At 67.9% G+C, this 55571-nt stretch carries 52 protein-coding genes, 1 tRNA gene and 2 riboswitches (2 of these 55 running past the window's edge); of the genes, 27 read left to right on the top strand and 26 right to left on the bottom strand.

The features are described 5' to 3' along the window. Nucleotides 1–585 carry the 5' portion of a DNA-3-methyladenine glycosylase gene (locus KUG38_RS08630; RefSeq protein WP_216920668.1) on the bottom strand. 108 nt of this gene lie to the left of the window's left edge, so only the first 585 of its 693 coding nucleotides appear in the window; the start codon lies at nt 583–585; the stop codon falls past the left edge of the window. 90 nt (nt 586–675) lie between these two features. Between KUG38_RS08630 and KUG38_RS08625 the strand changes: the two genes are divergently transcribed. Both KUG38_RS08625 and KUG38_RS08620 read left to right on the top strand, forming a co-directional pair. Then, nucleotides 676–1395 (top strand): hypothetical protein, encoded by a 720-nt coding sequence (locus tag KUG38_RS08625; protein WP_216920666.1) that lies wholly within the window; start codon nt 676–678, stop codon nt 1393–1395. Nucleotides 1396–1460: 65 nt separating this feature from the next. Next, the gene (locus KUG38_RS08620; RefSeq protein WP_015109478.1) at nt 1461–1598 is read left to right on the top strand and encodes a DUF8629 family protein; all 138 of its coding nucleotides are present in this window, start codon (nt 1461–1463) and stop codon (nt 1596–1598) included. A 36-nt stretch (nt 1599–1634) separates the two neighbouring features. On the opposite strand, the gene KUG38_RS08615 is transcribed toward KUG38_RS08620, so the two are convergent. Then, entirely contained in the window at nt 1635–1931 is a 297-nt protein-coding gene (locus tag KUG38_RS08615) for a DUF6679 family protein (protein WP_190611435.1), read from the bottom strand. 70 nt (nt 1932–2001) lie between these two features. Between KUG38_RS08615 and KUG38_RS08610 the strand changes: the two genes are divergently transcribed. Together KUG38_RS08610 and gatC are read left to right on the top strand one after the other, a co-directional pair. Further along, nucleotides 2002–2820, top strand: a complete 819-nt coding sequence (locus KUG38_RS08610) for a creatininase family protein (RefSeq protein WP_216920664.1) — start codon at nt 2002–2004, stop codon at nt 2818–2820. A gap of 48 nt (nt 2821–2868) precedes the next feature. Then, a complete protein-coding gene (gatC, locus tag KUG38_RS08605; RefSeq protein WP_094585826.1) occupies nt 2869–3162 on the top strand; it encodes an Asp-tRNA(Asn)/Glu-tRNA(Gln) amidotransferase subunit GatC in 294 nt (97 codons plus the stop codon). On the opposite strand, the gene crtR is transcribed toward gatC, so the two are convergent. The 3 genes from crtR to KUG38_RS08590 all read right to left on the bottom strand — a co-directional run bounded on the left by crtR (nt 3159) and on the right by KUG38_RS08590 (nt 6073). After that, a complete protein-coding gene (crtR, locus tag KUG38_RS08600; RefSeq protein ID WP_216920662.1) occupies nt 3159–4178 on the bottom strand; it encodes a beta-carotene hydroxylase in 1020 nt (339 codons plus the stop codon). The two genes, gatC and crtR, sit on opposite strands and share 4 nt — an antisense overlap. An 85-nt stretch (nt 4179–4263) precedes the next feature. Continuing rightward, nucleotides 4264–5832: an alpha/beta hydrolase family protein gene (locus KUG38_RS08595; RefSeq protein WP_216920659.1), complete on the bottom strand. Its 1569-nt coding sequence runs from the start codon at nt 5830–5832 to the stop codon at nt 4264–4266. A gap of 159 nt (nt 5833–5991) precedes the next feature. Beyond that, nucleotides 5992–6073 (bottom strand) — tRNA-Leu (locus KUG38_RS08590). Nucleotides 6074–6168: 95 nt separating this feature from the next. On the opposite strand from KUG38_RS08590, the gene KUG38_RS08585 reads away from it, so the two are divergent. Together KUG38_RS08585 and ileS are read left to right on the top strand one after the other, a co-directional pair. Next, a complete protein-coding gene (locus KUG38_RS08585) occupies nt 6169–6846 on the top strand; it encodes a Ycf66 family protein (RefSeq protein WP_216920657.1) in 678 nt (225 codons plus the stop codon). A gap of 25 nt (nt 6847–6871) precedes the next feature. Then, nucleotides 6872–9799 carry an isoleucine--tRNA ligase gene (gene ileS / locus KUG38_RS08580; protein WP_216920655.1) on the top strand — a complete coding sequence of 976 codons (2928 nt, stop codon included), beginning with the start codon at nt 6872–6874 and terminating at the stop codon, nt 9797–9799. Between the two features lie 45 nt (nt 9800–9844). Here ileS and KUG38_RS08575 read toward each other — a convergent pair whose 3' ends face one another. Further along, nucleotides 9845–11641 carry a glycosyltransferase family 2 protein gene (locus tag KUG38_RS08575; RefSeq protein WP_216920652.1) on the bottom strand — a complete coding sequence of 599 codons (1797 nt, stop codon included), beginning with the start codon at nt 11639–11641 and terminating at the stop codon, nt 9845–9847. Nucleotides 11642–11739: 98 nt separating this feature from the next. Here KUG38_RS08575 and KUG38_RS08570 point away from each other — a divergent pair, with 98 nt between their 5' ends. Continuing rightward, nucleotides 11740–12579 (top strand): glycosyltransferase family 25 protein, encoded by an 840-nt coding sequence (locus KUG38_RS08570; RefSeq protein ID WP_216920650.1) that lies wholly within the window; start codon nt 11740–11742, stop codon nt 12577–12579. On the opposite strand, the gene KUG38_RS08565 is transcribed toward KUG38_RS08570, so the two are convergent. Continuing rightward, nucleotides 12549–13271, bottom strand: coding sequence for a hypothetical protein (locus tag KUG38_RS08565; RefSeq protein WP_216920648.1), 723 nt, complete (start codon nt 13269–13271; stop codon nt 12549–12551). The two genes, KUG38_RS08570 and KUG38_RS08565, sit on opposite strands and share 31 nt — an antisense overlap. A 123-nt stretch (nt 13272–13394) precedes the next feature. Between KUG38_RS08565 and KUG38_RS08560 the strand changes: the two genes are divergently transcribed. Then, the gene (locus KUG38_RS08560; protein WP_216920646.1) at nt 13395–15362 is read left to right on the top strand and encodes an ABC transporter ATP-binding protein/permease; all 1968 of its coding nucleotides are present in this window, start codon (nt 13395–13397) and stop codon (nt 15360–15362) included. A gap of 20 nt (nt 15363–15382) precedes the next feature. Here the strand turns inward: KUG38_RS08560 and KUG38_RS08555 are convergent, their stop codons facing one another. Together KUG38_RS08555 and KUG38_RS08550 are read right to left on the bottom strand one after the other, a co-directional pair. Next, nucleotides 15383–15874 (bottom strand): nuclear transport factor 2 family protein, encoded by a 492-nt coding sequence (locus tag KUG38_RS08555; protein ID WP_216920644.1) that lies wholly within the window; start codon nt 15872–15874, stop codon nt 15383–15385. Nucleotides 15875–15896: 22 nt separating this feature from the next. Beyond that, complete coding sequence (locus KUG38_RS08550; RefSeq protein ID WP_216920642.1) at nt 15897–16265, bottom strand: hypothetical protein; 369 nt, start codon at nt 16263–16265, stop codon at nt 15897–15899. Nucleotides 16266–16612: 347 nt separating this feature from the next. Here KUG38_RS08550 and KUG38_RS08545 point away from each other — a divergent pair, with 347 nt between their 5' ends. The 4 genes from KUG38_RS08545 to KUG38_RS08530 all read left to right on the top strand — a co-directional run bounded on the left by KUG38_RS08545 (nt 16613) and on the right by KUG38_RS08530 (nt 20599). Beyond that, nucleotides 16613–17788, top strand: coding sequence for a glycosyltransferase family 4 protein (locus KUG38_RS08545; protein WP_216920640.1), 1176 nt, complete (start codon nt 16613–16615; stop codon nt 17786–17788). Nucleotides 17789–17792: 4 nt separating this feature from the next. Next, complete coding sequence (locus tag KUG38_RS08540; RefSeq protein ID WP_216920638.1) at nt 17793–18572, top strand: alpha/beta fold hydrolase; 780 nt, start codon at nt 17793–17795, stop codon at nt 18570–18572. Continuing rightward, nucleotides 18569–19747, top strand: coding sequence for an LLM class flavin-dependent oxidoreductase (locus KUG38_RS08535; RefSeq protein WP_216920636.1), 1179 nt, complete (start codon nt 18569–18571; stop codon nt 19745–19747). The genes KUG38_RS08540 and KUG38_RS08535 overlap by 4 nt, the downstream gene beginning before the upstream one ends. An 87-nt stretch (nt 19748–19834) precedes the next feature. Next, entirely contained in the window at nt 19835–20599 is a 765-nt protein-coding gene (locus KUG38_RS08530; protein ID WP_216920633.1) for a DUF3598 family protein, read from the top strand. Nucleotides 20600–20670: 71 nt separating this feature from the next. Here the strand turns inward: KUG38_RS08530 and KUG38_RS08525 are convergent, their stop codons facing one another. Both KUG38_RS08525 and KUG38_RS08520 read right to left on the bottom strand, forming a co-directional pair. Then, nucleotides 20671–21756, bottom strand: coding sequence for a M14 family metallopeptidase (locus KUG38_RS08525; RefSeq protein ID WP_216920631.1), 1086 nt, complete (start codon nt 21754–21756; stop codon nt 20671–20673). A 26-nt stretch (nt 21757–21782) separates the two neighbouring features. Beyond that, nucleotides 21783–22046 carry a hypothetical protein gene (locus tag KUG38_RS08520; protein ID WP_216920629.1) on the bottom strand — a complete coding sequence of 88 codons (264 nt, stop codon included), beginning with the start codon at nt 22044–22046 and terminating at the stop codon, nt 21783–21785. 1291 nt (nt 22047–23337) lie between these two features. Between KUG38_RS08520 and KUG38_RS08515 the strand changes: the two genes are divergently transcribed. Together KUG38_RS08515 and KUG38_RS08510 are read left to right on the top strand one after the other, a co-directional pair. Then, nucleotides 23338–24054, top strand: a complete 717-nt coding sequence (locus tag KUG38_RS08515; RefSeq protein ID WP_216920628.1) for a TIGR04255 family protein — start codon at nt 23338–23340, stop codon at nt 24052–24054. After that, nucleotides 24054–24692: a hypothetical protein gene (locus KUG38_RS08510; RefSeq protein WP_216920626.1), complete on the top strand. Its 639-nt coding sequence runs from the start codon at nt 24054–24056 to the stop codon at nt 24690–24692. The genes KUG38_RS08515 and KUG38_RS08510 overlap by 1 nt, the downstream gene beginning before the upstream one ends. 820 nt (nt 24693–25512) lie before the next feature. Here the strand turns inward: KUG38_RS08510 and KUG38_RS08505 are convergent. From KUG38_RS08505 to KUG38_RS08495, 3 genes are all read right to left on the bottom strand, one after another. Further along, a complete protein-coding gene (locus KUG38_RS08505; RefSeq protein ID WP_216920624.1) occupies nt 25513–26292 on the bottom strand; it encodes a pentapeptide repeat-containing protein in 780 nt (259 codons plus the stop codon). 324 nt (nt 26293–26616) lie between these two features. Continuing rightward, nucleotides 26617–27822 (bottom strand): MFS transporter, encoded by a 1206-nt coding sequence (locus KUG38_RS08500; protein WP_216920622.1) that lies wholly within the window; start codon nt 27820–27822, stop codon nt 26617–26619. Then, nucleotides 27819–28538 carry a Coq4 family protein gene (locus tag KUG38_RS08495; protein WP_216920620.1) on the bottom strand — a complete coding sequence of 240 codons (720 nt, stop codon included), beginning with the start codon at nt 28536–28538 and terminating at the stop codon, nt 27819–27821. Before KUG38_RS08495 ends, KUG38_RS08500 begins: the two co-directional genes overlap by 4 nt. Nucleotides 28539–28656: 118 nt before the next feature. Here KUG38_RS08495 and KUG38_RS08490 point away from each other — a divergent pair, with 118 nt between their 5' ends. Beyond that, a complete protein-coding gene (locus KUG38_RS08490) occupies nt 28657–29331 on the top strand; it encodes a TetR/AcrR family transcriptional regulator (protein WP_216920618.1) in 675 nt (224 codons plus the stop codon). On the opposite strand, the gene KUG38_RS08485 is transcribed toward KUG38_RS08490, so the two are convergent. Genes KUG38_RS08485 through KUG38_RS08475 form a run of 3 tightly spaced genes read right to left on the bottom strand, consistent with a single transcriptional unit; the run spans nt 29332 to nt 31352 of the window. Further along, complete coding sequence (locus tag KUG38_RS08485; RefSeq protein ID WP_286195792.1) at nt 29332–30282, bottom strand: aldo/keto reductase; 951 nt, start codon at nt 30280–30282, stop codon at nt 29332–29334. It lies immediately after the preceding gene. Between the two features lie 22 nt (nt 30283–30304). After that, nucleotides 30305–30892, bottom strand: coding sequence for a hypothetical protein (locus tag KUG38_RS08480; protein ID WP_216920616.1), 588 nt, complete (start codon nt 30890–30892; stop codon nt 30305–30307). Continuing rightward, nucleotides 30840–31352, bottom strand: a complete 513-nt coding sequence (locus tag KUG38_RS08475) for a hypothetical protein (protein ID WP_216920614.1) — start codon at nt 31350–31352, stop codon at nt 30840–30842. The genes KUG38_RS08480 and KUG38_RS08475 overlap by 53 nt, the downstream gene beginning before the upstream one ends. Before the next feature lie 126 nt (nt 31353–31478). On the opposite strand from KUG38_RS08475, the gene KUG38_RS08470 reads away from it, so the two are divergent. Genes KUG38_RS08470 through KUG38_RS08460 form a run of 3 tightly spaced genes read left to right on the top strand, consistent with a single transcriptional unit; the run spans nt 31479 to nt 36544 of the window. Next, nucleotides 31479–32603: a zinc-dependent alcohol dehydrogenase gene (locus tag KUG38_RS08470; RefSeq protein WP_216920612.1), complete on the top strand. Its 1125-nt coding sequence runs from the start codon at nt 31479–31481 to the stop codon at nt 32601–32603. 47 nt (nt 32604–32650) lie between these two features. Further along, nucleotides 32651–33844, top strand: coding sequence for a radical SAM protein (locus KUG38_RS08465; protein WP_216920611.1), 1194 nt, complete (start codon nt 32651–32653; stop codon nt 33842–33844). A gap of 3 nt (nt 33845–33847) precedes the next feature. Beyond that, entirely contained in the window at nt 33848–36544 is a 2697-nt protein-coding gene (locus KUG38_RS08460; protein WP_216920610.1) for a sugar porter family MFS transporter, read from the top strand. 24 nt (nt 36545–36568) lie between these two features. On the opposite strand, the gene KUG38_RS08455 is transcribed toward KUG38_RS08460, so the two are convergent. The 7 genes from KUG38_RS08455 to KUG38_RS08425 all read right to left on the bottom strand — a co-directional run bounded on the left by KUG38_RS08455 (nt 36569) and on the right by KUG38_RS08425 (nt 44825). Next, nucleotides 36569–39847, bottom strand: coding sequence for an SDR family oxidoreductase (locus KUG38_RS08455; protein ID WP_216920609.1), 3279 nt, complete (start codon nt 39845–39847; stop codon nt 36569–36571). 373 nt (nt 39848–40220) lie between these two features. After that, on the bottom strand, nt 40221–41546 hold the full coding sequence (locus KUG38_RS08450; RefSeq protein ID WP_216920608.1) for a glycosyltransferase: 1326 nt from the start codon (nt 41544–41546) through the stop codon (nt 40221–40223). A gap of 15 nt (nt 41547–41561) precedes the next feature. Beyond that, on the bottom strand, nt 41562–42413 hold the full coding sequence (locus tag KUG38_RS08445; protein ID WP_286195791.1) for a hypothetical protein: 852 nt from the start codon (nt 42411–42413) through the stop codon (nt 41562–41564). A gap of 50 nt (nt 42414–42463) precedes the next feature. Then, nucleotides 42464–42877, bottom strand: a complete 414-nt coding sequence (locus KUG38_RS08440) for a VOC family protein (protein ID WP_216920607.1) — start codon at nt 42875–42877, stop codon at nt 42464–42466. A 56-nt stretch (nt 42878–42933) separates the two neighbouring features. Further along, nucleotides 42934–43776 carry a hypothetical protein gene (locus KUG38_RS08435; protein WP_216920606.1) on the bottom strand — a complete coding sequence of 281 codons (843 nt, stop codon included), beginning with the start codon at nt 43774–43776 and terminating at the stop codon, nt 42934–42936. Between the two features lie 36 nt (nt 43777–43812). Then, a complete protein-coding gene (locus KUG38_RS08430; protein ID WP_094585854.1) occupies nt 43813–44184 on the bottom strand; it encodes a DUF7734 family protein in 372 nt (123 codons plus the stop codon). Between the two features lie 23 nt (nt 44185–44207). Beyond that, nucleotides 44208–44825, bottom strand: coding sequence for a DUF3177 family protein (locus tag KUG38_RS08425; RefSeq protein ID WP_216920604.1), 618 nt, complete (start codon nt 44823–44825; stop codon nt 44208–44210). Nucleotides 44826–44885: 60 nt separating this feature from the next. Here KUG38_RS08425 and KUG38_RS08420 point away from each other — a divergent pair, with 60 nt between their 5' ends. The 4 genes from KUG38_RS08420 to KUG38_RS08405 are packed head-to-tail and all read left to right on the top strand — an operon-like array spanning nt 44886 to nt 49223. Next, nucleotides 44886–46205, top strand: a complete 1320-nt coding sequence (locus KUG38_RS08420; protein WP_216920601.1) for an FIST signal transduction protein — start codon at nt 44886–44888, stop codon at nt 46203–46205. A 2-nt stretch (nt 46206–46207) separates the two neighbouring features. Then, entirely contained in the window at nt 46208–46921 is a 714-nt protein-coding gene (gene trmB, locus KUG38_RS08415) for a tRNA (guanosine(46)-N7)-methyltransferase TrmB (RefSeq protein WP_216920694.1), read from the top strand. Then, entirely contained in the window at nt 46921–48237 is a 1317-nt protein-coding gene (locus KUG38_RS08410) for an IctB family putative bicarbonate transporter (RefSeq protein ID WP_216920599.1), read from the top strand. Before trmB ends, KUG38_RS08410 begins: the two co-directional genes overlap by 1 nt. Beyond that, nucleotides 48228–49223 carry a BadF/BadG/BcrA/BcrD ATPase family protein gene (locus KUG38_RS08405; RefSeq protein WP_216920597.1) on the top strand — a complete coding sequence of 332 codons (996 nt, stop codon included), beginning with the start codon at nt 48228–48230 and terminating at the stop codon, nt 49221–49223. Before KUG38_RS08410 ends, KUG38_RS08405 begins: the two co-directional genes overlap by 10 nt. On the opposite strand, the gene KUG38_RS08400 is transcribed toward KUG38_RS08405, so the two are convergent. After that, entirely contained in the window at nt 49211–49819 is a 609-nt protein-coding gene (locus KUG38_RS08400) for a HupE/UreJ family protein (RefSeq protein WP_216920595.1), read from the bottom strand. The two genes, KUG38_RS08405 and KUG38_RS08400, sit on opposite strands and share 13 nt — an antisense overlap. A 24-nt stretch (nt 49820–49843) precedes the next feature. Beyond that, nucleotides 49844–50002: riboswitch (cobalamin riboswitch) on the bottom strand. Nucleotides 50003–50052: 50 nt separating this feature from the next. Next, nucleotides 50053–50214, top strand: a riboswitch (cobalamin riboswitch). A gap of 25 nt (nt 50215–50239) precedes the next feature. On the opposite strand from KUG38_RS08400, the gene KUG38_RS08395 reads away from it, so the two are divergent. Next, nucleotides 50240–50863, top strand: coding sequence for a HupE/UreJ family protein (locus tag KUG38_RS08395; protein ID WP_216920593.1), 624 nt, complete (start codon nt 50240–50242; stop codon nt 50861–50863). 4 nt (nt 50864–50867) lie between these two features. On the opposite strand, the gene KUG38_RS08390 is transcribed toward KUG38_RS08395, so the two are convergent. Then, nucleotides 50868–52166, bottom strand: a complete 1299-nt coding sequence (locus KUG38_RS08390) for an MSMEG_0569 family flavin-dependent oxidoreductase (RefSeq protein WP_216920591.1) — start codon at nt 52164–52166, stop codon at nt 50868–50870. Nucleotides 52167–52353: 187 nt separating this feature from the next. Here KUG38_RS08390 and KUG38_RS08385 point away from each other — a divergent pair, with 187 nt between their 5' ends. The 4 genes in view from KUG38_RS08385 to KUG38_RS08370 are tightly spaced (at most 8 nt apart) and all read left to right on the top strand, a layout consistent with a single transcriptional unit that may run on beyond the window. Continuing rightward, on the top strand, nt 52354–52836 hold the full coding sequence (locus KUG38_RS08385; protein ID WP_035833359.1) for an MSMEG_0572/Sll0783 family nitrogen starvation response protein: 483 nt from the start codon (nt 52354–52356) through the stop codon (nt 52834–52836). Next, a complete protein-coding gene (locus KUG38_RS08380; RefSeq protein WP_216920589.1) occupies nt 52837–53859 on the top strand; it encodes a Nit6803 family nitrilase in 1023 nt (340 codons plus the stop codon). Beyond that, complete coding sequence (locus KUG38_RS08375; protein WP_216920587.1) at nt 53852–54976, top strand: MSMEG_0568 family radical SAM protein; 1125 nt, start codon at nt 53852–53854, stop codon at nt 54974–54976. The genes KUG38_RS08380 and KUG38_RS08375 overlap by 8 nt, the downstream gene beginning before the upstream one ends. A gap of 8 nt (nt 54977–54984) precedes the next feature. Then, a protein-coding gene (locus KUG38_RS08370) for an MSMEG_0567/Sll0786 family nitrogen starvation N-acetyltransferase (RefSeq protein WP_216920586.1) crosses the window boundary here: on the top strand, nt 54985–55571 show its 5' portion. The gene runs 46 nt beyond the window's last position; only the first 587 of its 633 coding nucleotides appear in the window; it begins with the start codon at nt 54985–54987; its stop codon lies off the right edge, out of view.

The raw sequence follows: 55571 nt of genomic DNA, 5'->3' as shown, positions 1-55571 counted from the left end.
GCTGGCGCGCAGGTACCAGCGCCAGGGCAGTTCCTGCCCCTGGGAGACGCCGATGCGCTGGGTCTGCAGCAACGGCGCTTCCCCCTGCAGCCCCGGCCCGTCCAGCAGCGCCGCCAGCCCGGGCGGCCGCGGGGCCAGCCACAGACCCGAGGCCGGCGTGGCGATCAGGCCGTCCTGACGGCGGTCGATGGCGAAGCAGCGGGCCAGCAGCCCGGGGCCGGCCGCATCCCGCTCCGGGGCCCCCGGCAGGGCCGCCGCCCGCAGCAGCACCCCGCTGGCCCAGTCAGACCGGCCGGTGACCACGTTGACGCAGTGGTGCACGCCGTAGGTCAGGTACACGTAGAAGCGGCCGGGCTCGCCGAAGAGGGTGTCGTTGCTGGCCGAGCGGCGGCGGTGGCCGTGGCAGGCCGGCTCGCTCTGGCAGTAGGCCTCGGTTTCGACAATCACGCCCCAGAGCAGGGCGCCCGACGCCTGGCGCCGCACCAGCAGACAGCCGATCAGCTCCGGGGCCACCACCTCGGCGGGACGGGCGAAGAAGGACGGGGGGAGGGCGGGGACGGGAGAGTCGCTCCGGCTGATCACCATTCTCATTTTTGCAACCGTGTCCGTTGGTACGGCAGGGGCCGGGACGGACGGCTTAACCAGGTCTTAACCGAGGGATAACGTTGGGCGGCCATGGCGAAGCGCTACTCCACTCTCGATCGGCTGCGTTTCACCCGGACAGGCCTGAAGTCTCGCCTCGACTATCTGAAGTCCAGGTACATCTTTGTGCACGTCCCCAGGTGCGGAGGCACCTATGCCTCCACCCTGATTCACGGCAGGCCCCTCGGCCATCTCTATGCCGACTTCATCCGACGCCAGCTTCTGGGCGCTGCCGACTATGCCGCCCGGACATCCGTCGCCTTTGTTCGCTGCCCTGTCGAGCGGCTGATTTCGGCCTACTGCTTCTCCCTCCGTGGCGGCACCGAGCTGGTGTCCCAGTTCCCGCTGCACAGGCCACCCCGCTGGGCCCTGAAGGATTTTCGGACCTTCTGTGAGGACTGGCTGTTTCAGCAGAGTCCGCATCGGATTGATTTCATCTTCAGGCCCCAGAGCTGGTGGTTGCACGACGAATCCGGTCACCTGATCGTTGATGAGGTCAGTCACCTGAGCCGCCTGGATTCATGGCTTCAGGAGAAGGGTTTCGTCACGGAAGTCAGCCCGGTGAACGTCAACGCCTCGGAGCGGGGTCTGGCGGATGAAGCGCGCAGGGCCCTGTGTCCGTCCCTGATCGCTTCGATCCGCGATCTCTACGCCCAGGATGTCGCGCTGCTCAGCGGCCACCTGTCCTGCACCCCCGCCGACCCGGCCACGGTGCGGGGAAGCGGACGACAGCGCTCCCCTGTGCACCGTTGACGCGTCTGCGGGCCACACTGACAGCAGCGGTGAACAGCCCTTCGCCCGCCGATCCACACCCCTCCATGGAAACCGCCAGCTTCAACCTCGGCACCGTCCTTCTGGCCGTCAGCGGCCTGTTCGTGCTGACCACCCTGTTCTTCGGCACCAAGGGCGGCTACTACGACACCGACGACTACGACGGCAACGGCACCGCCCACTGAGGCACGCAAACCGGCCGCCAGCCATCAAGCCAGGGATCAGGAACTCCCCAGCCGCTCCGCCTCGGGGCAGTCGCCGGTGGTGGGCAGGTCGTCGGCATCGGCGGAGAGGCTCACCGAGGCCAGCCGGGTGCTGACGGCTCCGATCGAGGCCAGCCGGACACTCTCCTCCCAGCTGTGGCGCTCGTCGCCGTCTTCCTCGTCGAAGCGGAGGGTGACCAGATCGCCCTCGATCTCCACCACCAGGGCCCTCTCGATCCAGCGCTGCTGGTCCAGCAGGTAGACCCAGACCGGTCGCTGCTCCAGGCGAAATCGGTCGAGCTTGCGATGCAGCATCGTGACGCCGCGGATAGGGTCGATCCTAGGCAGCACGGCGCCTGCCGCCATGTTCACCATGACCCGATCGATGCCCAGCACCGCCCCAGCCCCCAGCACGGTTCCTGGCCCCGTCGCCAGCACCGAGGCGATCCGGCTGCAGCTGCGCAGCTGGCCCGAGGTGGAGGACTACCTGACCCGCTGCCGGGGGGTGATCGTGCCGCTGGGGTCCACCGAGCAGCACGGGCCCACCGGCGCCATCGGCACCGACGCCCTCACCGCCGAGGCCGTGGCCCTGGAGGTGGGTCGCCGCACCGGGGTGCTGGTGACACCCGCCCAGGCCTTCGGCATGGCCGAGCACCATCTGGGCTTCGCCGGCACCATCAGCCTGCAGCCCTCCACCCTGCTGGCCGTGCTCCATGACGTGGTGCTCTCGCTGGCGCGTCACGGCTTCGAGCGCATCTACGTGATCAACGGCCACGGCGGCAACATCGCCACGGCCCGGGCCGCCTTCGCCCAGGCCTATGGCACGGCCGCGGCCCGGGGGCTGCCGGGGGCCGAGCGGCTGCGCTGCCGTCTGGCCAACTGGTTCACCGCCGGCCCGGTGATGCGCGAGGCCCGCGATCGCTATGGCGACCGGGAGGGGCACCACGCCACCCCCAGCGAGATCGCCCTCACCCTGCATCTGGAGCCCAGCCTCAACGCCAAGCAGCGGCCCCTGCCGGAGGCGGCCCCCGCCGGGCCGATCCACGGCCCCGAGGACTTCCGCCGCCGCCATCCCGACGGTCGCATGGGCTCCGACCCCTTCCTGGCCACGGCCGACCATGGCGCCCGCTTCCTGGAGCTGGCGGCGGCGGCCCTGGCCGACGACCTGGCCGATTTCCTGGGGCCGGAAGGGGAAGCCAGCTGAGGCGGCGACGGCCGCGGCTAGGTTCGGACGACGACGACGAGCGCGACGATGGAGCGGATCACGGCCGAGGATGTGCGCAAGGTGGCCCAGCTGGCCCGCCTGGCCCTGCCCGAGGAGCGGATCGCCACCTACACCGTTCAGCTGGAGCGGATCCTCGACTACGTCGCCCACCTCGAGCAGGTGGACACCGAAGGCGTACCCCCCACCACCCGGGCGGTGGAGGTGGTCAACGTGACCCGGCCCGACGCGGTGGACCCCACCCCGGTGCGGGAGGAGCTGCTCTCCCTGGCGCCCCAGCGGGAGGGGGATTTCTTCCGCGTGCCCAAGATCCTGGGCGACTAGCGCACCGGCGAGACGGCGGTGCGGTGCAACAGCTCAAGCACCCGCCGGCGGGCATGGCGGGTGGGCATCAGCCTGACGATCGGCCGAAGCCGGCTGCGACGCTTCTTGTGGGAGCGCACCCCCAGGAAGATGTCGTAGAGGAAGTTGAGGCTGTCGGTACGGGTTTCGAACAATCCAAGCCGCTGCGGTGAACCTTTGGCATCGAGAATCGGCTTGGTGGCGTGATACGCCGGCTGGTATTCGAACCAGGGGATCGACGGCCAGAGATGGTGAATCAGGTGATAGTTCTGGCCCATGATCAGCCAGTTCATCAGCCTGCTGGGATAGACGCGGGCGTTGTGCCAGCGGTTGCGGGACTGGAAGGGCCGGTGGGGCAGGTAGTCGAAGAACAGACCGAGGGTGACCCCCACCATCAGGGCCGGGGCGAACCAGCAGTTGAAGACGAATGGCAGGAAGTTGTGCTGGGCGGCCGCCACCACGATCAGCACGAAGATGGTGCGGGCCAGGACCCACTCGAACAGCTCGTTATGGCGCCAGAGGCGATGGCGGAAGAAGAAAACTTCGTGATAGAAGAACCGCGGCGCGATCAGCCACAGGGGCCCGAAGGTGCTGACGATGTGGTCGGGATCGAGCTTGGGATCGTTGACGTGGGCGTGGTGCTGCAGATGCACCCGGGTGAACACCGGGAAGCTGAAGCCCAGCAGCAGGGCGGCGCCATGGCCCATCACCGCATTCCAGATGCGGTTGGGATGGGCGGCGTTGTGGCAGGCGTCATGGATGACGGTGCCCTCCAGGTGCAGGGCCAGGAAGCCCAGGGCCAGCAGGGGCGGCAGGGGCCAGCCGCCCACGAACCAGCCCCAGATCGTCAGGCCCGCCAGGCCGTAGCCCGCCAGGAACAAGCCCACCGTGGGGTTCCAGGCGGCGGGGGGATCCAGGTACTCCCGGGGGACGCTGAGCCGAGGCACGGGCGTGGTGGAAGCCACGGGGGCGGACGTGGGTGCCAGCGTGTCTGTCATGGCCTGGGCCAGGTCCGGATCCCCAAGGGAGGACCCAGATTACGGAACCCGCACCGGCGGCGCGACGGGGGCCGGGCCGGAGCCGTCACGGCTGGTTGGGTCCGATCGGCAGGGCGAAGCCGATCGGCAGGGTGGGCAGGTTGGCGGTGACATCCACCAGGGGGAACTCCGTGTCGCCCCAGCCATCGGGGGGCAGCAACGACGGGGCGCTCGGCCCGGGGGCCGCGGCGGCTCCGGCGGCAAAGGCGCCGTCGGTCCAGGCCAGCAGCAGCCCCCGCAGGGCACCGCCCCCCTGCTCATAGGAGGAGCGCAGGTTGAAGTGATCGCCGTCCCTGGCCAGCACCAGCCGGTGGCCGCCGCCGGCGTTGCGCGCCTCCAGCGCCATGGGCGTGAGCGCCTCAGGGCCCGAGGGCACCACCCAGTCGCGGCTGCCGCTCACCAGCAGCACCCGGGCGCCCATGGCCCGGGCCGAGCCCTGGTCGAAGAGCAGCGACATCGGCGGGCTGACCGCCACCACAGCCTTCACCCGGGGGTCGGCCAGGCCGGCCTGGTCAGCGGAGGTGAGGAAACTGCACTGCAGCACCCAGCTGATGTTGCGGGCCGGATTGGTGACGTCCTTGCAGAAGCGGTTGAGCAGGCCCGCACTGGGTCGGGCCCCGGCCAGCTGCAACACCGTGGTGGCGCCATAGGACTGGCCCATCGCCACGACGCTGTCGGTGCGCAGGCCGGCGGGCAACGCCAGGCTGCCCGCCGCGGCCGCATCGATCACCGCGCTCATGTCCATGGGCCGCAGCTTCAGGTCCTCCGGCTTGGGGGGCGGCGTCTCGCCGGAGAGCATGGCCTGCTGCTGCGATTTGTCGCTGCCCGGGTGGCGGGGGAGCAGCACCGTGTAGCCATGGCTGGCCAGGTGCCGGCCCCAGCCCTCGAAGCTCTCCGGGTCGTCCCAGAGCCCATGGGAGATCAGCACCAGGCGGCCGTTGGCTCCGGTTTCCGGCTGGATCGTGACCACCTGCAGGGGCTTGGGGCGGTGCTTGACGGGGATCGCCAACTCCTGGCGCTTCACCGCCCGTGGCCCCGTCTGGCTGAGGGCCGGGTTGATGACGGCAGGGGACTGGGACGTCACCAGGGACTGGCCCAGGCGTTGCTGGTTGGTGATCCGATCGATGCCGAAGATCACCCGCTGCAAGTCGACGGACGCGCTCTTGCCGGGCATGGCTTCGAGCACCTCCAGCAGGTTGAGGCTGCCCTTCGCCTGGCTGGTGGCCAGGGTGGCCGCCAGCTGCGTGGTGTCCATCGGCTGGCGAACCCCCTCCACCAGCACCACCGACGAGAGCAGCAGCAGCACCTGGTTGACCAGGGGTGAGCCCACCGACTGCTCGGCAATGGCCTTCACCGGCAGGGGGAGGGGGGCCTGGAAGGCCTGCACCAGCTTGCGGCCGATCGCCCCATCCATGGCCCGGTCAAGCTCGGCGAGGTCACTGTCGCCGGAGAGGAGGCTGCGCTGGTCGCGCAGCTCGCTGAGCCGGATCGTGAACGGCGTCTCGAGCAACGGCAGGCTGAGCTGGATCTGCTCCAGCGCCTGGGCAGGGGCCCCCGCCATCAGTGACCCCGCGCCCAGGAGCAGCGCCGTGAGCTGGCGGAGAGGGCTCTTCATGCTTCGGTTCCTGATGGTGGGCAGCGTAGGTGTGCCGGCCAGGGGCCACCTCGGGCCTGTTCTGGGTCCCGGGGCACACCCTGGTCCCGGGGCACAGCCTGGTCCCGGGGCACAGCCTGGTCCCGGGGCACAGCCTGGTCCCGGGGCGCACGGGGGAGATGCCCACCGGGGGACTTGAACCCCCACGACCTGAGCCACTGGAACCTAAATCCAGCGCGTCTACCAATTCCGCCAGGTGGGCGCCTGCTGGACTCTAGTCAGGTCGGCCGGCGCCATCCGGCCGGATCGGCCCCCCGGTCGTGAGCGACCAGAATGGGCCCAGACGTTGCCCAGGCCATGCTTGCCACCCTCGGAGGCCTCCTGGCCCTGCTGCTGGGGCTGCTGCTGCTGCTGCTGCCCCTGCTGGCCTCCGAACTGAGCCGGGCGAGGGATTCGGTCTGGGGGGCGGTGGTGCTGCTGCTGGGCCTGGTGCTTGTGACCAGCGCCGAGCGGCTCACGGGCGCGCCGATGCTGGCGGTGCTCTGCGGCGGCCTGCTGATCGGCCGGCTCGGGGTGGAGGTGGGCCAGGCCCGCTGGCGCCTGCTCACGGACGAGGAGCGCCAGCGGCTGTGGTCGTTGGAGCGCTGGCAGACCAGCCTCAGCCAGCTCGGTGCCTCCCTGGCGCGGCTGCTGCAGCTGGCCGGCGGCATGGCCAGCGGCCTGGGGTCCTGGCTGGCGGAACGGCGCGCCACCCGCCCCGCCAGCACCAAGAAGTGGGTGCGGCCCGAAGCGGACAACCCGGAGGTGCCCCCAGCTGGAGATCCCGCCACGGCGGCGGCGGCGGCCGCGGCGGCGGTGGTGGCCGAAGCCGCCGAGCTGGAGCCTGCACCGGACACGGAGCCTCAGCCCGACGGCGGCCCGCTCGTGGTGGACGGCTTCGAGGCGATCGACGCCCTGCTGGAGCAGGCCTTGCCGGAAGCCCCGTCCGAGCCGGTGACGCCACACCCGGAGGAGGGTCTCGGCGAGGCGGGATAATCCAGCCTTCTCGCGCCCCGGCGACGTGACGGCAAGCCCGGCGTCCTACAAGGACACGCTCAACCTGCTGCAGACGCCCTTCGCGATGCGGGCCAACGCCCGGGTGCGGGAACCGGAACTGCAGGCCTTCTGGAAGGAGCACGATCTCTACGGACGGCTGAGCCGCGGCAACCCGGGCGCCCCCTTCACCCTCCACGACGGCCCGCCCTACGCCAACGGCGCCCTGCACGTGGGCCATGCCCTCAACAAGATCCTCAAGGACATCATCAACAAGCACGCCCTGCTGCAGGGGCGGCGGGCCCGCTTCGTGCCGGGCTGGGACTGCCACGGCCTGCCGATCGAGCTGAAGGTGCTGCAGGGCCTGGGCAGCGAGGAGCGGCGACAGCTCACCCCCATCGACCTGCGGCGCCGGGCCCACGCCTATGCCCTCGAGCAGGTGGAGGCCCAGAGAAGCGGCTTCCGGCGCTGGGGCATCTGGGCCGACTGGGACGAGCCCTACCTGACCCTGCAGAAGTCCTACGAGGCGGCCCAGATCGGCGTCTTCGGAAAGATGGTGCTGGCCGGCCACATCTACCGGGGCCTCAAGCCGGTGCACTGGAGCCCCAGCTCCCGCACCGCCCTGGCGGAGGCCGAGCTGGAGTACCCCGACGGCCACACCTCCCCCAGCGTCTACGTGGCCTTCCCGGTGGTGGAGCTGCCGGAACCGGTGGCCGGGCTGCTGGCGGCTGCCGGCATCGCCGGGCCCACCGATGCGGCCCACCGGGAGCAGCTGTTCGTGGCCATCTGGACCACCACCCCCTGGACCCTGCCGGCCAACCTGGCGGTGTCGGTGAATGGCCAGCTCGACTACGCCATCTGCCGCGACGGCACCACCAACGGCGGCACCCCCCGCTATCTGGTGGTGGCCGCCCAGCTGGTGGAGCAGCTGCGCACCAGCCTGAATCGCCCGCTCGAACCGCTGCTGACCCTCAAGGGGGCCCAGCTGGAGGGGATCCAGTACCGCCATCCGTTGCTGGATCGCACCAGCCCGGTGGTGATCGGCGGCGACTACATCACCACCGAAACCGGCACCGGCCTGGTGCACACGGCCCCGGGCCACGGGGTCGACGACTTCCATACCGGCAACAAGTACGGCCTGCCGGTGCTCTGCCCGGTGGACGAGGCCGGCACCCTCACCGCCGAGGCGGGCCCCTTCGCCGGGCTCAACGTGCTCAAGGACGCCAACCCGGCCATCATCACCGCCCTGCGGGACGCCGGGCTGCTGCTGGCCGAGCAGCGCTACGAGCACCGCTATCCCTACGACTGGCGCACCAAGAAACCGACCATCTTCCGGGCCACCGAACAGTGGTTCGCCTCCGTCGACGGCTTCCGGGCCCAGGCCCTGGAGGCGATCGCGGCGGTGGAGTGGCTGCCCGCCAGCGGCCGCAACCGCATCGAAGCGATGGTGCGGGACCGGGGCGACTGGTGCATCTCCCGCCAGCGCTCCTGGGGGGTGCCGATCCCGGTCTTCTATCACCGCGAGACGGGCGAGGTGCTGCTCAACGCCGACACCCTGGCCCACGCCGAGGCGCTGATCGCCGAGCACGGCGCCGATGTCTGGTGGGAGCGGGACGAGGCGGGTCTGCTGCCGCCCGCCTGGGCCGGCCAGGCCGACCAGTGGCGCAAGGGCACCGACACGATGGATGTCTGGTTCGACTCGGGCTCCTCCTGGGCCGCCGTGCTGGAGGGCCGCGGGCTCGGCCGTCCCGCCGATCTTTATCTGGAGGGCTCCGACCAGCACCGCGGCTGGTTCCAGAGCAGCCTGCTGACCTCGGTGGCGGTGAACGGGACGGCCCCCTACCGCCGGGTGCTCACCCACGGCTTCACCCTCGATGAGAAGGGCCGCAAGATGAGCAAGTCCCTCGGCAACGTCGTCGACCCCATCGTTCTGGTGGAGGGCGGCAAGAACGAGAAGCAGGAGCCGCCCTACGGCGCCGACGTGCTGCGGCTGTGGGTGAGCTCGGTGGATTACTCCGCCGACGTCCCCCTGGGTCCGGGCATCCTCAAGCAGCTGGCGGACGTGTACCGAAAGGTGCGCAACACGGCCCGCTATCTGCTGGGCAACCTGCACGATTTCGTGCCGGCGGAGCATGCCGTGCCGATCAAGGATCTCCCCCTGCTGGATCGCTGGATGCTGCAGCGCACCGCCAGCCTGATCGAGGAGGTGAGCGCCGATTTCGAGCGCTTCGAGTTCTACCGCTTCTTCCAGGCCCTGCAGAACTTCTGCGTGGTGGACCTGTCCAACGTCTATCTGGACATCGCCAAGGATCGCCTCTATGTGAGTGCGGCCAGCGATTTCCGGCGCCGCAGCTGCCAGACCGTGCTGCACCTGGTGGTGGAGCGGCTGGCGGGGCTGATCGCCCCAGTGCTCTGCCACATGGCCGAGGACATCTGGCAGAACCTGCCCTACCCGGTGGCCGAGGCCTCGGTGTTCGAGCGGGGCTGGCCCACGGTGCCGGAGAGCTGGGCGGCGTCGGAGCTGGCGGCGCCGATGCAGCGGATCCTGGAGCTGCGCGCCCAGGTGAACCGGGTGCTGGAGGGCTGCCGGGGCCGGGGGGAACTGGGCGCCTCCCTCGAGGCCCAGGTGCAGCTGGAGCTGGTGGAGGCTGGGCCTGAGGCGGGCCCCCTGCGGGAGGCCCTGGCCCTGGTGGAGGCCAGCCCCCATCGGGAGGTCGACAACCTGGCCGAATGGCTGCTGGTGTCGGCCCTGCGGGTCGGCGGGCCTGCGCCGACGGAACCCCTTCTGGCGGAAACCGAGGAGGAGGGGGTGCGGGTGCGGATCGCGCGGGCGGCGGGCCACAAGTGCGAGCGCTGCTGGCACCACGAGAGCGACATCGGCCAGCACCCGGACCATCCCACCCTGTGCGGACGCTGCGTGGGCGTGCTCGAACGTCAGGGGGCGGGGGCCGCCTGATCCGGCGCGATTCAGCCTGATCCCGCCAGATCCGAAAGGTCCGGGTCAGACCAGCCCGAAGGGACTGAGGGCCTTTTTGGCCGCGATCTTCAGTGGCAGCGGAATGCCCCGTCTGGGGAGCTTCCGCACGACCCGGGCCGCCAGCCGGCGGGACCGGGTGGCCAGCGAATGGGATTCCAGCAGGGGGGAGGGGGAGCGCTGGCGCAGCAGCTCGACCAGCCAGGCCTCCGCCGCCGGATCCTGCGAGCCGGGCGCGAGGGCGGCCTCCGCCAGGCGGATGCGTTCGGCGAACTCCGCCACCATGGCCCGGTAGCCGCAGGCCTCGGCGACGGGCCCGTAGGAGGCATGAACCCGGGCGAAGTGCTTGAGCGACTTGCGCTCCAGCAGCGCGGCGTGGTCGAGCAGATCCTCGATGTCGTTGGCGATCCGCACGACGAAGGCCTGGGCGCTGACGATCGGCATCTCCTCGATCACCGGCGGGGGACCCTGGCGATGGGCGGGGCCTGCGGCACTGGCGGCCGCATAGGTGTGGACGATCGCCTCCACCTTGCGGCCCACCAGTTCGCGCAGCAGGGCCCGGTTCCGCTCGGTGGGGGCCAGATGCCGGCCGGAGCTGGTGTTGGGCATGTAGGCGGCATGCAGCAGGGAGGCCTTGACGAGATCGAAGGGGGCGCCGTGCACCACCAGGACGCTGGCCACCCGGACGACATGCTCCTGGAAAGTCTTTTTCGAGCCCCGGAAGGAACCGCCGTGCAGCTCGGCTGCGACATCAAACGCTCGGTTCAGCTCAGCGATCTCCTTGCGGGACTGGCCCTGCGCCAGGCATTGCCGCACCAGCAGAGGGAACGAGTGGACATAGGGATAGGCGTGGTTGTCCACGGCCTCGGCCGCCGCCACCGCAGGCACCTGGGTGCGGGGGTGCACCAGCTCCATGCTGCCGATCTGGCGGTTGAGGAAGGAGGTCATGCTCTGGAGGGAGCGCAGCTTCCATTTGCTGGACATATAGGCCACGTCCCGGGCGGCCTGCTCATGGCTCCAGCGACGGCGGAAGGGCTCGATGTCGCAGAGCCAGTAGGGGGATTGGGCGTTGGCGTACACATAGCTGACCACGGACTTCGGCTCGAAGACGACCCGGTAGTTCGCCTGTCTGGCCACCATGGCGATGTCGATGTGCTCGTTCGCCTGGAGGTAGGCCTCATCGAGGGGGCCGACCTCCTGCAGCATCTTCATGCTGAGCAGCATGCAATGAAACTCGCCGAAATCGGAGTCACCCCCCTGCAGGGAGGCCGCGACTCGAGAGGCGGGCGCATTGGCAAACAGATGCTCTTCGTTGTACTCGATCTCGCCGTTGCGCTCCGAAAGATGGTTCTTGCCGCCGGCCATGTGGATGCGGTCCTCCGACAACTCACCCATCAGGTAAAGGGGGAAGACGATGCCCGCTCCGGTGCGCTCCGCCGTGGCCACCAGGGTCTCGATCCAGCCCTTGGTGACGAGCACATCATTGTCGATGAAACAGACATACTTCGTCTCGACCGCCAGCAGCGCCTGGTTGCGCTGCTGGTTGGGGGTGCCGGCACCCGCCGTGAACAGCGTCAGCTCGCCACGGCCCTGGGCCGCTTCGAGCTCCCGACGCACCGAGGGTGGGGACTGGCTGTCGTGGTAGTGCAGGGCGAACGGGTAATCCCGGTGCTCCAGGATTGAACGCAACGCCCGGGAGGCAAAGCTGTGCCGCTCGCGGAACACCACGACGACCGTGACCAGGGGGAGCACCGGGGAGCCGGCCGGGCCGGCCTGGCCGACGTCGCCGTCGTGTACGTCAGTGCGGCGTACGGGGGCGTTCATCCCATGCCAATCAGATCCGGATGGCGATGATAACATTATTCTCCATGAGGCATGCCCGCACGCCCCATGGAGGGCCTGCTTCCACGCCGCGTTGATGCATGGCCAAACTCTCCTGGCAGGACTTACTCAACGGACCTGCCTTTGTGGTCAATCTTGATCGCCGGCCGGAACGGTGGGAGCACAGCCGCAGGCAACTGGAATGGGCAGGATTCACGGACACTCATCGCTGGTCGGCCTTTGATGGTGCGACGGGAAACGTCAGGCAGGAGCTGAAACGTTTCGGCATCGATCAACTGGCGAATCGCGAGCAATTTCTCAGCCAGTCTGGCGCCCAGGGCTGCGCCGTTTCGCATCTGACGCTGCTCCAGCACATCATCGACCAGGGGTATCCACGGGCCTGCATCTTCGAGGACGACATCCGCTTCTCCCGGTCGTGGCACCAGCTGGCACCGGCGTTCCTGAGCAGAACGCCCCGCCACCTCGATCTTCTGTTTCTGGGCTCCCAGATTCAGTACGACGCCCTGCCCCGCCTGCATCCAGCCCGGCGGTTGAATCGCTCCCGAACACTCACACGACTGAGCCAGAGCGCCTGGCCCTGGCCCTCCCGTCGGCTGGGCGATGTGGTGCAGGGGCCGCTCTATTGCATGCACGCCTTCAGTATCACCCGGAAGGGCTGCCAGGAGTTACTGAAGTTCCTGACCACCCAGAGCGTCGGTTTCTACATCCCGGATTGCATGATTCACGACGCCATGGCCGGGCGCACCCATGTCTCGGGCTTCCCGCTGCGCTGGTATGCCTGGAACGGCAATCGCATCCCCTCGCTTGTGGAGGAACGGGGCACAAATCCCCACTGGATCAAGCGGAACTGCGGCCTGGTGTATCAGGAGGAAAGCTTCGGCACGGACATTCAACCGCGCCCGGAGGTGTCCCCGGCCTGAGGCGTTGACGGCAGAACACCCTGGGCGGGTGGGGTCGTGTCCTTCATGGGGGGAACCAGACGGGCCCCGAGGCTGAAGGCCCCCGCCAGCAGACCGGCCAGGGCGATGGCCACGCTCCACAGCTGGACCGGCCGCAGGGCACCGACCAGCTCGAGCATGGAGAGTTCCGCCGGGTTCAGCCCCCGCAGCGGTGGCGGCGGCTCCGAGGCCAGCACCTTCTCCTTCCAGTCGGCGAGCACGCCATTGAATTCGTTGGAGCCCAGCGCCGTCTCGGCCAGGGGGAGGGTCTGCACGTACCAGTCGTAACCCGGCTCCAGCAATCCCTCCGCCTTCAGTCCGTCTTCGACGATGACCAGCAGGGGCAGGTGCTTGGTGTAGGCCATCGCCGCTTCGATGTGATTCCACGGTGTCGGCAGCCTTGTTTCCGCCAGAGTCACCTGACGCGGACCGCCGCGCTTATCGAGACCGGAGGGGAAGTAGGAGCGCTCCAGGGCAATCACGACGATGCCGGAACACTTCTCCATCAGCTCGGTGATGGCCTTCAGCGGTGCATCGGCGCTGAAGGTGTTGCGGCCGACGGTTTTGGGGATCAGGGATTCACTGCGCAGGCGATCCTCGATCGATCGCACGAAGGATTCCTGCTCCGCCGTGGCGGTGGCACCCACACTCACGAAGACGAGTTTCTCCTCCATCGCGCGCCACAACGCTCTGATCGGAGCCCAACGATGCCCCCTCCGGCGAGGCCGCGCCAACGCCGGCAACATGGGGACCTTCGACCTGGTGAGCTCGGTGTTCCACCGGCACCTGGGGCCCTGATGGCCCCCTCCCTGAACGCGGGCTTCGCCCACCTGCCGGGCGCCTTCCGCTCCCTCGCCGCCGACGTGCTGCTGCCTCCCTCCCCGGAGGGAGGTCCGGAGGGTGCCAGTGGTCGCCGGCCACTGCTGCGGGGCGCCGCCCTGCTGGCGGCCTCGGCGGCCCTGGCCCTGGGGGCGGCGGTGCTGCTGACCGGCAGCGCCTGCCAGCTGCTCGCCGCGCTGCTAGGTCCGGCCCGGCTGGATCAGGCCTTCCCCTACCTGCGCGAGGCCCTGGACCGCTACGACACCCAGCACCAGGGCACGCTGGCCCTGGCGGTGGCCGGGGTGGCGTTGGTGGCCTGGCTGGCGCTGGTGCGGGGGCTGGCGGCGGGGCTGCGCCGCCGCTGGCTGGCCCTGACGCTGCTGCTGGCCCTGCTGGTGCTGGCCACGGCGGTGGACGTGGCGTTCACCGAGGGCAACGGCGCCGTGATGGAGGCCCTCAACGTGCGCAGTGCCCCCCGCTTCTGGGGCACGGCCGCCGGCCTGATCGGGATCTACCTGGTCACCCTGCCGGTGCAGTTCCTCAACACCTACGGGCAGCAGCGCTTCTCCCTCGCCTGGCGGGATCGCACCACCAACGTGCTGTCGGAGGCCTACCTGGCGAACCACGCCTACCTGCGGCTGGAGGCCAGCGGCGCGATCGACAACCCGGACCAGCGCATCGCCGACGACGTAGAGCGGGCGGTGGTGAGTTCCACCAGCCTGTTTTTCGGGTTCTGCGCTTCGCTGCTGGCGCTGGCGGCCTACGTGCTGGTGCTGTTCGGCATCAGCAGCACCCTGGTGCTCACCCTGGTGATCGCCACCGTGGCGGGCAACGCGGTGATCCTGCGGCTGGTCCGGCGGCTCGCCTCGCTCACCTTCCGCCAGCAGGCGCTGGAGGCCGATTTCCGCTTCGCCCTCATGCACCTGCGCCGCCATGCCGAGAGCATCGCCTTCCTGCGGGGGGAGCCCTGGGAACGCACCGGCCTGGGGCGCCGCTTCGGCCGGGTGCTGGTGAACCTGGAGCGGGTGATCCGCTGGCGAGCCTTCGTGGGCCAGGGCAGTGGGCTCTATGGCTTTCTGATGCAGTTCGTGCCCTACCTGGTGCTCTCCGGGGCCTACTTCAGCGGCCGGGTGTCCCTGGGCCAGCTGACGGTGGGCAGCATCGCCTTCGGCCAGGTGCAGGCGGCGCTGTCGTTCCTGGTGGATCGGGCCGACGACTTCTCGGGCCTGTTCGCCAGCCTGCACCGCATCGGCGAACTGCGCGACGCCACCGGCGCCCGGCCCGCCGGCACCCCGGCCACCCCCGTGGGCCCGGCCCTGCGGCTGCAGCGGCTCAGCGTGGCCAACCCGGGCGGCGACGGGCTGCTGGTGCGGGAGCTGGATCTGGAGCTGGGCGCCGGCGAGCGGCTGCTGATCAGCGGGCCGAGCGGCTGCGGCAAGACATCGCTGCTGCGGGTGCTCTGCGGCCTGGTGCCCCCCGCCGGCGGACGGATGGCGGCCCCGTCAGAGACCGAATGGATGGTGCTGCCCCAGAAGCCCTACCTGGCCCTCGGCAGCCTGCGCGACCAGCTGCTCTACCCCCTGCCGCCCGGGGCGGGAGCCGTGGGGGAGGAGGGGCTGCGGCGGGCCCTGATCCAGGCGCGCCTGGAGCCGCTGCTGGGCCGCTACCCGGATCTGGAGGTCGAAACCGACTGGGAGCAGGTGCTCTCCGGCGGCGAGCAGCAGCGACTGGGCTTCGCCAGGTTGCTGCTGCGGCGGCCGGCCTTCGTGATGCTCGATGAAGCCACCAGCGCCCTGGATCTGGCCACCGAAGAGCACCTCTACGGGCTCCTACGCCAGGCCCGGATGGCCGTGATCAGCGTGGGGCACCGGCCCAGCCTGACGGCCTTCCACGACCGGGTGCTGCGGCTCGACGGGAAGGGCGGCTGGCGCCTGGAGCCCTGCTGAAGGCGAGGCACCGGGGAGGCTCAGAGGCCCAGATCGGACAGGCCCGGGTGATCGTCGGGGCGGCGACCCAGGGGCCAGTGGTATTTCCGCTCGCTCTCCTTGATCGGCAGGTCGTTGATGCTGGCGATGCGGGTGTGCATGAAGCCCTGGGCATCGAACTCCCAGTTTTCGTTGCCGTAGGCACGGAACCACTGGCCGGAATCGTCGTGCCATTCGTAGGCGAAACGCACGGCGATGCGGTTGCCATGGAAGGCCCAGAGTTCCTTGATCAGGCGGTAGTCGAGTTCCTTGGCCCATTTACGGGTCAGAAACTGCTGGATGGCCTCACGGCCGCTGACGAACTCAGCCCGGTTGCGCCAGACGCTGTCCGGGCTGTAGGCCAGCGCCACCCGTTCCGGATCACGGCCGTTCCAGGCATCCTCGGCCAGGCGCACTTTCTTCGCCGCGGATTCGGCATCGAAGGGGGGAAAGGGGGGCCTGGGGGATTCCGAAGCGGTCACTGGAGCAGCCATTGCACAGCGTGGACAGGCTAATTCAGAAGGGAATCGTGTAGGTGTTCCCCCGCTCACTGCGCACCAGGAGGGACGAGGAGGTCTGCCGATAGGCGGCCAGGGTGGTGCGGCCATTGCTGGGCTCGGTGATCAGCAACTTGCCGCATTCCTCCTGATCGCGCTGGCCGCAGGTCCAGGGTTCGCCCACCTTCTCCATCTCGATCTGCTTGCCGTCGGAGCGGAAGGTGACCGTGAACGAGGTGGAGCCACCCGCGACCAGGCAGGCTTCGGAGCGGCCGTTGAAGCTGCAGCTCTGCCAGGCGGCCTGGGCGTGGGCTGCCGGGATGGCCGGGAGAGCCAGGGCGGCTCCGGCGGCAGCCAAAGCGCACAGGGCCGCCAAAGGAGATCGCATGGGCGGGGTGCCGAACTCCAGGACTGTACGAGGATCAACATCCTCAGCCACGACGGTCCTGCACTGTTCGCAAGCAGAGGAATCGAATCTCAAGTCACGGCCACCCTGCGCACAATGATCGGGGCTGGATTGGACACACCGATGGCGAAGTTCATGGCGAGCTCCGTGGCATTCGGTTACAGAGTTTCAGCGGGGTTGGCTGATTCCCGCCTCCCCAACTAGCTTAAGGCAGCTTGCATCAGCGTCTTCACGTCCTCCTTCCTCGTGCAGCCTGGGATCGATGGCAGAAGCCCATCCACCATCCGCTGGGCGACATTCAGACCCAACGGAACCCCTGGCTTGCGAGCATGAATCTCCTCTTCATCCTGTGTGACAACCCATTCAGGGCCTCCTGCGGCATGGGGAGCTCTGTCAAGGAAATCATTGAAGGCCTGGCCAACGCCGACCAATCCATCAGGATCCAGGTGCTGGATTTGCGATCGAACGACGGCCATCAGACGATCACCGATCAAATCGAGGTATTTTCCTGCGGATACAGGGATTGCCTGGGCAGTGACTTCATTGTCCAGACCCTGATGAATGCCCCCATACAGATCATCTATGCCATCAAGAACCTGAACAGGCCCGATATCATCCACCTGCAGGACTGGACATCCATACCGGTGGGCAACGCCTTGGCCAGCTACTGGGGAGGCCACATCAAGACGGTCTACACGACCCAATTGAGCTACACCCTGTTGCGGGAGGATCTGGCGAAGGAATCGATGGCTGCTCCGCCTGTCGACAAGGCGATTGTGGCGGAGATTGAACGATTGGAGCGGAAAAGCATTCAATCGTCGGACAGGGCCATCTTCCTGAACCGGAGCGATCAGGCAAGACTCGATGGGCCGCAGCAATCACAGGTGATCCCCCACGGCATCCATCTGGAGGACGTTGCGTCGATTCCACACGAAGACAAGAAGCTTCCAGGGGATCATCCTGTCAAGCTCCTGTATTTCGGGCGCATCGATACGATGAAGAATGTCGGGCGGCTGCTCGATGTCCGATTGCCCAGCGGCGTCGACCTGATCGTGATGGGAGGAGAAGCCGGCTCGAATCCGGACTTGTATCAACGACTGGAGAACCTGGCACACCAGCGCGATAACGTGCACCGGATTCCTTTCACCGCAGGGGATGAGAAGTTCCATATCATCCGAGCGGCCGACGCCGTGATCTTCCCCAGCATCCATGAGCCCTTCGGCCTGGTTGGACTCGAGGCTTTGGCCTGCGGCACACCCCTGATTGCTTCCTTTGCCGGAGGCATGAAGGACTACCTCGATGAGACCTGCGCGATCCGCACCGACGGACTGAGCGCCGAGGCCATCGAGAACGCCATCCACACCTTCATGGCCATGTCGGAATCCGCCAAAGAGGCCATGATCCAGAACGGATTGGACGTCTGCAGGCGTTTTTCCTGGAAGGATCCCGTCGAACGGCACCACCGGCTCTATCGGGACCTGGCCCATGACGGCATCCCCGCGTAGGCCCATGATCACGGAACACACCATCGACCTGCGAGGCTGCAACGTCTTTGTTCAGCGTGGCGGCCAAGGTGAACCGCTCCTGCTGCTGCATGGCATGGATGGGCGAGCCTCGTGGGACAGCGTGCTGTCCAGGCTCACGGAGCACCACGATGTGATCCTGCCCGACCATCCCGGCTTCGGCGCATCGGGCTCCGGGGAATGGATCGACAACATGGCGGATCTCGCCCTGTTTACCCTCGATTTACTTGATGCCCTGCAGGTCGAGACCTGCCACCTGGCCGGCCACTGCCTGGGCGGCTGGCTGGCGGCGGAGATGGCCGTGATGCAGCCGCAACGGATCAGGAGCCTGAGCCTGTGTTCCGCAGCCGGCATCCGCATCGACGGCTGCCCGATGGGAGATGCCTTTCTGTGGAACCCGGAAGAAACGATCGGCCAGCTGATCGTTGATCCGCAGGCCAGGGAAACCCAGCGGGCGAAGCAATCGAGCGAGCGTGATATCGAGCTGATGCTGAAAGCCAGGCAGATGTCGGCGCGGCTGGCCTGGCATCCTCGCTTTCACAATCCCCATCTACGCAAATGGTTGCATCGGCTGACGATGCCAACCATGATTCAATGGGGTGAGTGCGACAGGCTTTTCCCCGTGGCCTATGCCCACGGTTACCACGCCATGATCCCCCACGCCCAGCTCCATCTCTACAGGGACTGCGGCCATTTCCCGATGCTGGAAGCCACCGATCGCTACCTCGAGCATCTGGACGCATTCACTGCCAAGGCCTCCGCATGAAGTTCTATTCCTTTCATTTGATGCCCTATGGGGCCCTCGACCTGGATTACGTTGAAAAGCATGTCTCGGCGAGCCTGGTGCTCCCCAACAGCTATTACGATCCCAGGGTCGGGCATGAGCTCTATAACCGCTATCTCGATGAGCTCGAACTGGCCGATGCGCTCGGGTTTGATGGCGTGTGCGTCAACGAGCATCACCAGTCGGCCTATGGCCTGATGCCCGCTCCGGCGGTGATGGCGGGCGCGCTCTCGAGAAGCGTCAAGCGAGGCAAGATCTGCATCCTGGGGCGCGCGTTGCCCCTGCTGTCCAATCCCCTCACCGTGGCGGAAGAATACGCCATGATCGATAACATCACCGGGGGGCGCTTCATTGCCGGTTTCGTCAGAGGCATTGGCGTGGAGTATCACGCCACCGGCGTCAATCCCACCTATTCCCTGGAGCGTTTCCATGAAGCGCACGATCTGATCATCCGGGCCTGGACCGAAGAGGGTCCGTTTCCGTTTGAAGGCAAGCATTACAGCTACAACTATGTGAATCTGTGGCCGCGTCCGTTTCAACAGCCCCATCCGGATGTCTGGATCCCCTCCGGCGGCAGCCTGGAAACGATTCGCTGGGCGTCCGATCCCAAGCGGAAGTATGTCTACCTGAATGTCTATAGCAACATCGATGTGGCCTGCGGGCTCATGGATACCTACAGAAACTGCGCCGAGGCGTACGGCTATACCGCGAGTTCCGAACAGCTGGGCATGGCCCTGCCCATCTATGTGGCGGAAACCGATGCCATCGCCCGCAGAGAGGCCAAGCCCCATATCGAGGCGTTCTTCAACAAGTTTCTGCGCATGACCAATGAGATGTTGCTGCCACCGGGCTACACATCGGTGTCCTCCCTCAAAACGCTGATGATCACCAGCCGCGAAACGCTGATGGCCAACCATTCCCTGGAGGCCGTCGACAAGCTCGGCATGTTCCTGGTGGGGTCACCCGAGACGGTCCGTGGGCGGCTGGCGGAGTTCGAGCAACGGCTGGGGATCGGCCATCTCTGCGCCATCATGCAATTCGGCAGCCTGCCCCATGCGCAGACGAAACGCAATCTGGAGCTGTTCGCCGAAGAGGTGATGCCCCATTTCAGGGCCAAAGTGCCGGCAGGCAGCACCACATCGGCGCAGCGGCCGTAGATGGCGACCCGCCAGACGGCGGCAGGGCACCCACGGCGCGCCTGTCACGGCGGGCTGCCTACCATCGCCCCTTTGCCGCCCTTCCCCATGGCCAGCCAATGGCAGAACTTTCTGCGCAACCTGGGGGAGTGGCGGGGCAGCTTCACCACGATCAGCGCCGGCGGCGAGATGCTGGAGAGCCACCCCTCGGTGCTGACGCTGGCGGCGGGTGATGACGACGACCGCCTCGTGCGCTTCAGCCTGCAGCGCTGGCCGGCCGGCACGGCGATCGCCCCGGGCGGCGGACCGGCGCCGGGGGCGGGCGAGCCCAGCCGCGACATGGAGCAGGACTACCGGACCCTCGGGCGCCAGGTGGTGTTCTTCGATTCCGGGGCGTTCAACAAGGGGTCGCTGCAGGTGGCGCCGAACACGGTCTTCGGCGGTGAGTTCGGCTTCATCGGGGCGAACCGGCGCCACCGGATCGTGCAGCTGTACAGCCCCGACGGCCGCTTCGATCAGCTGGTGCTGATCCGCGAGTTCCGCGCCGGCAGCGACGCCTCCGAGGCCGCGCCCACCAGTGCCGAGCAACTGCTGGGCCGCTGGCAGGGCCAGTCAGCCACGATCAGCGCCGACTGGAGCGAGTCCGACACCACCGCCGTGCGGCTGGAACTGGGGCCCGCCGAGCTGGCGGAGCTGCGACTGCTGCCCGATGGCGGCTTCGTGCACCTGCCGGAGCAGGTGAGCCACCGGGCGGCCTTCGAGCTGGTAGGCGGCTGGCTGCCGGCCCCGGGCCGGATGGAGCGCCTGATCCGCCGTTATGACGGCACCGGCGCCTGGGTCTCCGCCAGCCACGAGGTGCTGGAGCGCGTCTGACCGGCCGGCACATTCTCATAGCGCTGGAGAAAGGTCAGCAGGGTTGGATGACAGGGCATCAAGGGCCTGGCTCAACCCCCCAACCCCCTACAAGCCCGCAGCACCACATCGGCGCAGCGCCCGTACACAGCGGCCCGCCAGGCGGGGCTGTCGATCAGGAAGGCGTCGCGCACCTGGCGGCGGATCGCCTCGCGGTGGGGGGTGGGGCGATCGGGCACGGCGTGCAGCCAGGCATCGGCGCGCAGGGCCGCCAGCACCTGATCGATCGGCCGGGTGCCGAACTCCAGGGCCAGGTAGGTGAGCTCCACCGCAGGGAGCATGCGGCGCAGAAACACCGGCACCGATCCCGACACCACCGAGGAGCTGGAGGGGCCCTGGCCGGGGCGGGTGACCTCCGGGCCATACCAGCGCTGCAGTCGCTGCCAGTCGTCGCCTGTGCTGCCGCTGCCGATCAGCTCCCCGTAGCCCCAGGGGCCCAGGCCGGTGTGCAGGTCGATCACCGCCAGGCGGCGGCAGGCCGGGCCCAGGTGCTCGGTGAGGATCGTCTCCAGGGTGGACAGCGACCAGCTGGGGCGGCTGCCGCCGTAGAAGAGGCCGGTGGGATGGGTGTACTGGCCGCACTGCAACGCCGCCTGGTAGGCGGCCATCCCGTGCCCCGTGATGAAGGCCTCCAGCAGGGCGTCGGCCCGTTGCCGCTCGGGCCCGTCCCAGTCGCCGGGCAGCAGGGCGGCGTGGAGGGCGTCGTAGGCCGGGTTCTCGGGCAGGGGGCCGCGGAAGTCGAGGCCATTGCGGTTGAGATCGATGTTGTGTTCGTTGCCGCGGCGCAGCCAGGCGAAGCCATGGGGGTTGAGGGCATGGATCAGCAGCGCCCCGCCGCCGGCCGGCAGGGCGCCGTGGAGTTCATCCAGCAGAACGCCCACCTGGCAACCGGATCCGGCCAGGCCCTCCACGCCGTGGGTGCCGGAGATCAGCAGCAGCAGGGACTCGGGCTCGGCGGGGCCCAGGGCCGCCGCATCGATGGCGAGCGGCTCGCCGGCCGGACCGCGGTGATCGGGCAGGACATGGCTGGTGAGCCGGGCACCGGCGCCACGAGCGGCGGCCAGGAACGCCTCACGGGCCGAGCGGTAATCGGGGCGGAAGAAGTCGCTGGTGGCCATGGGGGAAGGGGTGGGGCCAGTGGCGATCAGAAGGGGTGATGGGCGTGGCCGGTCACGGTGAGGATGTCGGCGTCCGGATCGGAAAGGATGCACAGGCCTATCAGGGTGCCGTTCCACTCCGCCAGCAGCCACCAGCCCCAGTCTTCGATGCAGAAAAATGGCACATGGATGTCTACCAATGAGAGCATCTCATGCAGATAGCTGCGCAGGGCCTTTCCGACCATCCCTTCGTTGACGAGTTCCTCACTCTGACCCTCGACAGCGAAAAAATTCTTTGCCTCGATCAGCAAGCAGTATTGGAGGATCAGGAAATCGCTTCTCAAACTCTCAAGATCAGCGGCGGACGAGCCTTCCTTCGCCAGGCCTGGTGGATCTTGAGGTTATTCGTGACGGAGGAGCCAGTTGTGTCACCTCGCAACTATCCCGAGCTACTATTCTACAGTGCCCATGTGGCAGAGGAAAGAAGTTCAAGCGCTGCTTTCGCAAGAATGGCGCAGAGAAAATGACCCCCTTAGACCAGGCTAGAAATGGTGAGACACAGCAATTTATCAGGTGCCGCACAAGCGGCAGAGGACATGCAGATATTGATATTGACTTTGTAGAGCTCGATCGAGATGAACATCGCACGGGTTATGCTAAGCAGTCCATTTCCCTCCAACCAAACAGGACTCCAGGAGATCGGACGGAGGTAACGGGTGCATCAATGTCCTTCCTGGGCAATAGCCCAACTGATGAGCAGATTCAAACAGTTTGACACATGTCTGTGTCCAATTTGGCCGTCCCACCGCAGCTTGTACTTCGTGGCATTGCCAGGTTTCTCAAGCGGAAGAGCACCACCGGTCTGTTTGTGATTTCGAAAGTCAAGCAACAGCGTGACAGATACCTAATCGACTTCGATTATGTTATTGGCACTGCCCATAGGGCGGCACACATGAATATTGGCGGGAAAAGGATCGCCGCCAGTCTCCTTGCGTCCAGACGACAATGACAAGTTTATTTGATTGTCCGGCCACCAAGTCAATCTTTTCGCCAAGATAGCTTACTATCCGAGGCGTCGCGGGTGTTGCCAGCGAACTCCCTGCTTGCCGGCCTGAACACTACGGAATCATTTTCTTGCATGCTACTCACAATGCTCCTGGCACGACTGTTGTTTATGATGTCCTTATCCTGCAAGCAGAGTAACGCCCCAAACAGGAAGCAGGCTGGAGCATAGTCATTTGGCTAATCACACCTGCTCCCATTTCTGTATCTAGATACCAGAACTTTCACTGAAGACATCTATATATCTGCGAAGTCTCAAAGTTTCAACTTTTTGATTTAGGATTGCCGAGGGCAGCGCCGTGCTTATCTTCTAGATCGGAGTAGGCAAGGCTCCATCACTGAGCCCAAATTGAATCTCACCACCTCCAGTCGCCAGATTGGTCGTCGCATCAAAGCTGTAAATCCCTCAGATTGACAAGACATTCCACGCTCTCCGACCATTCTAGACTCAGCCAAACTAGCCGTTCAAGGACGTGAAAAGCTATCCCTGCCGTCCGGGAGCAATCCGCGCTAGGCTAGCTTTGCTTAAAGTACAGCGACATGGTTGCGACTAGTTCCCCACGCTGGAGAGACCCGCCTCTACAGGAGGCAGTCTTTGAGCTGTTTTTCCCAGCTGTCTCAGATTACTCTCTTTTCGTCGGAAATATCTTTAATAGCCTTAAGGAAGAGTACCCAACTTCACTTGCATTGCCTGCGAATGATTTTCCTCTGATTCCGTCTCTTCCTGGATTTGTGCGCCACAGATTTTCGGATACCTCAGGAGCAGTGCTGTTTCAACTTGGACAAGATTTATTAACGGTAAATTGTTTATCGTACACAAGTTTTAACGACTACTCCCAGCACATTCATGATGTTCTGAGTGCGGTACTTGAGCACGGAGCTCCCTTCGGACTTTCCCAACTAACCAGGCTAGGCATTAGATATATCAATAGGTTTGAGAATACAGACGACCCAGTAGCGATTCTTCAGATTGGACTGCCATTCCCATCTTCTGAAGCTGACAAGCTCAACAACCTCAAGGTTCATGATACTAGACAGCTTGGTAGCAATGATGGCGGCCGTTACCTCGTCAGGTCGTTTGACTTCGCAGCGGACGAGCGGCTTCTTTTGCTAGATTTACAGGTATACCAAGTTTTCAATACTCAACATGATCTCGCGATTGACGAGCTAATGAAGTGGGCCAAGGATGCACATGATACAATCTCAAACAACTTTGAGTCTTTGGTCCTAAATGACGTTAAGGAGCGGCGCAAGTGATGATTATTGCAGAGTCTGAAACACTCAATGATACTACTTCCTTAAATTCTAGCTTCTTCAAGCGTACTGACATTCAAGAAACTTCTATTGTGCTTTCTGAAAGACGTACCCATAAGGCTACATTCTCTCAAGCGCAACCGATTGACACCCAGGCATTGCCGAACCTGAGACCTAAATCTTTCTCCCCCAGAGACTTTTATGCGCAACATTTCTTGTCATTGCATTCTGTCACGCAAGCCTCGGCCTCAACTTTCAGTTATTACGTTTCACGAATATCTGCCAGCAGAGATGACACAACGCAGGCTTCTTTGTCTCATTTGATCTCCGGACTTGAGCGGCTATCGATTCATGACTATCTCTATTCAAAGCTTTCTCTTCGATTGAAATTCTGGTTATCAGAAGTCAACTTCCTAATATCCGAGGTTCGACTTCCCTGGGTTGAACCATTGGTTAACTACGTAGACCAAGAAGTATCCTTGGAATGGTGGAGCGCCAACAAAAAACTAACCATCTATTTCTCAGATACTGCCATAGAATTTATACGCGTTTGGGGACCAGACATTAAGAACGAAATGGAGGATGGAGAAGTTGTGAATCCATTTTCTTTCGTTGCCTTGTGGCAATGGCTTATATCCTGAATATGTTGGCGACGCATGTCGACGACAAAGAGAGAGTGTATCGGTGTGTGTTCTATGGCTGCAGTGACGGGGTGCAGCTTTATCAGCTTTTGCCTGAAGGCATCAAGTTAAGCGCGCAGGCCTTTCGTGACTCTGGAAGGTGTCCTTCTGTTGACAGAGAGGATCTCTGTGGCGCGAATCCTCACCATACGCAAAAGACTTCAGAAGATGGCGTGGTATGCATACGTTGCGAGAGAATCAGGCAAATTGCTGATGTTGTTCAAAACGACAAGAAAGGCAAGCCAGAATTTGTGTATATGATCAATGTCGTTCATCGGCCAGAGCCTTGTAATATTGCACATTCTCAAATTGAGTCCGCGCCAGTCTACCGCAATGACAAAAGCTTCAGACGTTTGAGGGAAAGCTTAGCTTACCTTGTGAACAGTGACTCCGACGCATGGCTCATTTTGCCTGTAGACGCTCGGTAAGCTACTCACGTCAAATGTTCCTCTATAAGTAGAGCTCCGTAGTTCTAAAGATTGAGCTGAGCGCGCCGGTGGAGGCCCGCTCTAGCGAAAGGATGGACCGTAGCGGCGCATTCGATAATCTAACGATGATGAGCCTTCCTCAAAGTCGTCAAGCCAAGGGCTCATGCCCGGTTCCGCCGCAGGTAGAGCAGCTGCATTCCCCGGTGCCCCGGCAACTTGCACATGAAGACCAAAGTGACAGTTCTGTGGTTGAACTATCATTGGGTTGTGCAGTCCCTCCACAGCCTTGGCAAGGAACCTTTCCAGAACCATTACACTTAGAACAAGTTTGGTCTGTCATCGTTGCCTCCATCTTAGATTTCCATTTTAGCTTCGCGGCGCTGTTCGTACGTCATCCTGACTTTGGTTAAGTCTACGTCTGACATGTCCGTTTCCTTTAATGTGGCGCTCCTTAAGCAGGCACCGGCAAGCTTAGCCTGTACGAGCAGTGCTCTCGTCAAATCGGATGACGTAAAGTCTGCTCCCGAAAAGTCAGAGCCTCGAAGATCGGTTTCCCGGAGAGTAGCAGATCTAATTGACGCCCCATTGAAGTAGGCACCTCGTATTTCCGCTCCGGACAGAGTAGCCTCGTCAAGAAGTGCTGCTTTAAGATCGGCTCCGTTTAGGCTAATGACTGGACCTGGACTTGAGTCAATCAATCTGGCTTCATAGAGAAACTGGAGGACTTGAGCCTTTCGACTCCCGTCGAGCAGACGCAGTGCGACTAATGTTTTGGTGCGCACGAGCTTGCGCGCGCATTTAGGAGCATTCGGGGTGAACAAGTGTCCGGCAAGTAGAAGTTCAGATACATAGTCTAAGTACGCCTCAAGTGTCTGCTGCCGCTGCCGATCACTTTCTACCGCCTGATCTGACCGTTTCCTGGATCCTTCCAACAGAAATGCCGCAACTGCGAGGACCGTTGGAACGATGAGTAGGTCTAGCCAATCCCAGAGAGTCTTTGCCCGCACGGCATCTTTATTCGCAGGGACGTACTCCGGGAATCCAGTCCAACCGTGTTCGTAGCCCTGCAAGACGAGTGCAGTTGAGCCTGTTGCAAGTAGCACTGTGGCGATGATGGCGAACAGCTTCTTCATGACTAAGTTCAACTGAGGTCAGCTGGTGTTGTCTGCGGCCAAACAATTCATTGGACGGTTCCGAGAACCACTCCTCACATGTGTTCCCATTCCGAGAATCTCCTGCCGAGCGGCAGGGCGGATTTCCTGACATGCTGATGCTTCACAGCCTTACGAGACCAACTTCCGCTTTCTAGCAGAGGTTGAGAGGTCCTATAACCACCTGTAACCAGCGATACGCAAGTCTTTCCGTCCTGCCCACCTTGAGCCGTTCAAGTCCGGCAACGGGATCACGCCCAAGGTGGATCCCCATTCCACCCGGCGCTGGCATGGCTGGCCGCCCACTCACCCCCGCGCACTACGCAGAGCAAAAGGCACCGTGAGCAGCAGGCTCCCCCCGGCGATCACGAACAGCCCCGGCAGGGAGATGTCGATCAGCACCCCCGAGAGGGCCTGGGACAGGGGATCGAAGGCGACGCCGGCCAGCATGGCCAGGGCCATCACCCGGCCCTGCAGGGGTGCCGGGGTCTCCCGCTGCAACCAGGCCGTGGCCAGCACCCCCACCAGGCCGCCGCCGATTCCCATCGCCGCCAGCAGGGCGGCCGCCGTCCACCACTGGCCGGCCACCGCCAGCCCCAGCAGGCCCGCCCCCAGCCCGGCCGACAGCCAGCCCAGCGCGCCCCCCGGATGGGCGATGGCGCCGAACCGGCCGGCCCACCAGACCCCCACCAGGGCGCCCACGCCATAGGCGGCCTGGAGCCAGCCGTAGCTGGCGGCGCCACCGCCGAAGCGCAGCGTCACCAGCTCCACCACGCCGATCACCACCGGGCCCAGCACGGCCAGGTTGATCATGGCGATCAGCGTCAGGCCCGTGCGGATCGCCCCGTGGCCCCAGGCGAAGGCGATCCCCTCCCGCAGGCCCTGGCCCAGGCCCCCCGTCGGGGCCGTGTCCGCCGCGGCCAGTCGGGGCCGCACCTGCACGAAGCAGCCCACGGCGAGCAGCAGCAGGACGGTGTCGAAGGCCAGGGCCGCCGTCGCCCCGGCCACGGCCAGGGACAGCCCCGCCAGGGCCGGGCCGGCCACGTTGCTGATCTGCTCGCTGCCCTGCAGCCAGGCGTGGGCCCGGCCGAGATGGCGGTCCTCCAGCAGGCGGGGCAGCAGGGCCAGGGCGGCGGGGTAGAGGCAGGCCTCCGCCGCCCCGAACACGGCCGACAGCACCAGCACCGGGCCAAGGTCGAGGGCGTCGCGGCTGGCCAGCAGGGTGAGCACCCCGGTGGCCGTCGCCAGGATCCAGCCGGCCCGCACCGCCATCGTCCGGGGCGGATGGCGATCACTGAGCACGCCGCCCAGCAGCAGCAGCAGCCCCCGGGGCAGGGCCGCCGCCATCAGCACCAGGGCCAGGGAGGTGCCCGAGCCCGTGCGCTGCAGCATCAGCCAGGTGACGGCGACGAACCAGAACTGGACGCCGGCGAACAGGAGGGTCTGGCCCAGCCAGAGCCAGCGGAAGCCCGGCCGCCGCAGCAGGGATCCGCCCACAGCCTTGCCGCTCACAGCTGCCCCACCCGCTCGTTGAACGGCCGCAGCTGCAGCGCCTCGCGCCACTCCGCCAGCGGCCGCTCCCAGCCCTCCTCCCAGCGCTGGGCGAACAGGGGCCTGGCCTCCAGGCCCATCTGCAGCCCGGTGCGGATCGTCTCCACCAGCTCCGGCAGCAGCTCGGGGGCCCCGAGGGTGGCCGACACCAGGGCCTGGGCCGTGAGCACGGCCCCCAGCGGGTAGGGGAACTGGGTGAGATGGAAGGCCTGCAGGCCGATCTCGCCCGTCACCGTGGTGTCGAAGCCGGTGACCACGTGCCAGAGGTCGTGGGTCTGGCTGAGCCGCAGCTCCACATAGGCCGCGTCGGTGGCGGGCTCCATGCCGGCGTGAAGGTTGGGGTCGTAGCCCAGCCGCGCCAGCGACGCCGCGTAGGCGTGGCCGAGGCTGCCCTCGGGCAGGGCGGCCAGCTGCTCCAGGTTGTGGGCCGGTGGGATCCAGCGCGCCTCGATCAACTCGGCGCAGGCCGGATCGCGGCGCAGCTGCTCGGCCATCAGGGCATAGGAGGGCGTCTCCAGCAGGGCGTCGGCCAGGGCCCCCACCAGCTCGAGGTCGGTGTCGCCACCGCTCATGGCCACGAAGGTGCCGAGGACGCGGAACAGCTGGGGCGGCAGCTCCTGGGCCTCGAACGACGCCGCGGTGGGGGCGGGATTGGGGCGGAAAACGGTGGTGGTCATCGGGATGAACGCGAAAGAACGTGAGCAGTCCTCACGTCCAGGAAATTATGAGCATCCCTCGCCTTTGTCAATGGGATGCGAGGATCGCTCAGGTTTTCCCGGTCTGCCGCTTCCCGCCATGGCCGACGCCACCGCCACCGCCAGCGAGCCCTCGCCCCTGCGCCGCCAGCCCCGCCAGGCCCGCAGCCAGGAACGGGTGCGGCGGATCCTGGCGGCGGCCGAGGAGCTGTTCGTGGCCGGCGGCGTCGGCAGCACCACCACCAACGCCATCGCCGCCAAAGCCGGGGTGCCGATCGGCTCCCTTTACCAGTTCTTCCCCGACAAGGGGGCGATCCTGCGCAGCCTGGCCCAGCTCTACGCCGAGCAGCTGCACGAGCTGCTCACGGCCTTCTTCGACCGGGGGGACGGCCGCTGCCTCTCCCTGGAGGCCTCGATCACCGCCGCCGTGGCCCTCACCGATCGCTTCTTCCGCGACCACCCCGGCTATCCGGCCATCTTCCTGGATGTGCAGAGCGCCACCCCCGAGCTGCTGGCCATCGAGGAGGAGGCCGACGTGCGGCTGATCAACGACTGGAGCGGCCTGCTGGTGGAGCGGGCCGCTGGCGAGGGCACCGACCTCCGCGAGGACGACGCCCACCTGATCGCCTACGTGCTGGTCAAGACCGTCGGCCATCTCCTGTGGCTCGCGGCCACCCAGGAGCAGGACCGCCGCGACCGGCTGGTGGCCGAAGCCGGCGAGCTGGCCATCGCCTACCTGCGTCGGCGGCTGGCCGGGGACGGCTCACCAGCCTGATCAGGCCCAGAGCGACTCCAGTGTGTAGGGGCCGCCCTCCTTCACCCAGAAGGAGCCGTCGATGAAGCGATGGTGGCGGTCGAGCCCGGCGATCGCCTCCATGTCCTCGGGGGCCAGCTCGGCCTCGGCGGCGGCGAGGTTCTCGGCCAGGCGCTTCGGCGACACCGACTTGGGAATCACCGCCGTGCCGCGCTGCAGGGCCCAGCCCAGCACCACCTGGGCCGGCGTGAGGCCCCGACGGGTGGCGATCGCTGTGATGGTGGGGTCCTCAAGCAGCACCGGCTGGCCGGGGGGCCCCATCTCGGGGCGCAGGCCCGGGGTGCCCAGGGGCGAATAGCCCGTGAGGTGCACGCCGTGGGCCTCGCAGAAGGTGAACAGCTGGCTCTGCTGCAGATAGGGATGCAGCTCCACCTGGTTCATGGCCGGCCGGATCCGCGCCTGCCCCAGCAAGCCGTAGAGGGTGGCCATGCCGAAGTTGCTGACGCCGATGTGGCGACACAGGCCCCGCTCCACGGCCGCTTCCATCGCCGCCCAGGTGGCCGCGATCGGCAGGGTCTCCAGAGACACCAAATCCTCGGCGCTCTCGGGCATCACCACGCCCGGCCGGAAGGCCACGGGCCAGTGGATCAGATACAGATCGAGGTGCTCGAGCTGCAGATCGGCCAGGGTGCGCTCCAGGGCCGGGGCCACGTCCTCGGGGGCATGGGCGTTGTTCCAGAGCTTGGAGGTGATCCAGAGGTCGTCGCGCCGCACCAGGCCCGAGCGGATCGCGGCGGCGATCGCCTCGCCGATCTCGGCCTCATTGCCATAGATGGCGGCGCAGTCGATGTGGCGGTAGCCCAGCTGCAGCGCCGCCGTCACCGCCGCGCCCACCTCGCCCGCAGGGGCGTTCCAGGTGCCCAGGCCGAGCATCGGCATGGCCGCGCCGTCTTGGAAGGGGAGTGTCTTCAAGGCGGTGAACCCCAAACGAGCGTCACTCCACCCTGGCGCGGGCCGCGAACGACTGGAGCACGAAGCTCCGGGCCTGCGGCTTATCTGATTCGATCAGCAGCTGCAGGCGCTCCCCCTGCCGTCCGGGTCGGTCGATGGCCACCTCCCCGAGCACCTGGCCCATGCCGTCGACCACATCGAACTTGGCCTGGATCTGCCCGCAGGGACGCTCCAGGCAGGCCACTTCCATCACGTCGATGATGCCGCCGCCATAGAGGCGGGGCTTGCGGCAGATCCCCTGGCAGCGGCGGGTGAACACCCCCTGATCCGATTCCACCCAGCCATCGGCGAGCAGGTCCTGGCGGCTCTCGCCCCGCCCGCCGGCGGCGGGCTTCTCCGCCAGGGACGCCCGCACGCCGGCCGCCATCCAGCCGGCACCGAAGCCCACCAGCACCAGCCCCAAGGCCAGCAGCCGCTGGAGGGGCGGAAACCGGGAGGGTCCTGAGGCCGGGGGCAGGGCCGGTGGCTTCGGAGGCCGTCCCCCGGGGGGCACCGGCTCCATCTCGACGATCAGGTCCTCAACGGTCTTCGGGCTCGCCCCGGTCCGCTCGCTCTTGCCGGTCCTTGCCATCGTCGTAGGCCATCAGTGAACGGAACATCAGCCCACCGCCGCTGCCGATCAGGGCGAACATCGTCAGCACGTTCCAGAGCGAGGTGGGCTGGAAGCTCATGATCAGGGTCTGCAGGATCCCCACCGCCAGGGCCGCCGCCGACGCCAGCACAAGAAACCAGCCCCAGCGCTGGTTGCGCAGGGCGAACAGCAGGCACACCCCGATCGTGAGCGGGATCAGCAGCAGGCCGAAACCGCCACCCAGGCCCTGGGAGAAGCCGAAACCGCCACCCCAGCCGCCGCCCCAGGCCGCACCGGCGCCACCCCAGCCACCCGCAGCCCGCCGGCCGAAGCGGAAGCCCATGCCCAAGGCCACGGAGCTCACCATCACCTGGTTGAAGAACAGGAACGCGCCCATGGTGAAGAGCACGCCCCCCAGGAGGAAGGAGAAGAAGTCCCGGATCGGGTCCCTGGCGGCCATGGATCACTTGCCGGCCCCGTCATGATGGCCGGCCCCACTGGGTTTGTCTGCCGCCCACGGTCGCCCTGTTGACAGCGGCCGGCACTCCAACGACCATCGGCGAGTGCTGGACGCCGGATGGAAAGCATGAACGCCGGCGCCACCACCACCTGCAGCCTGGTGCTCCACGCCACCGAGACCGGCAACGGCGCCGAACCACGGCAGACCAACCGGCGCTACAGGGATCCCCGGATCGCCCTGGAAGAACGGCGGCTAGAGCCCCTCCATCCCGGGTCGTTGCGGTTGCAGATGCTGCGGGTCGGCATCTGCGGCACCGACCTCCACATGACCCAGCGGGATCCGCTGGGGTTCGTCCGCAGTTCCGCCCCCGCCTCGATTCCCCAGCAGGGCCGGGTGCTGGGCCATGAGGGAATCGGCCGGGTGATCGCCACCGGATCCGACGTCACCCGCTTCCGGGTGGGCGACATCGTGGCGCCGGAATCCGTGCTCAGCTGCGGGGCCTGCCGGTGCTGCCGCTCCGGCGCCTTCAACCAGTGCCTGGACGCCCGGCTCCTGGGCATGGAGAAGGACGGGCTGTTCGCCGCGATCGCCGATGTGCCCGCCCGATCGGCCGTGGCCATCGGCCGGCTGGCCGAGAGCGAGCGGGGCCTGCAGATGGCCGCCTGTCTGGAGCCGGCCGGAGTGGCCCTGCTGGCCTGCCGGAAGACCCAGGTGGCACCGGGCGAGCGGGTGCTGGTGTTTGGGGCCGGACCGATCGGGTTGCTGGTCGCCATGATGGCGCGCCGGCTCCACGGCGCCGCATTGGTGGCCGTGGTCGAGCCCTCCGCCTACCGCCGGGACTTCGCCGCGGCCTGGGCCGACCAGGTGGCGGCATCGGCGGAGTCGCTGGAGATGCCTGACGGCGGCTGGGACGTGGTGGTGGAAGCCTCCGGTGCACTGGCCAACGTCGATGCCGTGTTCCGCCAGATCGCCCCGGGCGGCCGGGTGGCCCTGCTGGGCAGGGGCGGACAACCGCTGCGGATCGGGGCGGTCGACCACATGATCACCAACGCCATCAGCGTCATGGGGCTGCGCGGCCACCTCGGCGGGGTCTACGAGCGGCTGATCGACCTGTGCCTCTCCGGGGTCCTGCCCCTGGATCGGATCGTCAGCAGCACCATCGAGGGGCTGGAGCGGCTGCGATCCGTGCTCGAGCACCCGGACGACCTCGCTGACGGCGACTGCAAGATCGTCGTCAAGTTCGCCGATTGACAAGCCCGCCGATTGACGGTCCCCCGCACAGCCTTTTCTTCCCCCGCATGGCCAATCCCTTTCCCCTGGACGGCGACAAATTCCTCAAGATCCGCATCTCCGTGCGGATGCTGAAGTGCAACTTCAGCTGCAACTACTGCGTGGCGGCGGCGGGGCAGAGCCAGGTGAGCGGCATCGACTACAGCCGGGGCACCAAACGCAACATGTGGGGGACCGAGCAGGGCCGGGGCATGGCGCGCACGGCCATCGAATGGGCCGCCTCCCTGCCCTATCGCATCGGCGTTCGCTACGACGTGCACGGGGAGCCCTTCCTCAACGCCGACGTGATCGAGGATCTGATCTGGCTCACGGCCCAGCCCAACGTGGCCTTCGTGGAGGTGCAGACCAACGCCTCCCTGTTCAAGAAGCGGCTGCCGGAACTGGCCGGCCTCATCGAGCCCTCCAGGCTCAAACTCTTCTGCACCTTCCATCACACCGAGATCGCCCTCGACGACTTCCTCGGCAACGTCACCATGGCCGCCGACCTGGGCTTCGACGTGGTGGTGAACACCCTGCTCGCGACCGACAACGTGGCGGTCATCCGCGACGCCCTCTCGCGCTGCGCCGAGCGGGCGATCCCCACCTCCGCGGATCTGAAATTCCCCGGCTTCGATGTGCCCCCCACCGAGGCGATGAGCGACGCCGTCGATGTGGACAAGCGGGCCCGCCATTTCCTCAGCAGGGACCCGATCGAGGAGTTGCTGGCGGCCGGTGAACCCGGCCTGGAGGTGTTCCGCACCATGGCCGACAGCGGACCCCTGGGCCGGGAGATCCGCTTCCTGGCCGCCCTGCTGGTGGGCCTCTACGGGGGGAAAGGGCGTCTCTGTTCCGCCGGCCACGACTACCTGATCGTCGACAACTGGGGCGATGTCTTCCCCTGCACCAGCTACGCCGACACCCGCACGGGCCGGCTGGGCTCCGTGCTGGATCCCGGCTTCGTTCCGGCCCTGCGGGAGGAGGTCTATGCCCCCTGCCAGTACGCCGAGACCTGCCACCAGAAGGAGGAGTACGGCAACCTGCGCCTGCTGCGCGAGCACCGCGATCTCCAGGCGATGAGCCTCAACTGCGTCTGCGGCGAGGGCAAGCAGGTGGACCCCGACACCCTCTTCGACAGCCGCCTGGCCCTGCTGGAGACCGCCCGCCACAACCCCCAGACCGGTCGCGTCGGCCGGCCCGCCGCCGCCGCCGTCCCGGTCGGCTGAGCGGTGATACCCAGGGTCTGGATCTTCGCGCTGCTGGCCTCCCTGGGGGGCCTGCTCTTCGGCTTCAACGCCACGACCCTCGGGCTGGTGGCCGCGACGGCCGCCAGCGACTGGTCGTTGACCCTCGGCTCCCAGGTGCTGCTGAGCGGCGCCTTCTTCCTCGGCGCCATCCTCGGGGCCGTGTTCATGGGCCGCTTCGGGGATGGCCTGAGCCGCCGCGATGTGATCACCACCAGTGCGGCCTGCTACGCCTTCTTCGGCTTTGCCTGCGCCATCTCCGAGCGCTTCGAGGAGCTGGTGGTGGCCCGCTTCTTCCTCGGGATCATCGTCGGGGTCACCTCCCTGGCGATCCCGCTCTACATCGCCGAGATCTCCCCGGCCAGGCACCGGGGCGCCCTGGTGTCCCTCAACCAGCTGAGCATCACCCTGGGGATCGTGCTCGCCTTCGTCATCGAGACGAGGCTGGTGGACGGCCAGGACATTTCCCAGCTGTACACGATCAGCGGCATCCTTGCCGTGGTCGTCAGCATCGGGGCGATCATCCTGCCGGATTCCCCCGCCTGGCTGATCAAGCAGGGGGATGGGGATGCCGCCCGCGCGGTGCTGAAGCTGATCCACGGCCCCAACGTGGAGCCGGAGGTGGCCGCGATCGAGGAGAGCCTGACGGGCAACCATCCGAATGTGTGGGTGGCGTTGCTGGAGCCCTCGAACCGAAAACTGCTGGGGATCGGCATCCTGCTATTCGCCATTCAGCAGTTGAGCGGCATCAACTTCGTGCTGCAGCTGGCGGGCGACGGCTCCCTGTTCCAGGGCTTCGTTCTGGGCTGGGATCCGGTGATCGTGGTCGGCCTGGTGAATCTGTTCAGCACCCTGCTGTTCGTGCTGCTCGTCGATCGCATCGGCCGCCGGCCCCTGCTGCTGGCGGGCCTGGCGGGCCTGGCCCTCTGCCTGGCGGGGTTGATTCTCGACGCCACCACCTCCCTGTTCCCGCCGCTGGCGGTGGCCGTCAGCCCCTTCCTGATCCTCGGTTACGTGTTCTTCTTCGCCATCGGCCTGGGGCCCCTGCCCTGGCTGTTCGTGGCCGAGATGTACCCGTTGCCGGTGCGGGGTCTCTCGATGAGCATTCCGATCACCGTCAACTGGCTGATCAATGCCGTCATGGTGATCGCCGCCCTGTCGGTCGACTCCCCGGCCGACACCCTGGCGGTCTACGGGGTGTCGCTGGCCACGGCCCTGGTGGCGCTGCCGCTGTGCTTCTTCCTCTACCCGGAGACCCGACGGCTGCGTTTCTCCCAGATCCGCCGCACCTGGCACCGCTCAGGGACGGCCGATGAGCGCAATGAGATCGCCGCCACCCTGGCCACCACGGTGGTGACCATCGGCGGCATCTTCTTCGGCTACAACCTGACGATCATCGCCGGGGCCCTGCTGCAGATCCGCACGGCGTTCGCCCTCACCCCCTTCAGCAGCGGGCTGGTGGTGAGCTCGGTGCTGGTGGGGGCGATCCTGGGATCGTTCATCAGCGGCCATCTGGCGGGGGCCTTCGGCCGGCGCTACATGCTGATGACGACGACCGTGGTGCTCATCGTCGGCACCGCCGTCTCTGGCCTCGCCGACTCGGTGCAGATCCTGGTGCTCGGTCGCCTCGTCACCGGCCTGGCCACCGGGGTGACCGCCAGCATCGTGCCGCTCTACATCACCGAAATCGCCCCGGCCCCGATCCGGGGCCGGCTGAACAACATTCAGAATCTGGCGGTGGGCATTGGCTCCCTCACCGCCTACGGGACCAGCACCCTGCTGATGGCCGTGCCCGAGGGATGGCGGGCGATGCTCTACCTGGGTTCCGTGCCGGCGCTGTTGCTGGGGATCGGCGCCCTGTTCCTGCCGGAATCGCCGCGCTGGCTGATGACCCAGTCCCGCTTCAGCACGGCGGAGCGGATGCTGCAGAGGCTCTGCGTCGACAACCCCAGGGAGGAGGTGGAGCAGCTCAGGGCCAGCCTCGAGCACACCCCGGCGGGCCCGGGGGCGATGCCCCTGTTCTCGAAAACCATCCGGCCTCCCCTGCTGATCGGCCTGGCCCTGGTGTTCTTCCAGGAATGCACGGGCATCATCATCGTCACCTATTACAGCCCGACGATCTTTCAGGCCTGCGGCGTGAGCGATCCCACCACCGCCAGCCTGCTGACCACGATCGGGGTCGGTGGCTTCGGCCTGGCCATGTCCTCCCTCTCCTTCCTGCTGGTCGATCGGCTGGGGCGCCGCACCCAGTTCCTGATCGGCATCCTCGGCATCCTCACCAGCTCGATCGGCTTCGGGCTGATCTTCGCCCTGCTGCCCCAGGGCACCCCTGCCGTTCAATATCTCGTCCTGATCTGTCTCATCCTCTTCGTTTGCTCCTTTTCCCTGGGCCTGGCCTCCGTCTGCGGCATGGTGGTGTCGGAGATCTATCCCCAGGCGGTGAGGGATCGGGCCATCGGCTTCGTGATCGCCTTCCAGCTCCTCTGCGGCATGGCGGCGTCCTTCCTGTTCCCGATGCTGGCCGATGCCCTGGGACTGGCGGTGGTGTTCTTCGTCAATGCCGGCATCGCCGCCCTGGCGCTGCCCTTCTGGGCCTTCGCGATGCCGGAGACCCGGGGCCGGAGCCTCGAGGCCATCGAGCAGCACTGGCTGGCGGGACAACCTCCCGCCGCCCTGCGCTGACGGTGGTCCCGGCGGGGCCCTGACTCAGGCGGCAGCGACGCCGGCGGCCGCGACGGCGTCGGCGCAGACCTTGCCTAGGTAGGCCGCCGGGAAGCGGGCGAACGCCTCGGCCCCCTGCTCCACATCCCGGACCGGGGCGGGCCGGTACGCCTCCAGCACATCCAGCAGCGACAGCGCTCGCTGGGCCGCGGGCAGCCGCCGCAGGGCCGGCTCGATCCGCTCCAGCCACTCCCCGTAGCTGGCCGTCCGCTCCAGGGGGAAGCCCGCCGCCTCGATCCGCTCCACCAGGGCCTCCAGCGGAAAGGCGCCGTCGGCGGGACCACCGAGGGTGAACCGGTGGAAGCCCTCGGGCGCGCCATCCCCGAGGGCCACGATCGCCTGCGCCAGCTGATCCACCGGCAGGCCGCTGGCCCGGAAGCCCGCCTCCTGGCCGGTTGCATCGGTGACGCTGAAGGCGGGGGGGGCCAGGCCCGTGAGCAGGAGGCTGTGGATCAGCCGCGAGAGAATGTCCTCCGGGTTGCGTTCCCCGGCCAGGTGCCGATCGGGCAGCACCAGCCCCGATCGCAGGATGCGGATCGGCAGGCCCGTGGTGGCGTGGGTGGAACCCAGCAGTTGCTCACAGGCCCACTTGCTGGCGAAGTAGCCGTTGGCATAGGAGCCATCGAGACGGACCCGTTCCTTCAGCGGGGCCACGCCGATGGTGGAGACCATGACGATCGACTTGCGCCGGTGCGTCAGCGCCAGCCGCACGATCTCGGCGGTGCCGATGACATTGGGTCGGCTGAGGTGGCGGTAGTCCAGCCGGTGATTCACCAGGGCGGCGCAGTGGACGATGGCCTCGAGGCTGTGGGCCAGCCGGTCGTAGGTGGCGGCGTCCAGCCCCAGCCGCGGCTCGCCGATGTCGCCGGCCACCACCTCCAGGTGCTGCTCCGCCAGGGTGCGCCAGCGCGCCGCGGTGGCCGGCTCGAGGTGGGCGAAGCGGGCATCGAGGCGCTCCCGGGCCGACTGGGTGCGGCTGGGCCGGACCAGACACACCAGCCGGCCGCCGCTGGTGGCCAGGCGCTCCAGCCAGGCCAGGGCGACGCGGCCGCCCAGAAACCCGTTCGCCCCGGTGAGCAGCACCGACCGGGCCGGCCCTGAAGCCGGTGGCAGTTGCGCCGCCGCCCGCAGCGTGGCCGTGTCGATGAAGGCCTCCACCCGGAAGTCGTCGGCGGCGAGCACGTCGGCGGCCGGCTCCCGGGCCGGGCCGGAGCCGTCGGCCCGGAGAATCCGCGCCCAGGCCGCGATCGTGCCGTCGGGCCCGAGGATCTGGCTGGCCTCGATGGCGACGCCGAACTCCGCCTCGATCCGCACCGAAAGCTGAACGGCCGCCAGGGAGTCGCCGCCCAGGTCGCGGAAGCAGCGATCCTGCAGGGAGGCCTGGTCGTGGACGCCGAGGGTGCTGGCCAGCAGCAGCCGCAGCCGCTCCTCGAGGCCCAGCGCGGCGCCGGGCCGGCGGAGGGAGGCCAGGGCCGCATCACCGAGACGGTCGTGGCTGTCATAAAGGGCGGCCAGGGCCGCCGCATACCGCTGGCGGATGGCGGGCCGGAGCGGCTTGCCCAGGGAGGACAGCAGGCCATTGGCATGGGAGAAGGGTTCGTCCGCCAGCAGGAGATCCCGGGGAATTTCGAAGCTCTTCAGGCCCTTCTCGCCGGCCAGCTGCACGATCTCCTCACGCAACAGGGCGATCAGCTCGACGTCATCGGCCGGGGGCCGGGGCCGCCGCGCCAGGGCCTCAGGGTCCGGCACGACGACCGCCAGCAGGTAGGAACGGCTGCTCTCGCCATGGACATGGATCTGGGCCACCGAGGCACAGCCATCGGCGAACAGCTGCTCCAGCACGCCGACGGCGACGTACTCCCCCTGCGACAGCTTGATGACGTTCCGGCGGCGGTCGATGAGGGCGATCTGGCCGGGCCCGCGCTCCTCGACCACATCCCCGGTGCAGCAGAAGCCGTCGGCATCGAACAGGGCCGCCGTCGCCTCCGGGTTCCTGAAGTACCCCCGGATGCCGAACCGCGTCTTCACGCACAACTCGCCCCTTGGGTAGGGGCGGTCGCTGAGGAAGTAGCCCGACTCCGGCACATCCCGCAGCCGGTAAGCGATGACGTTGGGCCGGTTGAGCCGGCCGTTCATGGCCAGGCCCCCGCTGGCCGTCTCGGTGCTGCTGTAGCCCTCATGCACCGGCACCCCGAAGGTGTCCTCCATCAGGGCCCGGATGCGGGGCGCGATCGGCGCCGAGGCCACGACGATCGACTGCAGCCGGTCGCCCAGGAAGAACCGCAGGTCGTCGGACGTGGTCGTTCGCAGGTGCTGGTCGATCCACTCACAGAGGCGCGGAAACAGCACCAGTCCCGTGGGTCGGGCCAGGCGGATGTCCTCGAAGACGGTGGAGAGATCCGGCTTCAGGGTGAAGCAGGCCAGGCCACCGGAATTGAGGGCGGTGACCATCGAATCCCTGCCCATCATGTGGTGGAAGGGAGCGAGCACCACCGCCACCTTCGGGTCCGGACCGGTGACCTGGTGCCAGGTGTTGATCAGGGCCGCGGCGGAGATGCAGGCCCCCTTCGGCTGACCGGTGCTGCCCGAGGTGTGGATCAGCAGGGCCATCGCCTCCGGGTCGACGGCGGCCGGGGGAGGGACCTCGACGTCGTCGCCCTGGCCGCGGACGATGAGATCCGGCAGGAGCACCAGGGGAACCGTCGACCCCGCCGCCCGCAGCGTTCCCTCGGCCTCCTCCACGAGGGTGCGCTCGGCCGTGATCCGGGTGTCGGCGTCGAAGACGATCAGCTGGCGGATGCAGGCGTGGCGCCGCACCAGATCCACCATCGCGGGCAGCTGGGCGATGGAGACGGCCAGCGCCGCTGGGGTGGTCCGCTCCAGGATCGCGTCAAACTCGGCGGCCGAATGGTGCCCCGACAGGGGCATCGGCACGGCCCCGGTGTAGGCCAGGGCCAGGTCGATGACGGCGTAGTCGATGCTGGCGAAGCCGATGATCGCGACCCGCTTCCCGTGCCGGATGACGCCAGCGGGGTCGCTGTGCCAGGCCGCGGCCAGGCAGCGGACCCGATCCCGCAGGGTTCGGTAGGTGATGGGGCGGAACTCAGCCAGGATCTGGCGGTGGGTGGCTCCCGTGGCGGGGTCGGCCGCTATGACATAGGCGCGTTCGGCCAGGGCGGGGCGCTCGGGATGGGCCGCCAGAACGGAGTCGATGAGGGCCCCGTAGGGCAGGGACGACGGCAGGGCAACGCTGGAATCGCTCACGACGACGCTGGCCTCACTCCGCTGCCTTGTCGTACGCGAAGGCCGGAATGTTCGCGGGCAGCGTGATGACGTGGATGCAGGTCTTGCAGAGGTCGGAACCGGGGATGGGACGGGGCCACGAAGTCCTCGGTGACGCCTTCATTCTCCAGTTGGCCCGAGCGGGAGTTCATCGTCGGCAGCATCACACTGGAGGACGGAACGATGGATGGTGACCCCCCATGGGGAAAGGCGCTGAAGGGGATCGCCCTGATCTGCTCGACATCCTCCAGTGACATGACAACGGCTGTGGTTAAGACACACAGGGAGTGACCCTTACATTGGGCATGCAGGGCCATATTGAAGCTAGCACGACATAAAGATGCGAGAGAATCATTTATGGCTCGTCGATGTCGCCGCCGGCCGCGAAGTCGGCCGTGAAGCCTTCAATGAAGGCCACCGCCTGCTGCAGTCCACGCTCCCGTTCGATCTGATCCTTCATGCGCCTGAGGCCCCGCTTCAATCCCGGATCAGCCAGGGCGTCGCCGATCAGCTGGCGCAGCCGGCCGGCCGTGATCGATCGGACATCCGCCGTGAGGGCCAGCTGATGATGGGCCGCCCGGACGGCATTGCCCGGCTGATCCCTGGCGCAGGGAAGGATCACCATGGGAACGTCGTTCTGTACACATTCCATGATCGAATTGAGCCCGCCATGGTGAACCATGACGGCCGCATGGCGCAGCAGCGTGAGCTGGGAAATCCAGGGCACCACCAGCAGATTGGCGGAAGAAGCGAACGCGCCGATCAGGGCTGGATCGCTGATGTGGAGCACGAAGAACCACTCCGGAGCCAGGGCGCTGGCTTCGGCCACGGCCGCAAAGAACCGCCGGGCCTGCCGGTAGGCCCCCGCGCTCGTACCCAGCGAGCAGAGGACGATCGTCCGGCCGGAGGGATCGAACGGCAGCGCCGGCTCCTGGCGCTGAAAATCAATGAAATCGCCGCAATGGTGCCGCTGCTTCGCCCGCGGGCCCGGCAGCTGGAAGGCGGCCGGACACAGCACCAGCTCGGGCAGGATCAGGTGCGGGCCGATCTCATCCTGGAGATAGGTGACGTTGCGCCGCAGGCGGACGCCGGACTGCCGGGCCACCCACAGAAAGGTGTCGGTGAGGTGGTGCATCCGCAGCGGGGCCCGGTAGGCACCGACGAGCCGGGACGCCAGGCGCTTGGTGACCAGATACCGCAGATGCATCAGCTTCCAGGCCAGGGTGATCCGCAGGGCCGAGAGCAAGCCCCGGCCCGGCCTGAGGGAGGTCACCGCCGGGGGGATGCGGGCGTTGTCGAAGAGGAACAGCGAGGTGGAGATCTGGATGGTCGGGATGCCCAGCCGCAGGGCCCGCAGGGCCACGTACCAGAGGAACGAATCACACAGCAGCAGGTCCGGCCGGGCCGAGAGCAGGCAGCCATCGAGAGTGCCGTCGACGATGGCGGTGGTGTAGCGGCGAAACAGGGCGTCCGCCGCCGGGGACTCCTGCCCGTCGCCGGGCGTGGCAAAGAGATCGCCCGCGAATTCGATGAACGCGAAGCCCTGGTCCTCCACCAGTGGCCTCACCCGGGGAAGCCCGAGATAGGTCACCCGGTGGCCCTGGGACACCAGGGCCCTGGCCAGCCGGAACGTCCCCAGGTGATGGCCCGCCTCGCCATGCATGGAGAACAGGATCTTCATGCCGTTGTCACGGCCTCAATCGACCGGCCGGCAACCCTCGAACCACATGACGTGCCGGGCCGGGTCGTAGTCCTTGTACTGACCCGTCAGCTGGATGCCCTGGCCGGTCCGCAACGAGAGGGCATAGGCGCCCTGGCCCTTGGCGGCCAGGCAGCTGATCTGGGTGAGGAAGCGGAACTTGCCGAACCTGATGGCCAGATCGTTCGTGGAATTGGGAATGTCGTAGGCGATGCGATAGGCACCGCCATCCTTGGCGACGTGGGCCACCCGACCCTTGATCGTGAAGGTCTTGCCCTGGTAGCGGGAGGGAATCGAGGCGGCGTTGGTGTCGGCTTCCTGGGAAATCTGCTGGGACAGCACCAGGGCATCAATGACCACCGGCGCCGCCGATGACACCGCCCCGGCGCTCCGCTCCGCCGCCGCGATGCCTTCAGCGCCACCTTTGACGGCGTTCAACATGGCGCAGAGTTCGGTGCGCGCCCCACCGGCCCCCGCCAGCATCCCCGCCGGCAACTTCGCCTCCAGCTTCACCCGGGCGGCGGCCTGCTCCGCCTGGGCGGTGGCGATGATCGGGAACGGCCGGGCGGCGCCCGATCGGGGCTGCTCGAGCAGCATGCTGCCGTCGTCCGCCTCTTCGCTGAGGATGTCGTAGCCGCGGGTGGCCGCGATGCCGCGCAGCTGGCGAATCGCCACCGGCACGGTCAACGCATCGACCGTGACTTCGGCGCTGAACCGCGTTCCGGACAGGGGGTTCCCCTTCTGCGCGAAGCTGTCTTCACAGCTGCCGGCCCGGGCCGCCGAAGGAAGGGCCAGGGCCAGCGCCAGACCGCCCAGGGGAAGCACGAATCGAAGGGCTGGCAGGAACAAACGCGTCGTGGGCTCACTGGCGGCGACTCTACCGAGGCCCGCCAGGAGCCCTACATCGCCGCCGTTGCCGCCGCTCCCCCATCCCAGGGTGCGCCCTGCAGCACGATCCGATAGCCGTCGTGATCTTCAAAGGTGCGCCCATCCTTGTCCCAGTAGGGATTCAGGGAGGCCACGGCCATGAAACCGGCCGCCTGCATTGCTTCACAGCGCCTCAGCCAGTCCTGCCGATCTGGAATAAAGAACACCAGCAAGTCTTCCGGTGTGGGTGATGGAGCGACGGGATGGGTACGGCAGTAAGTGAATTCAAAGTGATACGTTCCGCCCGGCTCTCCCAGCATCACCCCGTCAAAGCCGTCGTGGTTGTCGAAGTGGTCGAGACGCGTGAGCCCCAGACCCTCACCGTACAGCACCTCCGTGCGGTGCAGATCCGTCACGGGGCGGGCCAGTCGGAAATGCGGGATCATCAGTAACGCTTCAAGTTCAAGAGGGAGTTGATACCCAATGCATTTTGTGCCGCTGCTCAAAGGATGCCCGTCTCTTGCCCTAGGGCGGCCAGAACGGACTCCTGAGCTAGGCGCCCAAGGCGCGCGCGGGGCTTGTTGGTCAGTCCAAGCCAGTCAGGGATCAAAGAGCCTTGGGAGGCGAAGTGCTCGACATGAACCACAACGACCCTCCCATCCGTATAACTCACATCATTCAATTTTCGCCACTCTCCGGGCCGGGCAAACCCGAAGATCTTCATGGCTGCGTCGACATAGTTGAGGCCAGTGCCCAAGCCAAACATGACGATGAGCTTCGTCGCCTCGGGGAGGGAGCCGAGGAAGCGGGTGGCACAACTGGTGGCCACGGCGTGTCCAAACGGCAGGGCCACAAACTGATCAAGCATGCCACCGCCAGATCCCTTCCAACAGGCCGACTTCCTGTCGAAACGCTCGACCGTGCAGCGCACCAGGGAGCCAAAATGGAAGCGGCCTGATGGGTCTGAAATCAGTTCATCCACGGCCCGACCACCCCTCTCCATCGGCACCCCTGGCAGCAGACCGAGATGGGCGAGAATTTTGGCTACGTTTCCACGACTCGCCTTGAAGGCAATCGCGTCGTGCGGTGTGCTGGCCAGGGAACCCGCTTGGCGCGGTCCCTTTGAGAAGCCAAGGACCACGATTTCAGGAGTGGTGCTTCCCCAGGCAAGTGGGTTGTTTGTGATGCGCCAATCACCCTGGGTACGTTGCGTCTTGTCGAAAACGACTGGCTTGCCTTCAAAGCACAGGTTGCAATCAACGCGGCCATGAGAAGGGAGACACGGCATGGCCGGGATGTCCTCGTTGTCTCTTGATCCGCCAACGGCAGTTGGCGACCAATCCATGATGGCCTCCTCGCCGCCACCGGGCAGGTCGCCGAATCAGCCCCCTGCCGTTCCTTCCCAGGCCCCCGCATCCAGATAGGTCGCCGCCGGCAGCGGGCCCGCCAGGAGCCGCTCGTCGCTGGGGTTGAGGGGGCCGGCCAGCAGTTCGGCCGCCGCGATGCGGGCCGACGCCGGCAGGGCCGGCTGGTCGGGGTCGAAGGCGGTGGGGTGGGTGACGCTGCTGGAGAAGCCGCGGAAGATCAGCAGCTCGAAGGGCTCCTCCCCCGCTCCGGCGGGATCCGGCTCCGGCAGCGGCAGGGTGCCCACCAGGCGCAGCACCCGGTCGGGGCGCTCGCGGCTGATGACTTCCAGCGCCGCCAGCAGGGCCGCAACGGAGGGGGAGGCGGCGTCGGGCGTGGTGTCGGTCATGGGGGACAGCACCGAAGAACAGCTCAGAACTCGCCGGCCACCCGGCCCAGGCGCGGCAGGCGCACCACCAGCCACTGCAGCAGACCCACCACATAGGCCACCAGGGCCGCATAGCCGACGAAGGCGGCCACCCCCGTCGTCCACTCGCCGCCGAACACGAAGGCGAACACCCGGGCCACCACGCCGTGCAGACCCTGGGGCGCCTCCAGCCAGGCCCGGCAGAGGCTCAGGCCGGCACCGGCGCCACCCATGCAGGGCAGGGCCGTCACCGCCAGGCTCGCCCCGCCCAGGGACAGCAGCGTCAGGCTCCAGCGCCAGATGCGCAGGGTGAGGGGCAGGGCCCGCCAGGGGGGCATGTCGGCCAGCTCCTCGTTGAGATCCACCCAGAACCACAGGGCCGCCACCACCAGCAGCGGCGCCAGCACCAGCAGCAGGAAGCCGGTGGGACGGTTGCCCGTGAGCAGCAGCAGGGCGATCAGCTGCAGGCTGGCCACCTTCCAGTAGAGGCCCATCAGCCGCACCAGGGCCTGCTCCTTGCGAAGCACCGCCCAGACGAGCAGCACCAGCGGCAGCCCAACGGCGAACAGCATTCCCAGCCGCACGTCGAGCCAGACCAGGGAGCGATAGAGCTGTTCCGGCACGTCCGCTCGGTTCGGTAAGGCGCCATTATCCGTGTGCCCCCCAGGCGATAGGGTCCGTCCATGGGTTCCCTCCCCTCCTTTCCCTGGTTGCAGCGTCGTCCCGACGCCCCCTGGTGCCGTACCGCCCTCGGCCGGGATCCCTCGCTCCAGGAAGCCGTCAACCAGGTGTTCGAGCAGCTCCGGGGCGCCGGTGAGGCCGACCTGGCCCTGGTGTTCGCCTCCGCCAGCTACGCCAGCGACCTGCCCCGCCTGCTGCCCCTGCTGCAGCAGAAACTCAGCGCCGCCCACTGGCTGGGCTGCGTCGGCGGCGGTGTGGTGGGCACCGATCCGGCGGGCGCGCCCCATGAGATCGAACAGCAGCCGGCCCTGACGGTCACCCTGCTGCGGCTTCCGGGCGCCAGCCTCCATCCCTTCGCCATCGACACCACCTCCCTGCCCGACCTTGATGGTCCGGCCGAGCCCTGGCGGGAGCGGGTGGGGGGCGAACTTGAGGGCGGCCAGTCGATGCTGCTGCTGCTTGATCCCACCGGCACCGCCATCAACGACCTGATCAGCGGCCTGGATTACGCCTATCCCAACACCACCAAGGTGGGCGGCATCGCCGGCCCCCACAGCGCCGCCCACGGCTCCCTGCTCTTCGACAGCGGCACCGCTGCCCCGAACACTCCCGCCGACACGGTCCGCAACGGGGCGGTGGGCTGCCTGATCAGCGGCGCCTGGCGGCTCGATCCCCTGGTGGCCCAGGGCTGCCGGCCGATCGGCCCGGTGCTGGAGGTGGAGCAGGCCCAGCGCAACGTGGTGATCGAGGTGAGCTGCGGCAGCACCCGCAACAGCCCCGTGGCCGCCCTGCAGTCGATCCTCGTCGACCTCACCCCGGCCGAGCGGGAGCAGGTGAAGCATTCCCTGTTCCTCGGCGTCGGCCGCAGCGACTTCAGCCTCCCCAGCGCCGACCTCACCCCCGTGGCGGAGGCGCCCGGCTCCTTCCTGGTGCGCAACCTGATCGGTGTCGACCCCCGCAACGGGGCGGTGGCGGTGGGCGAACGCATGCGGGTGGGCCAGAAGGTGCAGTTCCAGCTCCGCGATGCCGATGCCTCCCGGGACGAATCCCGCCAGCTGCTGGCCGGCCAGGCCCGGCGCCGCAGCGAGCCCCTGGCCGCCTTCCTGTTCGCCTGCCTGGGCCGGGGCGAAGGCCTCTACGGCGAGGCCGACGGGGATGTGAGCCTCTGCCGCGAGGTGTTCGGCACCGTGCCGATCGCCGGCCTGTTCTGCAACGGTGAGATCGGCCCGGTGGGCGGCACCACCCACCTGCACGGCTACACCGCCAGCTGGGGCTTCCTGGTGCCCAACGACCCGCCCGGGGGCACCGCCACAGCGCTCTGATGGTGCGTCAGCACGTCAATCCCCTCAGCCGGATCCACCAGCTGGCGCGGCCCCTGCCGCCACTGGTCGAGCTGTTCGCCGATCCCTCCCTGCCCCTCCATCTGGATATCGGCTCCGCCCGAGGCCGCTTCCTGCTGGCCATGGCCCCCCAGGCGCCGCAGCGCAACCACCTCGGCCTGGAGATCCGCCGGCCCCTGGTGGAGGCCGCCGAGGACGACCGCCGCAGGGACGGGCTCACCAACCTGCGCTTCCTCTACGGCAACGCCAACGTCAACCTGCCGGAGTGGCTGGCGCTGCTGAGCCCCGGGCAGCTGGAGCTGGTCACCCTGCAGTTCCCCGACCCCTGGTTCAAGCTGCGCCACCGCAAGCGGCGGGTGCTGCAGCCTGCCCTGCTGCTGGCGATCGCCGCGGCCCTCGCCCCCGGCCGGACCCTGTTCCTGCAGAGCGATGTGGAGGCCCTGATCGCCCCGATGCGGCAGCTGGTGGAGGCCAGCGGCGCCTTCGAGCTGGCCGGGCCGGAGGAGTGCGGCCCCGAGCGGAATCCCCTGCCGGTGGCCACCGAACGGGAAGGCCAGGTGCTGGCGGGGGGCCTGCCGGTGCACCGCAGCCTCTTCCGCCGCAACAACGCCCCCCTGCCGCCACTGGCCGATCTGGAAGCCCACCTGGAACCCACCACCAGCGGCACCGATAATCCCCTCGACGCTGAAGCGGATTGATGGTGCCTGCCCCAGCTCCCGTGCCCCTGCTGCTGCGCTGGCAGGGGCTGCTGGCCGGCCTGCCCGCCGGCCGACTCGGCGCCCACCTGCCCCTGGTGGCGGGCTGGATCCTCTGCGCCCTGATGGCCGGGCTGCCCCTGGTCACCCGCTCCGGCCTCAGCCTGCTGATCGCCGCCTCCGCCCTGCTCTGGGTCGTCTGGGCCCTGCGCACCCCGCCGGGCCGCCTCGGCGCCATCAACATCTGGCTGCTGCTGGTGATCGCGATCGCCGTGGTGGCCACCGGCTTCTCGCCCGTGCCGAAGGCCGCCCTGGTGGGACTGTTCAAGCTGCTCAGCTACCTGAGCGTCTACGCCCTGATGCGCCAGCTGCTGGCCTCCGCCCCCGTGTGGTGGGACCGGCTCGTCGGTGCCCTGCTGGCCGGTGAACTGATCACGAGCGTGATCGGCATCCGCCAGCTCTACGAGGCCCCCGGAGCCCTGGCCCGCTGGTCGGACAACAACTCCGTGGCCGAAGGCACGGTGCGCATCTACAGCACCCTGGACAACCCCAACCTGCTGGGGGGCTACCTGCTGCCGATCCTGCCCCTGGCCGTGGTGGCCCTGCTGCGCTGGAAGGGACGGGGCCGGCGTCTGTTCGCCCTGGCCAGCCTGGTGCTGGGCCTGGTGACCCTGGTGCTCACCTACAGCCGCGGCGCCTGGATGGGCATGGTGGCCTCCCTCGGCCTGCTGGGCCTGCTGCTGGTGCTGCGCCAGACCCGCGACTGGCCGCCGCTGTGGCGACGCCTGTTCCCCCTGCTGCTGCTGGCCGGCGCCACCGTGGTGCTGGTGCTGCTGGTCACCCAGGTGGAGCCGCTGCGGGTGCGGGTGATGAGCCTGGTGGCCGGCCGGGAGGACAGCTCCAACAACTTCCGCATCAATGTCTGGACCTCCGCCCTGGCGATGATCCAGGACCGTCCCTGGATCGGCATCGGCCCCGGCAACAGCGCCTTCAACCTGATCTATCCGCTGTATCAGCAGCCCAAGTTCAATGCCCTCAGCGCCTACTCCATTCCCCTGGAGCTGCTGGTGGAGGCCGGCATTCCGGGGCTGCTGGCGGGGCTGGGCCTGCTGCTGAGCGCCGTCAAGGTGGGCCTGGGCCAGTGGCGCAGCAGCGCCCCCCTGGCCCTGCCCTGCCTGGCGGCGGTGGCCGTGTTCGCGGGGCTGGGGGTGCAGGGCCTCACCGACACGATCTTCTTCCGCCCGGAGGTGCAGCTGATCGGTCTGTTCAGCCTGGCCACCCTCGCCGCCTCGGCGGCGGATCCAGCGCCATGCGACTGATCGCCGGCTTCGACGCCGGTCAGACCCACACCACCTGCCGCCTGGCGCTGGCGGCCGAAGGCGTGGCGCCGGGGGTGGGCCCGGTGGTCGGCGAAGGGGACGGCCCCGGCGTCTGCCACCTGGCCGCCCCGGAGGGACCCGAGCGCTTCGGGGCCGCCCTGCGGGAGAGCCTGGCGCGGGCCCGGGCCCATGTGGTCGACTCCGGCGAGCCCGCCGGCACGGCCCCGCTGGTGGCGGCGGCCGTGGGGGCCAGCGGCATCGAGCAGGGCACGGCGGTGCAGGAGCAGGGGCGCCAGCTGGCCGCCATCGCCCTGGGCCTGGCCCCGGAGCGGGTGGCGGTCACCGGCGACGAGCGCACCGCCCTGCGCGGGGCGTTCGCCGACGGCGCCGGCATCGTGGTGATCAGCGGCACCGGCACCATCGCCGTGGGCCGCAACGGCAGTGGCCGCGAGCACCGCTGCGCCGGCTGGGGCTGGCTGCTGGATGGGGCCGGTTCGGCCATGGACATCGGCCGGGACGGCCTGGCCCTGAGCCTGCAGATGGCCGATGGCCGCCTCCCCGAAACCCCGCTGCGGCGGGCCCTGTGGGAGGCCCTGAATCTGGACCCGGACGATCCGGGGTCTCCCCAGCGGCTCAAGGCGCTGGTGGTGGCCGACGGCTTCGGCGCTGCCGGCTTTGCCCGGCTGGCGCCGGTGCTCGACCGGCTGGCGACGGAGGGCGACCCCCAGGCCGTCGTCGTGATGGAGCACAACGCCGGGGCGTTGGCGGCGATGGTGGCGGGGGTGGCCCGGGGCCTGGATCTGGTGGGGCCGGCGGTGTGCCCGATGGGCGGGGCGCTGCTCCATCTGGAGCAGCTGCGGGTCCCCTTCGCCCGCAACCTGGCCCTGACCCTGCCGGGAAGCCGGCTGGTGGGGGCCGCCGGCGATGCCTGCCAGGGGGCCCTGGCGCTGGCGGCGGCCCTGCTCGGTGGGCCTCAGCCGGCCTGAGCCGCCAGGGGAACGAGGGCCAGGGCGCCGCCGAGCACGGCCAGCAGCAGGGCCAGCCGGTTGGTCCAGGCCAGGGGAAGGCGGCGCATCAGCAGGAAGGAGCCACCGCTGACCAGCACCGAGGCCACCAGGGCACCGGCCCACCAGCCGAAGGCCGAGGCATCGACAGGGGCCTCACCGCCGTGCAGGGCGCCGTGCAGGGCCACCGCCGCGGCCACCAGACCGCCGCCGAAGGCCAGACCGGGGCTGCGGCCCTCGCGATGGGCATTCAGGATCAGCAGCGCCACCGCCGAGATGGCCAGGGCGGCGAGCACCTCGGCGAAGGGCATGGTGAAGCCCATGGCCCCGGCCAGGCCCCCCAGCACCGCACCGGCCAGGCCCCAGAGCAGCAGCTGGGCCGACACATAGGAGGCGGCGGCGCCGACACCGATGAGCAGCAGCAGGTGGTCGACCCCGGTGATCGGGTGGAGGAAGCCGTAGCCGAGGCCGCCGTGGGCCAGGCCATGGGCCTGGGCCGGCTGGCCGACGAGCACGAAACCGAGGGCGGCGACGCCCCCCAGCAGGGTCCAGGAGCGCAGACGGGAGAAGTGGGTCATCGAGGTTCCCGGTCCGCGCCGGGATGGAAGGAACGGTTCACGGCGAGCGTTCTGGCTGAGGGTGACCCCATCACAGCTGCGGGACAGCGCCGGAATGATGGAAGGGAGAACCCTGCCGTGCACCGGACTTTCCTCGTTTCCTCCCGGAGGTGAACCCCGGGAACCGTCCACCCATTGTGCCCGCAGCCAGTGACGTTGCCGCCCGATGACCGCAGCTTCTGACCGGTAAGGGGGGAGGATGGGCCGCAGGAGGTTCCTCCCCTTCACGGGGAGGACGCAAGGAGGAAAGGCGGTGCGGGGTGACCCAAGTCCGCCGCTGTCCCGCAGCTGTGATGGACACCGTGGCCCGCCCCGGCATCCTCAGTCAGAACGCTCACCCCCCACGACAACTTTCCTGCCGGCGAGGACCGGAGATCATCCATGAATCTGCCTTCCCTGGCCAAGCGGCGCGGCGTCCTGCCCCTCGCCCTGGTCGCTGTGTGCGGCCTGCCGCTGCTGTTGGCGGCTCCCGCTTCGGCCCACCACCTGATGGATCTCACCGGCATGAAGCCGGGCGTGGTGTCCGGCCTGCTGAGCGGCCTGGCCCACCCGATCCTGGGCCCCGACCACCTGCTGTTCCTGCTGGCCATCGGCCTGGTGGGCATCGTCCAGCCCTTCCGCTGGGTGCTGGCCCTGCTGGGCTGCGGACTGGTGGGTAACGCCCTGGGGCTGGCCCTGCCGGGCTTCCCCTGGATCGAGCCGCTGGTGGCCCTCTCGGTGGCCCTCACCGGCCTGGTGCTGGCCCGGCGCCTGCCCCCGGCCGTGCTGGTGCCCGCCTTCCTGCTGCACGGCTACGCCCTCAGCGGCGCCGTCCTTGGCTGGGAGCCCACCCCGATCGCCTTTTATCTCGTCGGTCTGCTGGTGAGCCAGAGCCTGCTGCTGCTGGTGGCCCTCACCGCCGTCCGTCGCTGGCGCCGCAGGGCCTCCAGCGGTGCGGTCAACATCGCCGCCGGCCTGCTGATGGGCATCGGCCTGGCCTTCACCTGGTCGGCCCTGGTGGCCTGAGGGCTCAGGTGCCCAGCAGGGCAGTGCACTCCAGCCGCTCCTGGCTGGCGGCCCGGTGCGAGGCCCGCAGGCGGATCGCTTCGGCCAGGTATTCGGCGTCGTCAGCGACGCCGCAGAAGCGGGCCGAGCCCCAGGTGTGCAGCCAGGGCAGGCCCAGGACGTAAAACCCCGGCACCCGGGTGAGACCCCGCTCGTGGACCGGATGGCCGGCGCCGTCGAACACGGGCACCTCCACCCAGGAGAAATCCGGGCTGTAGCCCGTGCACCAGATCACCGCCGCCAGCGGCTCAGCGGCCAGGTCGAGGGGCTCCGGCGCACCGGGGGGCGGCGTCCAGCAGGGGACGTAGGGGGCTTCCTCCGGAGCGTCGAGGCCCTCTTTGGCGATGTGGTCGTCGATGCTGCGGCAGATGCGGCTGTGCACGGCATCGGCCCCGTCGAGGTTGGCGGCCAGATCGGCGGCGAACTGGATGCGGTCGTGGCCGAGGTCGGCCAGGCGGCCGTGCAGCACCATCCCCTCGAGGGCCCGGCGGCGCAGGTCGATCTCCCGGCCGCCGTCGCGGCCGGTGAGGTAGTGGTTGGTCTTGCCCCGCACCGCCCTGGGATCGGCGTGCTGGTCGATCGGCATGGCGTAGTAGCCCATGCGATCGAGCCAGTCGACCACGTCGCGGCCGCGATAGCGGCGGGGGGAGCGGGGGGCGCTGCCGACGCTCAGGTGCACCCGGCGGCCGGCCAGGTGCAGGTCTTCGGCGATCTGGCAGCCCGACTGGCCGCTGCCCACCACCAGCACCGGTCCGGGGGGGAGGGTGGCGGGGCTGTCGTAGTCGCGGGCATCGATCTGCAGGATCCCCTCCGGCAGCCGGGCGGCGAGGGGGTGGCGCTTGGGGCGGTGGTAGCCGCCGGTGGCGATCACCACCTGCTCCGCCTCGATGGGGCCCTCATCGGTGGAGAGCAGGAACCCGGTGCCGCTGGCCTGCAGGCGGTTCACGGCGACGCCCTCGCGCACGGGCACCTGGATGTGGTCGGCGAAGCGCTGCACGTAGCGGACGATCTCCTCGCGCCCCATGAAGCCCTCGGGGTCGTCGCCGTCGTAGGGGAAATCGGGCAGGCGGCACTGCCAGTTGGGCGTCACCAGGCAGAAGGACTCCCAGCGCTGGCGGGCCCAGGCATGGCCGATGCGGTGGCGCTCCAGCACCAGGGGCCGCACCCCGCGCTTCTGCAGGCAGTGGGCGATCGACAGGCCCGCCTGGCCGCCCCCCACCACCACCACCGCTTGCCGCTGCACCGACTCCGAACCCCTTGCCACAGCAACCCCGGCGCCTGAACGAAAGCCGATGCTGGCCGCCGCTGGCGATACCTCCTGTAACGACCGGCACGGATCGCCCCGTCCCCTGCTATCGGCGGGAGGCGGCATTCGGTGGCATCGGCGACACAGAACAAAAGTTCATCCGTGGCACGGTCCCCCATGCCGATCCCACCGACCGCACGTCCCCATGCCCCAGGTCAGCCGTCCCGCCAACCAGACGGGTGAATTCCTCGTCGACTACGAGGAGAAGGTCTTTCCCGACGTCAAAGCCGAACCCGGGGAGAAGGCCCTGGTCACCTTCCACACCGTGGCCTTCGAAGGCTCCATCGGCCTGGTGAACCTGCTGCAGGCCAGCCGCCTGATCAACAAGGGCTTCGAGACCTCGATCCTGCTCTACGGCCCGGGCGTGACCCTGGGGCTGCAGCGGGGCTTCCCCAAGCTCGGTGATGCCGCCTTCGACGGTCACCTCAACTTCGGCGCCCGCATCCAGAAGTTCATGGACCAGGGCGGCAAGGTCTATGCCTGCCGCTTCGCCCTCCAGGCCCTCTACGGCCACGGCGAAGGCGCCCTGATCCCCGGGATCATCCCGGTCAACCCCCTCGATGTGCTCGACATCGTGCTGCTGCACCGCAAGGAAGGCGCCTTCATCCTCGACACCTGGACGCTCTGAATGCCCGCCACGGTCACCGTCGCCGCCGCCCAGATCCGTCCGGTGCTTTACAGCCTGGAGGGATCTGTGGCGCGGGTGGTGGCGGCCATGGAGGAGGCCGCCGCGGCCGGGGTTGAGCTGATCGTCTTCCCCGAGACGTTCCTGCCCTACTACCCCTACTTCTCCTTCGTGGAGCCGCCGGTGCTGATGGGCAAGTCGCACCTGAAGCTCTACGAACAGGCGGTGACGGTGCCCGGCCCGGCCCTGGGCCGGATCGCCGCCGCCGCCCGCCAGCTCGGCCTGCACGTGCTGCTGGGCATCAACGAGCGCGACGGGGGCAGCCTCTACAACGCCCAGCTGCTGATCGATGCGGCCGGTGAGCTGGTGCTGAAGCGCCGCAAGCTCACCCCCACGTATCACGAGCGGATGGTGTGGGGCCAGGGCGACGGGGCCGGCCTGCAGGTGGTGCCCACCGCCCTCGGGCGCATCGGCGCCCTGGCCTGCTGGGAGCACTACAACCCCCTGGCCCGCTTCAGCCTGATGGCCCAGGGCGAGGAGATCCACTGCGCCCAGTTCCCCGGCTCGCTGGTGGGGCCGATCTTCACCGAGCAGACCGCCGTCACCCTGCGCCACCACGCCCTCGAGGCCGGCTGCTTCGTGGTGTCCTCCACCGCCTGGCTGGAGCCGGAGGACATCGAGCGGATCACGCCCGATCCGGTGCTGCAGAAGGCCTGCCAGGGGGGCTGCCACACGGCCGTGATCAGCCCGGAGGGCCGCTACCTGGCCGGGCCGCTGCCCGATGGCGAGGGGCTGGCCATCGCCGAACTCGACCTGAGCCTGATCACCAAACGCAAACGCATGATGGACAGCGTCGGCCACTACAGCCGCCCCGACCTGCTGGGACTGCTGATCGACCGCAGCCCCGCCCGCCAGCTGCATGAGCGGCCCCCCGAGACGGGGCTGAACGGATTCGCCGCCGCCGCCAGCACTGCCGGCGAGACGGCTCCGGGCCTGCCGCTGCTGGAGGAGCTGCACCATGGCTGAGCACGATCGCCGCGCCCTGGGCCGGCGGGTCACCGAACTGCAGGTGCACGGTGTGGTCGACCCGGCCGTGCCCGGCAACCCCGGCCGCCGGGGCGGTGCCGGCCCGTCGGACCACCGCGCCCTCAGCATCGACGGCACCACGGTGATGGTGCCCGTCTACAACGCCCTGGCCGGCTCCTCGCCCTACCGGCTGGACACCGCCGCCGGCGGCGGCCTGGAGGTGAGCGGCCTGGCGGCGATGGCCGGCGGCGAAACAGGGGCCCTGGCCGTCGAGACCCCGCCCGAGCCGCGCTTCTACGGCCTGGCCACCGCCGAAGGCATCCCCTACCGCTCGATCGCCCTGCTGCACGGCCGGGACGTGCTGGCCACCACCCTGCTGCAGACCTGCATCCGCTTCCGCGACCGGAGCCAGTCGTGCCAGTTCTGCGCCATCGAGCAGTCGCTGGAGGATGGCCGCACCCTCGTGCGAAAGACGCCGGCCCAGGTGGCGGAGGTGGCCGAGGCGGCGGTGCGCCTCGATGGCGTGCGCCAGCTGGTGCTCACCACCGGCACCCCCAACAGCGACGACCGGGGCGCCCGGCTGATGGCCGAGACCGCCGCCGCCGTCAAGGCCCGGGTGGACCTGCCGATCCAGGCCCAGTGCGAGCCCCCCGAAGACCCGGCCTGGTATCGCCGCATGAAGGACGCCGGCGTCGACAGCCTCGGCATGCACCTGGAGGTGGTGGAGGAGGAGGTGCGGCGGCGGATCCTGCCGGGCAAATCGGAGCTGGGGCTGGAGCGCTACATGGAGGCCTTCGCCGAAGCCGTGGCAGTGTTCGGCCGCGGCCAGGTGTCCACCTACCTGCTGGCCGGGCTGGGGGACAGCGCCGCCTCCCTCATCGCCGTGAGTGAGCGGCTGATCGCCCTGGGCGTCTACCCGTTCGTGGTGCCCTTCGTGCCGATTGCCGGCACCCCCCTGGAGGCCCATCCCGCCCCCTCCACCGACTTCATGGTGGCCGTCTACACGGCGGTGGGCGACCGGTTGCGGGCCTCCGACCTCAGGTCCGAGGCCATGGCGGCCGGCTGCGCCAAGTGCGGCGCCTGCTCGGCCCTGTCCCTGTTCGAAGGCACCCCCTGAGCGCGGCCATGTTCTTCATCGACCCCTCCAGCCACGACATCGGCCGCAGCGCCAGTTCGGCACCGGCCGCCTTCACCCCCTCGGTGCGGCGGGGGGTGGCGATCGAGGCCGAGGACTTCCGCCTCTCGCCCACGGCCAGCTCCCAGCGCTTCTCCTTCCATCTGCTGCGGGGCGGCACGCCGCTGGAAGAGGGCTACTGGCAGTTGCGCAGCGCCATCTTCTGCCAGGAGCAGCACCTGTTCGAAGACTCCGACCGGGACGAGAAGGATGGCCACGCCTATCCGATCGCCGCCCTTGATCACGGCGCCGGCAGCGGCAGCGGCGTGGTGGGGGTGGTGCGGATCCTGGAGGAACGGCCCCGCCTCTGGTACGGCGGGCGGCTCGGGGTGCATGGCGAGCACCGCCGCCACAACCAGATCGGCAAGGGCCTGATCTGGAAGGCGGTCACCACCGCCAACGGCTGGGGCTGCGACCGCTTCCTGGCCACGGTGCAGCTCCAGAACGTGCGCTTCTTCCAGCGCCTGCACTGGACCTCGATCGACACCCTGGAGATCCGCGGCCTGCCCCACCACCTGATGGAGGCCGACCTCGCCTA

The sequence above is a fragment of the Synechococcus sp. CCAP 1479/9 genome, assembly GCF_019038535.1.
In the GTDB taxonomy this organism is placed as follows: Bacteria; Cyanobacteriota; Cyanobacteriia; order PCC-6307; family Cyanobiaceae; genus Cyanobium.
This window is presented reverse-complemented; position numbering and strand designations above follow the sequence as displayed.

Bases quoted from the DNA above. Each gene is read 5' to 3' on its own strand.
- KUG38_RS08595 (WP_216920659.1), bottom strand. From the start codon at position 5,832: ATGAAGAGCCCTCTCCGCCAGCTCACGGCGCTGCTCCTGGGCGCGGGG.
- KUG38_RS08525 (WP_216920631.1), bottom strand. From the start codon at position 21,756: ATGGCCACCAGCGACTTCTTCCGCCCCGATTACCGCTCGGCCCGTGAG.
- KUG38_RS08570 (WP_216920650.1), top strand. From the start codon at position 11,740: ATGGCCAAACTCTCCTGGCAGGACTTACTCAACGGACCTGCCTTTGTG.
- KUG38_RS08585 (WP_216920657.1), top strand. From the start codon at position 6,169: ATGCTTGCCACCCTCGGAGGCCTCCTGGCCCTGCTGCTGGGGCTGCTG.
- KUG38_RS08385 (WP_035833359.1), top strand. From the start codon at position 52,354: ATGCCCCAGGTCAGCCGTCCCGCCAACCAGACGGGTGAATTCCTCGTC.
- KUG38_RS08480 (WP_216920616.1), bottom strand. From the start codon at position 30,892: ATGGCAAGGACCGGCAAGAGCGAGCGGACCGGGGCGAGCCCGAAGACC.
- KUG38_RS08375 (WP_216920587.1), top strand. From the start codon at position 53,852: ATGGCTGAGCACGATCGCCGCGCCCTGGGCCGGCGGGTCACCGAACTG.
- KUG38_RS08515 (WP_216920628.1), top strand. From the start codon at position 23,338: ATGGTTGCGACTAGTTCCCCACGCTGGAGAGACCCGCCTCTACAGGAG.
- crtR (WP_216920662.1), bottom strand. From the start codon at position 4,178: ATGACAGACACGCTGGCACCCACGTCCGCCCCCGTGGCTTCCACCACG.
- KUG38_RS08550 (WP_216920642.1), bottom strand. From the start codon at position 16,265: ATGCGATCTCCTTTGGCGGCCCTGTGCGCTTTGGCTGCCGCCGGAGCC.
- KUG38_RS08470 (WP_216920612.1), top strand. From the start codon at position 31,479: ATGAACGCCGGCGCCACCACCACCTGCAGCCTGGTGCTCCACGCCACC.
- KUG38_RS08540 (WP_216920638.1), top strand. From the start codon at position 17,793: ATGATCACGGAACACACCATCGACCTGCGAGGCTGCAACGTCTTTGTT.
- KUG38_RS08620 (WP_015109478.1), top strand. From the start codon at position 1,461: ATGGAAACCGCCAGCTTCAACCTCGGCACCGTCCTTCTGGCCGTCAGC.
- KUG38_RS08555 (WP_216920644.1), bottom strand. From the start codon at position 15,874: ATGGCTGCTCCAGTGACCGCTTCGGAATCCCCCAGGCCCCCCTTTCCC.
- KUG38_RS08565 (WP_216920648.1), bottom strand. From the start codon at position 13,271: ATGGAGGAGAAACTCGTCTTCGTGAGTGTGGGTGCCACCGCCACGGCG.
- KUG38_RS08450 (WP_216920608.1), bottom strand. From the start codon at position 41,546: ATGAAGATCCTGTTCTCCATGCATGGCGAGGCGGGCCATCACCTGGGG.
- KUG38_RS08475 (WP_216920614.1), bottom strand. From the start codon at position 31,352: ATGGCCGCCAGGGACCCGATCCGGGACTTCTTCTCCTTCCTCCTGGGG.
- KUG38_RS08510 (WP_216920626.1), top strand. From the start codon at position 24,054: ATGATTATTGCAGAGTCTGAAACACTCAATGATACTACTTCCTTAAAT.
- KUG38_RS08625 (WP_216920666.1), top strand. From the start codon at position 676: ATGGCGAAGCGCTACTCCACTCTCGATCGGCTGCGTTTCACCCGGACA.
- KUG38_RS08505 (WP_216920624.1), bottom strand. From the start codon at position 26,292: ATGAAGAAGCTGTTCGCCATCATCGCCACAGTGCTACTTGCAACAGGC.
- KUG38_RS08615 (WP_190611435.1), bottom strand. From the start codon at position 1,931: ATGCTGCATCGCAAGCTCGACCGATTTCGCCTGGAGCAGCGACCGGTC.
- KUG38_RS08395 (WP_216920593.1), top strand. From the start codon at position 50,240: ATGAATCTGCCTTCCCTGGCCAAGCGGCGCGGCGTCCTGCCCCTCGCC.
- KUG38_RS08420 (WP_216920601.1), top strand. From the start codon at position 44,886: ATGGGTTCCCTCCCCTCCTTTCCCTGGTTGCAGCGTCGTCCCGACGCC.
- KUG38_RS08440 (WP_216920607.1), bottom strand. From the start codon at position 42,877: ATGATCCCGCATTTCCGACTGGCCCGCCCCGTGACGGATCTGCACCGC.
- KUG38_RS08430 (WP_094585854.1), bottom strand. From the start codon at position 44,184: ATGACCGACACCACGCCCGACGCCGCCTCCCCCTCCGTTGCGGCCCTG.
- KUG38_RS08610 (WP_216920664.1), top strand. From the start codon at position 2,002: ATGCCCAGCACCGCCCCAGCCCCCAGCACGGTTCCTGGCCCCGTCGCC.
- KUG38_RS08530 (WP_216920633.1), top strand. From the start codon at position 19,835: ATGGCCAGCCAATGGCAGAACTTTCTGCGCAACCTGGGGGAGTGGCGG.
- KUG38_RS08545 (WP_216920640.1), top strand. From the start codon at position 16,613: ATGAATCTCCTCTTCATCCTGTGTGACAACCCATTCAGGGCCTCCTGC.
- KUG38_RS08465 (WP_216920611.1), top strand. From the start codon at position 32,651: ATGGCCAATCCCTTTCCCCTGGACGGCGACAAATTCCTCAAGATCCGC.
- KUG38_RS08560 (WP_216920646.1), top strand. From the start codon at position 13,395: ATGGCCCCCTCCCTGAACGCGGGCTTCGCCCACCTGCCGGGCGCCTTC.
- KUG38_RS08405 (WP_216920597.1), top strand. From the start codon at position 48,228: ATGCGACTGATCGCCGGCTTCGACGCCGGTCAGACCCACACCACCTGC.
- KUG38_RS08535 (WP_216920636.1), top strand. From the start codon at position 18,569: ATGAAGTTCTATTCCTTTCATTTGATGCCCTATGGGGCCCTCGACCTG.
- KUG38_RS08495 (WP_216920620.1), bottom strand. From the start codon at position 28,538: ATGACCACCACCGTTTTCCGCCCCAATCCCGCCCCCACCGCGGCGTCG.
- KUG38_RS08380 (WP_216920589.1), top strand. From the start codon at position 52,837: ATGCCCGCCACGGTCACCGTCGCCGCCGCCCAGATCCGTCCGGTGCTT.
- KUG38_RS08490 (WP_216920618.1), top strand. From the start codon at position 28,657: ATGGCCGACGCCACCGCCACCGCCAGCGAGCCCTCGCCCCTGCGCCGC.
- KUG38_RS08435 (WP_216920606.1), bottom strand. From the start codon at position 43,776: ATGGATTGGTCGCCAACTGCCGTTGGCGGATCAAGAGACAACGAGGAC.
- KUG38_RS08410 (WP_216920599.1), top strand. From the start codon at position 46,921: ATGGTGCCTGCCCCAGCTCCCGTGCCCCTGCTGCTGCGCTGGCAGGGG.
- KUG38_RS08575 (WP_216920652.1), bottom strand. From the start codon at position 11,641: ATGAACGCCCCCGTACGCCGCACTGACGTACACGACGGCGACGTCGGC.
- KUG38_RS08400 (WP_216920595.1), bottom strand. From the start codon at position 49,819: ATGACCCACTTCTCCCGTCTGCGCTCCTGGACCCTGCTGGGGGGCGTC.
- gatC (WP_094585826.1), top strand. From the start codon at position 2,869: ATGGAGCGGATCACGGCCGAGGATGTGCGCAAGGTGGCCCAGCTGGCC.